The 56,730-nt window shown below is 70.4% G+C and carries 49 protein-coding genes and 1 tRNA gene (2 of these 50 only partly in view); 23 read left to right on the plus strand and 27 right to left on the minus strand.

Annotated elements, in window-relative coordinates; genetic code table 11:
- The 4 genes in view from LXT23_RS30170 to LXT23_RS30185 are tightly spaced (at most 17 nt apart) and all read right to left on the minus strand, a layout consistent with a single transcriptional unit that may run on beyond the window.
- On the minus strand, positions 1 to 357 hold the start of the coding sequence (locus tag LXT23_RS30170) for an SMI1/KNR4 family protein (protein WP_253983803.1). It extends 375 nt beyond the left edge of the window; 357 of the gene's 732 nt are visible here — the first part of the coding sequence; its start codon is at positions 355 to 357; the stop codon falls past the left edge of the window.
- A gap of 17 nt (positions 358 to 374) precedes the next feature.
- Positions 375 to 1,505 (minus strand): DUF4150 domain-containing protein, encoded by a 1,131-nt coding sequence (locus LXT23_RS30175; RefSeq protein WP_253983804.1) that lies wholly within the window; start codon positions 1,503 to 1,505, stop codon positions 375 to 377.
- A 15-nt stretch (positions 1,506 to 1,520) separates the two neighbouring features.
- Positions 1,521 to 2,570 (minus strand): hypothetical protein, encoded by a 1,050-nt coding sequence (locus LXT23_RS30180; protein ID WP_253983805.1) that lies wholly within the window; start codon positions 2,568 to 2,570, stop codon positions 1,521 to 1,523.
- Complete coding sequence (locus LXT23_RS30185; RefSeq protein ID WP_253984013.1) at positions 2,567 to 3,241, minus strand: DUF2169 family type VI secretion system accessory protein; 675 nt, start codon at positions 3,239 to 3,241, stop codon at positions 2,567 to 2,569. The genes LXT23_RS30180 and LXT23_RS30185 overlap by 4 nt, the downstream gene beginning before the upstream one ends.
- Before the next feature lie 307 nt (positions 3,242 to 3,548).
- Between LXT23_RS30185 and LXT23_RS30190 the strand changes: the two genes are divergently transcribed.
- A complete protein-coding gene (locus LXT23_RS30190) occupies positions 3,549 to 4,781 on the plus strand; it encodes a sensor histidine kinase (protein ID WP_253983806.1) in 1,233 nt (410 codons plus the stop codon).
- Positions 4,782 to 4,924: 143 nt separating this feature from the next.
- Here LXT23_RS30190 and LXT23_RS30195 read toward each other — a convergent pair whose 3' ends face one another.
- Together LXT23_RS30195 and LXT23_RS30200 are read right to left on the minus strand one after the other, a co-directional pair.
- The gene (locus LXT23_RS30195; RefSeq protein WP_253983807.1) at positions 4,925 to 5,347 is read right to left on the minus strand and encodes a hypothetical protein; all 423 of its coding nucleotides are present in this window, start codon (positions 5,345 to 5,347) and stop codon (positions 4,925 to 4,927) included.
- 6 nt (positions 5,348 to 5,353) lie between these two features.
- Positions 5,354 to 5,749: a hypothetical protein gene (locus LXT23_RS30200; protein WP_253983808.1), complete on the minus strand. Its 396-nt coding sequence runs from the start codon at positions 5,747 to 5,749 to the stop codon at positions 5,354 to 5,356.
- Between the two features lie 393 nt (positions 5,750 to 6,142).
- Between LXT23_RS30200 and LXT23_RS30205 the strand changes: the two genes are divergently transcribed.
- Positions 6,143 to 7,564, plus strand: coding sequence for a serine/threonine-protein kinase (locus tag LXT23_RS30205; protein WP_253983809.1), 1,422 nt, complete (start codon positions 6,143 to 6,145; stop codon positions 7,562 to 7,564).
- Between the two features lie 471 nt (positions 7,565 to 8,035).
- Entirely contained in the window at positions 8,036 to 8,290 is a 255-nt protein-coding gene (locus LXT23_RS30210; RefSeq protein WP_407692922.1) for a hypothetical protein, read from the plus strand.
- A 138-nt stretch (positions 8,291 to 8,428) separates the two neighbouring features.
- On the opposite strand, the gene LXT23_RS30215 is transcribed toward LXT23_RS30210, so the two are convergent.
- The 5 genes from LXT23_RS30215 to LXT23_RS30235 form a co-directional block, all read right to left on the minus strand.
- On the minus strand, positions 8,429 to 8,917 hold the full coding sequence (locus LXT23_RS30215) for a hypothetical protein (protein ID WP_253983810.1): 489 nt from the start codon (positions 8,915 to 8,917) through the stop codon (positions 8,429 to 8,431).
- A gap of 376 nt (positions 8,918 to 9,293) precedes the next feature.
- Positions 9,294 to 9,893 carry a pentapeptide repeat-containing protein gene (locus LXT23_RS30220; RefSeq protein WP_253983811.1) on the minus strand — a complete coding sequence of 200 codons (600 nt, stop codon included), beginning with the start codon at positions 9,891 to 9,893 and terminating at the stop codon, positions 9,294 to 9,296.
- 23 nt (positions 9,894 to 9,916) lie between these two features.
- Positions 9,917 to 11,413 (minus strand): hypothetical protein, encoded by a 1,497-nt coding sequence (locus tag LXT23_RS30225; RefSeq protein ID WP_253983812.1) that lies wholly within the window; start codon positions 11,411 to 11,413, stop codon positions 9,917 to 9,919.
- A gap of 6 nt (positions 11,414 to 11,419) precedes the next feature.
- Positions 11,420 to 13,615 carry a type VI secretion system Vgr family protein gene (tssI, locus tag LXT23_RS30230; protein WP_253983813.1) on the minus strand — a complete coding sequence of 732 codons (2,196 nt, stop codon included), beginning with the start codon at positions 13,613 to 13,615 and terminating at the stop codon, positions 11,420 to 11,422.
- Positions 13,616 to 14,566: 951 nt separating this feature from the next.
- Positions 14,567 to 14,643, minus strand: a tRNA-Pro gene (locus LXT23_RS30235).
- Between the two features lie 271 nt (positions 14,644 to 14,914).
- Between LXT23_RS30235 and LXT23_RS30240 the strand changes: the two genes are divergently transcribed.
- A complete protein-coding gene (locus LXT23_RS30240; protein ID WP_253983814.1) occupies positions 14,915 to 15,298 on the plus strand; it encodes a response regulator in 384 nt (127 codons plus the stop codon).
- A gap of 9 nt (positions 15,299 to 15,307) precedes the next feature.
- Here LXT23_RS30240 and rpe read toward each other — a convergent pair whose 3' ends face one another.
- On the minus strand, positions 15,308 to 15,964 hold the full coding sequence (gene rpe, locus LXT23_RS30245) for a ribulose-phosphate 3-epimerase (RefSeq protein ID WP_253984014.1): 657 nt from the start codon (positions 15,962 to 15,964) through the stop codon (positions 15,308 to 15,310).
- 171 nt (positions 15,965 to 16,135) lie between these two features.
- Here rpe and LXT23_RS30250 point away from each other — a divergent pair, with 171 nt between their 5' ends.
- Positions 16,136 to 17,647, plus strand: a complete 1,512-nt coding sequence (locus tag LXT23_RS30250; RefSeq protein ID WP_253983815.1) for a GAF and HD-GYP domain-containing protein — start codon at positions 16,136 to 16,138, stop codon at positions 17,645 to 17,647.
- A 120-nt stretch (positions 17,648 to 17,767) separates the two neighbouring features.
- Here LXT23_RS30250 and pyk read toward each other — a convergent pair whose 3' ends face one another.
- The 4 genes from pyk to LXT23_RS30270 all read right to left on the minus strand — a co-directional run bounded on the left by pyk (position 17,768) and on the right by LXT23_RS30270 (position 22,111).
- Positions 17,768 to 19,195 carry a pyruvate kinase gene (gene pyk / locus LXT23_RS30255; protein ID WP_253983816.1) on the minus strand — a complete coding sequence of 476 codons (1,428 nt, stop codon included), beginning with the start codon at positions 19,193 to 19,195 and terminating at the stop codon, positions 17,768 to 17,770.
- Positions 19,196 to 19,296: 101 nt separating this feature from the next.
- The gene (locus LXT23_RS30260) at positions 19,297 to 20,190 is read right to left on the minus strand and encodes a hypothetical protein (protein ID WP_407692923.1); all 894 of its coding nucleotides are present in this window, start codon (positions 20,188 to 20,190) and stop codon (positions 19,297 to 19,299) included.
- 182 nt (positions 20,191 to 20,372) lie between these two features.
- Positions 20,373 to 21,830 (minus strand): NFACT RNA binding domain-containing protein, encoded by a 1,458-nt coding sequence (locus tag LXT23_RS30265; protein WP_253983818.1) that lies wholly within the window; start codon positions 21,828 to 21,830, stop codon positions 20,373 to 20,375.
- A 95-nt stretch (positions 21,831 to 21,925) separates the two neighbouring features.
- Entirely contained in the window at positions 21,926 to 22,111 is a 186-nt protein-coding gene (locus tag LXT23_RS30270; protein WP_253983819.1) for a hypothetical protein, read from the minus strand.
- Between the two features lie 356 nt (positions 22,112 to 22,467).
- Between LXT23_RS30270 and LXT23_RS30275 the strand changes: the two genes are divergently transcribed.
- Positions 22,468 to 23,862 (plus strand): glycoside hydrolase family 1 protein, encoded by a 1,395-nt coding sequence (locus tag LXT23_RS30275; RefSeq protein WP_253983820.1) that lies wholly within the window; start codon positions 22,468 to 22,470, stop codon positions 23,860 to 23,862.
- Between the two features lie 197 nt (positions 23,863 to 24,059).
- Entirely contained in the window at positions 24,060 to 24,965 is a 906-nt protein-coding gene (locus tag LXT23_RS30280) for a zinc metalloprotease (protein ID WP_253983821.1), read from the plus strand.
- Positions 24,966 to 25,059: 94 nt separating this feature from the next.
- On the opposite strand, the gene dusB is transcribed toward LXT23_RS30280, so the two are convergent.
- Positions 25,060 to 26,073, minus strand: a complete 1,014-nt coding sequence (gene dusB / locus LXT23_RS30285; RefSeq protein ID WP_253983822.1) for a tRNA dihydrouridine synthase DusB — start codon at positions 26,071 to 26,073, stop codon at positions 25,060 to 25,062.
- Between the two features lie 92 nt (positions 26,074 to 26,165).
- Here dusB and LXT23_RS30290 point away from each other — a divergent pair, with 92 nt between their 5' ends.
- From LXT23_RS30290 to LXT23_RS30315, 6 genes are all read left to right on the plus strand, one after another.
- Positions 26,166 to 27,596, plus strand: coding sequence for a TPR end-of-group domain-containing protein (locus tag LXT23_RS30290; RefSeq protein ID WP_253983823.1), 1,431 nt, complete (start codon positions 26,166 to 26,168; stop codon positions 27,594 to 27,596).
- A gap of 86 nt (positions 27,597 to 27,682) precedes the next feature.
- Positions 27,683 to 28,753, plus strand: a complete 1,071-nt coding sequence (locus LXT23_RS30295) for an acyl-CoA desaturase (protein WP_253983824.1) — start codon at positions 27,683 to 27,685, stop codon at positions 28,751 to 28,753.
- A gap of 58 nt (positions 28,754 to 28,811) precedes the next feature.
- Positions 28,812 to 29,441, plus strand: a complete 630-nt coding sequence (locus LXT23_RS30300) for an RNA polymerase sigma factor (protein ID WP_253983825.1) — start codon at positions 28,812 to 28,814, stop codon at positions 29,439 to 29,441.
- Positions 29,438 to 30,241 carry an NrsF family protein gene (locus LXT23_RS30305; RefSeq protein WP_253983826.1) on the plus strand — a complete coding sequence of 268 codons (804 nt, stop codon included), beginning with the start codon at positions 29,438 to 29,440 and terminating at the stop codon, positions 30,239 to 30,241. Before LXT23_RS30300 ends, LXT23_RS30305 begins: the two co-directional genes overlap by 4 nt.
- A gap of 156 nt (positions 30,242 to 30,397) precedes the next feature.
- Positions 30,398 to 32,485: a chloride channel protein gene (locus LXT23_RS30310; RefSeq protein WP_253983827.1), complete on the plus strand. Its 2,088-nt coding sequence runs from the start codon at positions 30,398 to 30,400 to the stop codon at positions 32,483 to 32,485.
- 63 nt (positions 32,486 to 32,548) lie between these two features.
- Positions 32,549 to 36,100 (plus strand): hypothetical protein, encoded by a 3,552-nt coding sequence (locus LXT23_RS30315; RefSeq protein WP_253983828.1) that lies wholly within the window; start codon positions 32,549 to 32,551, stop codon positions 36,098 to 36,100.
- Positions 36,101 to 36,121: 21 nt separating this feature from the next.
- Here the strand turns inward: LXT23_RS30315 and LXT23_RS30320 are convergent, their stop codons facing one another.
- The 3 genes from LXT23_RS30320 to LXT23_RS30330 form a co-directional block, all read right to left on the minus strand.
- Positions 36,122 to 37,420 carry a UDP-glucose dehydrogenase family protein gene (locus LXT23_RS30320; protein ID WP_253983829.1) on the minus strand — a complete coding sequence of 433 codons (1,299 nt, stop codon included), beginning with the start codon at positions 37,418 to 37,420 and terminating at the stop codon, positions 36,122 to 36,124.
- 75 nt (positions 37,421 to 37,495) lie between these two features.
- Entirely contained in the window at positions 37,496 to 38,623 is a 1,128-nt protein-coding gene (locus tag LXT23_RS30325) for a glycosyltransferase family 4 protein (protein WP_253984015.1), read from the minus strand.
- 371 nt (positions 38,624 to 38,994) lie between these two features.
- Entirely contained in the window at positions 38,995 to 39,918 is a 924-nt protein-coding gene (locus tag LXT23_RS30330; RefSeq protein ID WP_253983830.1) for a YihY/virulence factor BrkB family protein, read from the minus strand.
- Positions 39,919 to 40,064: 146 nt separating this feature from the next.
- Between LXT23_RS30330 and LXT23_RS30335 the strand changes: the two genes are divergently transcribed.
- Both LXT23_RS30335 and LXT23_RS30340 read left to right on the plus strand, forming a co-directional pair.
- A complete protein-coding gene (locus LXT23_RS30335) occupies positions 40,065 to 40,568 on the plus strand; it encodes a GNAT family N-acetyltransferase (protein WP_253983831.1) in 504 nt (167 codons plus the stop codon).
- A 181-nt stretch (positions 40,569 to 40,749) separates the two neighbouring features.
- Complete coding sequence (locus LXT23_RS30340) at positions 40,750 to 41,745, plus strand: UDP-glucuronic acid decarboxylase family protein (protein ID WP_253984016.1); 996 nt, start codon at positions 40,750 to 40,752, stop codon at positions 41,743 to 41,745.
- Positions 41,746 to 41,884: 139 nt separating this feature from the next.
- Here LXT23_RS30340 and LXT23_RS30345 read toward each other — a convergent pair whose 3' ends face one another.
- Positions 41,885 to 42,976 carry a serine hydrolase domain-containing protein gene (locus LXT23_RS30345; RefSeq protein WP_253983832.1) on the minus strand — a complete coding sequence of 364 codons (1,092 nt, stop codon included), beginning with the start codon at positions 42,974 to 42,976 and terminating at the stop codon, positions 41,885 to 41,887.
- A 152-nt stretch (positions 42,977 to 43,128) separates the two neighbouring features.
- On the opposite strand from LXT23_RS30345, the gene LXT23_RS30350 reads away from it, so the two are divergent.
- From LXT23_RS30350 to LXT23_RS30360, 3 genes are read left to right on the plus strand one after another with little or no spacing between them, the layout of a single operon-like run.
- On the plus strand, positions 43,129 to 43,968 hold the full coding sequence (locus LXT23_RS30350; protein WP_253983833.1) for a carbohydrate ABC transporter permease: 840 nt from the start codon (positions 43,129 to 43,131) through the stop codon (positions 43,966 to 43,968).
- Positions 43,953 to 45,389, plus strand: coding sequence for an ABC transporter substrate-binding protein (locus LXT23_RS30355; RefSeq protein ID WP_253983834.1), 1,437 nt, complete (start codon positions 43,953 to 43,955; stop codon positions 45,387 to 45,389). The genes LXT23_RS30350 and LXT23_RS30355 overlap by 16 nt, the downstream gene beginning before the upstream one ends.
- Complete coding sequence (locus tag LXT23_RS30360) at positions 45,386 to 46,261, plus strand: carbohydrate ABC transporter permease (protein WP_253983835.1); 876 nt, start codon at positions 45,386 to 45,388, stop codon at positions 46,259 to 46,261. The genes LXT23_RS30355 and LXT23_RS30360 overlap by 4 nt, the downstream gene beginning before the upstream one ends.
- Position 46,262: 1 nt before the next feature.
- On the opposite strand, the gene LXT23_RS30365 is transcribed toward LXT23_RS30360, so the two are convergent.
- The 3 genes from LXT23_RS30365 to LXT23_RS30375 form a co-directional block, all read right to left on the minus strand.
- Positions 46,263 to 46,790 (minus strand): peroxiredoxin family protein, encoded by a 528-nt coding sequence (locus LXT23_RS30365; RefSeq protein WP_253983836.1) that lies wholly within the window; start codon positions 46,788 to 46,790, stop codon positions 46,263 to 46,265.
- Between the two features lie 48 nt (positions 46,791 to 46,838).
- The gene (locus LXT23_RS30370) at positions 46,839 to 48,125 is read right to left on the minus strand and encodes an amidohydrolase family protein (protein ID WP_253984017.1); all 1,287 of its coding nucleotides are present in this window, start codon (positions 48,123 to 48,125) and stop codon (positions 46,839 to 46,841) included.
- 69 nt (positions 48,126 to 48,194) lie between these two features.
- A complete protein-coding gene (locus LXT23_RS30375) occupies positions 48,195 to 48,653 on the minus strand; it encodes a hypothetical protein (RefSeq protein ID WP_253983837.1) in 459 nt (152 codons plus the stop codon).
- A 147-nt stretch (positions 48,654 to 48,800) separates the two neighbouring features.
- On the opposite strand from LXT23_RS30375, the gene LXT23_RS30380 reads away from it, so the two are divergent.
- From LXT23_RS30380 to LXT23_RS30390, 3 genes are read left to right on the plus strand one after another with little or no spacing between them, the layout of a single operon-like run.
- Positions 48,801 to 50,954, plus strand: coding sequence for a serine/threonine-protein kinase (locus LXT23_RS30380; RefSeq protein ID WP_253983838.1), 2,154 nt, complete (start codon positions 48,801 to 48,803; stop codon positions 50,952 to 50,954).
- A gap of 9 nt (positions 50,955 to 50,963) precedes the next feature.
- Positions 50,964 to 52,013 carry an extracellular catalytic domain type 1 short-chain-length polyhydroxyalkanoate depolymerase gene (locus LXT23_RS30385; protein WP_253983839.1) on the plus strand — a complete coding sequence of 350 codons (1,050 nt, stop codon included), beginning with the start codon at positions 50,964 to 50,966 and terminating at the stop codon, positions 52,011 to 52,013.
- A 21-nt stretch (positions 52,014 to 52,034) separates the two neighbouring features.
- Positions 52,035 to 52,787, plus strand: coding sequence for a carbohydrate deacetylase (locus tag LXT23_RS30390; RefSeq protein ID WP_253983840.1), 753 nt, complete (start codon positions 52,035 to 52,037; stop codon positions 52,785 to 52,787).
- On the opposite strand, the gene LXT23_RS30395 is transcribed toward LXT23_RS30390, so the two are convergent.
- Positions 52,771 to 54,690 carry an ATP-binding response regulator gene (locus LXT23_RS30395; RefSeq protein WP_253983841.1) on the minus strand — a complete coding sequence of 640 codons (1,920 nt, stop codon included), beginning with the start codon at positions 54,688 to 54,690 and terminating at the stop codon, positions 52,771 to 52,773. The genes LXT23_RS30390 and LXT23_RS30395 overlap by 17 nt on opposite strands.
- A gap of 195 nt (positions 54,691 to 54,885) precedes the next feature.
- Here LXT23_RS30395 and queF point away from each other — a divergent pair, with 195 nt between their 5' ends.
- Positions 54,886 to 55,248: a preQ(1) synthase gene (gene queF, locus LXT23_RS30400; RefSeq protein ID WP_253983842.1), complete on the plus strand. Its 363-nt coding sequence runs from the start codon at positions 54,886 to 54,888 to the stop codon at positions 55,246 to 55,248.
- A gap of 10 nt (positions 55,249 to 55,258) precedes the next feature.
- Here queF and LXT23_RS30405 read toward each other — a convergent pair whose 3' ends face one another.
- Complete coding sequence (locus tag LXT23_RS30405) at positions 55,259 to 55,453, minus strand: hypothetical protein (protein ID WP_253983843.1); 195 nt, start codon at positions 55,451 to 55,453, stop codon at positions 55,259 to 55,261.
- A gap of 11 nt (positions 55,454 to 55,464) precedes the next feature.
- Entirely contained in the window at positions 55,465 to 56,475 is a 1,011-nt protein-coding gene (locus tag LXT23_RS30410) for a serine/threonine-protein kinase (RefSeq protein ID WP_253984018.1), read from the minus strand.
- Positions 56,476 to 56,668: 193 nt separating this feature from the next.
- On the opposite strand from LXT23_RS30410, the gene LXT23_RS30415 reads away from it, so the two are divergent.
- Positions 56,669 to 56,730, plus strand: the beginning of a protein-coding gene (locus LXT23_RS30415) for a hypothetical protein (protein WP_253983844.1). 142 nt of this gene lie beyond the right edge of the window; 62 of the gene's 204 nt are visible here — the first part of the coding sequence; the start codon lies at positions 56,669 to 56,671; the stop codon falls past the right edge of the window.

The following is a 56,730-nucleotide window of genomic DNA, read 5'->3' on the forward strand; positions in this document are numbered from 1 at the left end:
ATCGTCCTCCCCGCGCGCGTACCGCGCCGTCACGGTCGCATCTCCCCGCGCGGGCGCGTCGAGGTCGTAGAACGCGTGCAGGGGCATCATCTCGTCGGACTCGTATCCGATGAGCAGGAACCGGGGATTGGGCGCGACGAGCTTCCTGGAGTAGCAGTCCAGCACGCGGCGCGCGGAGAAGTCCTGGCTGGGATAGGCCAGCGGCCCCATGCTCTGCCCCATGCGGCTCAGGAACCAGCGATAGAACCGAGGCAGGGGGCGCCCGGCGATGCGCTCGAGCTGCTCGACTTCATCGGGCGTGGCACCCCGCCACTGTTCCGCGAGCCCGGGCACGGTCCTCAGGAGGAGGTCCTCCACCTCGAGGAACTCAAGATCTATTTCTTCTTGTGCTGACACTTCATTTCCTCCTCGGGGCAGATGAGCAGGGGAAGGATGACTGTGCAGGACATGCACGGCGGGACGCTCTTGCCGTGGGCGAAGTGCCTCTCGACTTCCCTTCCATTCTTGTCAATGAACCGGATCTTCGCGCTCACCGGCTGCCCATCGCTGCGGGACCACCGCTCCGTCAGCCCCGTGACGCGCGCGCAATGGTCCATCGCCAGCACGAGTGCCTTGGGGCCAGCACAGCCTCCTGGTGGGTAGGCCGCTGCAGTGGCCTTCTTGTTCACGAACTGCTCATGGAACCGCTGAGCCCGCGCCCAGGCCTTCTCCACGTTCTTGCTTTGTTTATTGAAGCGATTGTCGACGAACGCGCGGACCTCCCTGCGGGTGGTGCCGGGCGTGGGCGCGTTCCAGCCAAGCTCGCTGACGCTCTTGCAGAAGACTTCGAGGGCGTTGCTCGAGTGGTCCGCGTATTCATGCCCGCACTTGCACTGAGCAACACCGAGCATCCTTCCCCACGGAAGCTCCTCTTCGGGGAACTCACCGGCCAAGATCTTCTTGGTGAGCTTGACCTCCAGTTGTGCGGCGTCGGCCTGGGTCACGGGGGTTTCCTTCAGCGAGCCCTCGCTGCCATGCACCTTCCTGCACAGGGGGCACACGTCCTTCCCACTGACGACCAGGAGGGCTCCGGTCTTCTGGATCACCCCGAGCATCGTCGCCGCGTTGGCGGGGCTCCCGCTCGGCCCGCAGTTGTTGAGCATGGGGTCGCCCAGGAGCTGGACGTTCTTTCCCTCGATCTTCGTGTCCATGGACCCGGGGCCCAAGAAGCTCGTCGGGCCCTCCACGTTGGCGGAGACGATGCCGCCTCCCGTCCCCTTGCTGGCCACATCGCCCATGGAGCCGAAGGTGGCGCCCTTGATGGCGACCTTCTTCCCACCGATGGTGACAGTCTTGGAGTACTTCTTCGTGTCTGTTCCGCTCTTGCCGATGTTAGGCAGCGGCGTCGGCACGAACGGCGCAGGCGGCCCGGGCATCTTGCACACGTTGGGCAGCGTGGCCGCGGCGACCCCACTGGAGCCCTCGGTCACCGGCGTCTTCGGTGCATTCACTGAGACGTTGCTCATTGCTTCCCCCTCTCCTTACGACACCCGTGGGTCTTGCAGGAGCATCGCCCCTCGCAGTCCCCCATCAGAACCCGCCATCACCATGACCCGGGGGCCTCGCGCATAGCCCCGTGCGAACGCGCGGACCGCCAGGACGCCTCCGAGGGCCCCCGCTGCGGCGCCGACGTCACCCCAGCCGTCGCTCAGCGAGCGGTACGCCGTGGAGTGCCAGACCGATGGCGTCCTCAGCGCGACGAAACCCCACTCTTCACTGCGGTACCGCTCACCATTGATGTCGGCGTATAGCTCGTCCACCTTCTCGCGGGACAGGTCGAGCCCGGCGACCGCGCCTTCGACCGCCTGGGTCATTCCGACGCCGAACGAGCCCGTGTCGCTGCCGCGCAGGAGGCGCTCTTGCGCGGTTCGTGCCCCTCGCACCACCTCCAGCCGGGGCAGCCGCAAGCGGCGGCGCAGCCCCGCGGTCATCAACGCTAGACACCCGGCCCCCTCGCCGGGAATGAATCCACCGCGAATCCCCGGCTGCGCGAACCGGCCGTCGCGCTCCAGCCAGAGGAACGTCTCCGCGTGGAGGTAGCTGTCCACGCCCGTCACCAGGAAGAAGGACTCCCGGCCTTCGGAGGACTCTCGCAGGGCCTGCTCCACCGCGCGCAGGGCTCCCGCGTGGCCGCGTCCGGCAAGCTCGACGCGCATGCGCGCGGCCTTCGCCCTCGGGCGCGCCTCCATGGCGCTCACGAGCCAGGCCGCGTCGTCATCGGAGAACCCCGGGCGCACCTCGGGAAGCGACAGCAGCAGCCGGCACCGGTTCCCCTCCAGGACCGCTGAACCGAGCTTCTCCTCGACTTCGTCGAGGACGCTCTCGAGCAAGGGCATGAGCCGGTCCCTCCCCTCCAGCTTCGGGTCGAGCTGACCATCCGAGGCCACCACGACCGGCTCGCCCCGCGCATCGATGAAGGGGAACTCGGCGTACCGGGAGATGCCGGCGCGCATGGCCGCCGCGCTGCTCTCCGCGGAGTAGCCGAGTGGGATCCGAGCGCCGACAGCCACCACCTCGAGCTCGGCGTTCATGTCCCACCCTTCAACTCGAAGACTTCCGTCTCATCGAGATAGTCCGCTTCGGGGGCGCGCACGCGCAGCGCGCTCTGCCACACCAGGCACAGGCGCCGCGCCTCGGGCTCCACGAGGACCGTCGTCAGCCGCGGGCCATGCTCCTCACTGCGCGTACCCATGCGCGTCTTGAAGCCGAGCGAGATGCGAGGGAGCTCGAAGCGCAGGCTCCCCTCGAGAGTCATGTTCACCAGCTCGACGGGCTCTCCGCCCACCAGGGGATTCACAGGACGCTGATCCACCGGGGCGCTCAGCGCGAACGCGGGGTCGAAGTCATCCGGGAGCAGCGGCTTCTTCGTGCGCTCCCACCGCGCGTCGTACGTCCCCGCGAGCTTGCGCCGGGGCATCCACGAGGAATCGATGGGACCGAACCCCGCCGGCCCCATGGTCGCGGGGGCGCCGCTGGGATACTCGATGGCGTGGGCCGGCTTTCCGGCGAGGTGGGCGCCGCGCGTCGCGAAGCCGCGGCCGATGGGATTCCGCTCGTCGATGCGGTGCTTCGCCGGGTCGGGACCTGACAGGTCGCTGCCACCAAAGGCGACCTCATACTGAATGGGCCGCGTGGTGAAGGGCTGGGGCCGCCCGGGCGTCACGCCGGACCAGCCTTGCTCGTAGGTCCGCTCCCCGTGCACGACGAGCAAGCGGTTGCGTGCGGGCGAACTTCCTCAGGCCCTCCTTCACGTGCTCGCGGAAGGCGTCGCCCTCCGCCTTCGTGTGCTGCGGGCAAGTGCGTGTGAGGGCAGTGACGTGGAGAAGAAGTCCTGAATGCCCCGAAGGCGGCTGGCGGCGGGGGAATGGAGGGGCGGGCGTCGCACTATCCCGAAGAGAGGCCCGTCGCGAGGAGGGCAGGCCTGCGCAGGCGGCCCGGCAGGCGTCAGCGGGCGAGCTTGCTGGCGCGAGCGTTTATCGTAGCCACGTTGGTGCTGGAGTGCGCATCCAATGAACCTGAGTCAATTCATCCGCGACAATCGCGACGCCATCGTCCTCGAGTGGGAGACCTTCGCGGGCACGTTGCTGCCCGCGGCGGGAGGCATGAGCAGCCGCGCGCTGCGCGACCATGCGCAAGAAATCCTGTCCTCCATCATCGAGGACCTCGAATCGCCACAGCATGCTGACGAGCAGTCGCAGAAGTCGAAGGGACACGGCGAGGAGCACCGGATGGAAGCGGTCGGCAAGGCGCACGCCGCCCTCCGCATCCAGGATGGCTTCAACCTCGGCCAGCTCGTCGCCGAGTACCGGGCGCTGCGCGCGAGTGTGCTCCGGCTCTTCGAAAAGGCCTCGGCGGGCAAGAAGACGGACGACCAGGATCTTCGCCAGTTGACGCGGTTCAACGAATCGATTGACGAGGCGCTCACCGAGGCCGCGAGCCGTTACATGCTCGTGATGAACCGCACCCGAGATCAATTCCTCGCCATCCTCGGTCATGACCTGCGCAATCCGCTGGGGGCGATCATGATGTCCGCGGCGACCGTAGCGGCATCTGGCGTGTCGGAGGACAAGCTCGCGAAGGCCGCCTCCCGGATCCTCACCTGCGCCCAACGCATGGGCCGCATGGTCAGGGACCTGCTCGATCTGACGCGGACGCGCCTCGGCGGTGGAATTCCAATCACGCCGCAAGCGATGGACCTCGAGGAGATGTGCCGTGAGGTACTCGCGGAGCTCGAGGCCTTCCAGCCTGACCGCCGCCTCGTGTTTCAGTCCAGCGGCAACCTGCGTGGTGCGTGGGACGTGGACCGTCTGGCGCAGGTGCTGTCGAACCTCGTGGGAAACGCGCTGCAGCACGGAGCCCACGACAAGGTCATCGAAGTAACGGGAAGAGGCTTCGATGGGGAGGTCGTGCTCGAAGTCCACAACGAGGGGCAACCCATCCCGCCCGAGCTGCTGGAACACGTCTTCGAGCCGATGGTGCGCAGCGTGTCAACGGCAATGGGGAACGCGTCGTCGACGAGCCTCGGCCTGGGCTTGCACATCACGCGGGAGATAGTCCTGTCCCACGGCGGCACGGTCAGTGTCCGGTCGACCGAGAGTGAGGGGACGACGTTCACCGTCCGGCTTCCCCGGCACTACACCAGCGATTCGGCGCCGCACGCCACACGTCCGGAACCGCTCGACCAGCATGATGCCAAGGGCGATGTGGTCATCCCGGCGCCCGGCCCACTGACCCGTCACTGAGCAGCGCCGCGCGGCCAGCCTCAGCCGCCCTGCGGCAGTGGGAACACCCGTGCGCGCAGGGCCTCCGTCTTCCGGCGCCGGTGCGCGTCGCCCCCGTCCAGTCCAGGCGGAGAAGCTCATCCCCGCCTGAAGCGCCGGGTGCGTCAGGGGCTCGCGAAGAAGACGCGCGGGCCCTCTCCACCGATGAGGGTCCGTCCCAGCTCCAGGGTCCAGGGCACGTCGCGCGGCACGGGCTCCGGTGAGCGCAACACCACGGTCGTCCCCTCCCAGTGCTTGGGTTTCACACACTCGGAGGTGCGCCAGCCTCCCCCGTAGGAGTGCCGCCCATCCACCCGGACGTCCGGGGTCGGGTACCCGACGAGCTCGATACAGAGGGACTCCCCGTCCTTGTCACAGCCGTCGGGCTCCGAGCCGTTCGCGGGCACGCAGGTCAAGACGGCCGTCACGGTGACGTGGTCGTCCGCGTCACGGGTGGCGGAGGCGGCGCGAACGCCCAAGGTGTCCCAACGAGGCCCGCAGGCCGTCAGCAGGCCCGCGAGGGCCACGATGATGAAGGTCGGATGCATGGGGCCTCAGGGGTTGGGGAGGACGACGTTCATCACGCGGGGATCCGCGCTGACAAGGATGCGCAGCCCGGGGTCACGGTCCACGGCGTCCGGCGTGGTGACCGTCACCTGGGTGCCGATGATGTCGGGAACCTTCTGGCACGACTCCGCCCGGAGCAGCGGATGGGCGAAGGCCGTGTCGTCGGCCGCGTACCACGTCGCGGAGACGCAGACGCGCTCGCCATCCGCGTCACAGCCTTCCGACCGCGCGAAGCCGTAGACGAGGCCGCAGGCCAGCGTGACTTCGACGGAGACGCGGTCGTCCTCGAGCCGTGTCGCCGTGGCATCCAACACACCGGCCGCCTCCAGCCCGGACTCACAGCCAGCAAGGAGGGGGAGTAGCAACAAGAACCAGCGACGCACGCGCGACCTCCGGGAGCAGTGGACCCGGAGCCCCGGAGCAACCCCCGTGCCCATCGGCCGACAGACGGCAGCCCCGGGCGGAGCCCCCCGCGGCCCATGACAGCCATGTCAGGGCAGCACGCCTTCCAGGAAGCATCGGGCGAGTTTCTCCGCGTCTCCCTCAAGCGGGGGCGGAGCCGGGGCTGGAGGAGGAGAGCACGGCCCAGGCTGCGACGGTAGAGTCGACAATGGAGCGCACGCCGCGATTGGCTTGGGCGGGACTGCTGCGCCGGCCCTGCGTGCGGCCTCGCGGCCGGCGGCGTCTATGGCCGAATCCTCGTCCTCACCCTCAGCATTGACGTCCGGCCGCCGTGAACGGTAGGCGCACGCGAGGCCAATCCCTGGAGCAACCCCATGCTGCCTGCCCACCTGAATCCCGCGCGCCTTCCCCTGGGAACCCAGGTGGGACCCTGGCGGGTGCTGGAGCGACTCGGGATGGGTGCCCATGGCGCCGTCTACCGCGCCATCGGCGCACAGTCCCCCTCCCGTCCCGTCGCCCTCAAGCTGGCCCTGCACCCCGGGGACGCGCGCTTCGCCAGGGAGGTGGAGCTGCTCTCCCGTCTCCGCCACCCCAACGTCCCGCGCCTCCTCGACCATGGCGTCTGGCAGCAGCCCTCGGGCCTCCACTACCCGTACCTCGTCATGGAGTGGGTCGACGGAGTATCTCTGTACGACTGGGCACGGGAGCAGCGGCCCACCTCGCGGCGGGTGCTCCACCTCCTCGCCAGCCTCGCGCGAGCGCTGGAGGCGACCCATTCCGCGGGCGCCGTGCACCGGGACGTCAAGGGTGACAATGTCCTCGTCAGCGACACGGAGGGCCGGGCCTTCCTCACCGACTTCGGCTCCGGGAACTACCTCGGCGCCGCCACGCTCACCCTGCCGCCGTTTCCTCCCGGCACGCCCGCCTACCGCTCTCCCGAAGCCTGGCGCTCCGTGCGCCTCCCGATGCGCGCGCCCATCGTGCCCTACGCGCCCGGGCCCGCGGATGATGTCTTCGCGCTGGGCGTCACCGCCTTCCGGTTGGTCACCGACGAGTACCCCTCCCCTCCAGACGTGGCGTCCCGTGCCGGGCAGGAGGTGGAAGCCGACGCCCCATCCGCGCGTGCGCTCAACCCCCGCTGCTGCCAGGAACTGAGCGCGCTGACGTCTCAGATGCTCTCCTTCCGTCCAGAAGCCCGTGGCAGTGCCCGAGCGCTGGCCGAGGCGCTGGAGGAGGCCGCGCACGAAGCCGGGCCCGAGGCGGACGTGCCCCTCTTCGGCCAGGAGGCGCCTCGCCCCGTGGAGCCCCGGCCCGCGCCCAGGCCCCTTCCCCGCCGAGCGCCGGGGCGCTCCACTCACGCATGGTTCACTGCGGCCAGTCTGGCGGGAGCACTGGCGCTGGGAACCGGGTGGATGCTGCGGGCGCATTCCGATGATGAGCCTGAGACGGTGCACGCTTCGGTACCCAAGGAGACGGAGGATGGCGGCACGGCGGGTGTCGGTGACTCGGCGCTGACGGCACCGGTGCCTCCCAGTCGGGCGCCCTTTGCATGGTCGACCATCGCCGAGGACCTGCCACCCAGGCCCTTTCCAGGGCAGCGGCGACCCAATGCCAACGGCCGCTGCCCCGAGAAGCCGCAGGTGCCCATCAATGGAGGCTGTTGGATCAAGCAGTCCGTGGAACTGAAGGATTGTGGAGAGGGCGGCTACGTGTACAAGGGCGCTTGCTATATGCCCGTCATCCTGCCCACCCGCCCTCCCACCTCGAGTCCCACGGAGCGTCCTGACCGCCGGTAGCCGCTTCGCCCCGCGTCGCCCCCGGCGGTACGAAATGCACTTGAAAGAGCCGGGGCCGGCGCTCGATGCGAAACCAAGGCGAGACTGGCGTGCCCAACGTTGGAGGGAGCGGGCCTTCGAACTGCATCCCCTTGCTGGGAGCTTCAGCGCACATGGACCGAGACGGGTTGACGGCACCGCAGGTGGCCTCACCCGAAGGCCGCCGGCGGCGCGCGGCTCAGCTCACTGGATGATGGTGACGAGCTGGGCCTGGCACGTAGTCTGATCGACGAAGGACTGGGCCGTGTCGATGCCGCAAAGGATGCCCTGCGTGCCGTAGGCGACCCAGTTGACCATAACCGTCCGGCCCGCAGCTCCATCACGTGGTGCTCGAAGCTGAGCGCCAGCAGACGCTCCTGAAGGTCTACGCGCGCCTCCTACGCGCCGCAGTCCAGACAGCGCCCCTCGCGTCCGTCGAGGGCGCGCGCCTCGGTGATGCGCTTCGTGGCCTGGTACAACACCGAGCACCGGCACTCCGGCATCCGCTTCGTTACGCCCGATGACAGGCACTTCGGCTGCGAGACGGCGCTGCTGGCTCGGCGTCACCAGGTGTACCAGCGCGCCCAAGCCCGTCACCCCGAGCGCTGGAGCCGCGACACGCGCAACTGGACACCCGCGGGCCCTGTCCGTCTCGGCCCCTCTCCGCACCGCACCCAGGCTGTGCAGGAGTTGAAGCGCATCGGCTGAACCCTCTCACGCGACAACAACCTTGACGCTCACCGCCCGGAGTCTCAACCCGCGACTCCGGGCGCGCAGCGCGGAACACCTGGTCGTGGATGGTCTCGAGACACCCTCACCCACTCGGGCCACCACCACCTGAACTGCTCAATTCGTGGGAGAATTCTTCGCAACGTGCGAGAGCGCATTCTCCGCGCATTTGTTGTCGAACTCCCTGCCAGCCAGGACACATTGCGTATAGTGAGGCCAGTGCTGATCCAGGAGCTCCCCCGAGAACCCCTTCGTCTTGAGCCGCTGGTTTTCGAAGACGAGAGCGCGCGCCTCCATCTCGCACCCCCCCACGCCCTCGTCAGCCGGCTTGCGAGTCCTGCAGTCCCAGTACTTCGCCCAGCGCGTATCGTCGCCCGTTGCAATCAAGATCCCGCCAGCCTGGCCGATCTTGTAGTTCTCATTGACCCGCCTATCGCTCTCGCTCTTGGCGAACGCCGCGTAGGTCTGCATCCCGAAGATAGCGACCAGCGCGCACAGGAGGCCGATACCCGTCCTGCCGGGGCGCTTCCACCTGTCGGAGCTCGGGTCGTAGAGAACACCGACGATCGCAAGCCCAAGGGCAAACATATTCAGCGCGTAGTCCATTGCTGCCTCCTCTTACTGCTCACTTCGGTGACGCATGGAAAGACGGCGAGCCGCGAAAGATATTCAAGACGTTGGCAGAGCCACGCCGCCACACCCTTTGCATAGGACATACATGTCCCGAAGTATGAAGACGCTCTGCAATCCTATCGGGGTCAGGGCTGCATCGCTCAGCGCCAGGCTTCAACCCCACACGCGAATGCCGTGTACGCCGGGTCGAAACACACCCACCACAGGGAGCCCCATGGGCGTGCCCTGTCTCCGCGGCCCTCAAGCACTCGTGCCTGCCGACTCCTCCGAGGAGTAACCACACAAAGGGCGGGAGAGCCGCGAAAACGGGGCAACTTCAATCCATCATCATCATCATCATCCCGGACGGTTACACGCCACGGAGCGCCTCCTCAAGCCACAGCCGCAGAGGCTCTCCTTCCAGGCGGAGGGGTTGCTCCAAGGTTCCGATGTTGAGCCAAGTCAACTGGGTGGCCTCCAATCCCTGGGCTCCACGCAGGTCCGCGCCTGCCATGCGGGCTCCATCGAGAGCAGCACCTTCGAGCTGGGCGCCCTGCAGGTTGGCGCCCGCGAGGTTGGCGCCGACCAGGAATGCCCGGCGCAGATCCGCCTTCGAGAGATCAGCGCCCGTGAGGTCCGCCTCATAAAGGCTGGACTTGAATGCCATGGCTTCCCGCAGGACGGCGTGCCTCAGCGAGGCGTAGTCCAGATTGGCCTTCGCAAGCCGAGCCTGGGAGAGATTCGCGCCATCCATCATGGCGGAGGCAAGGTTGGCGCCACCGAGCTCGGTCCTGGAGAGGTTGCAGTTCTCAAATCGAGCGCCTGGAAGCTCCGCCTCCGTCAGCTCCTGGCCTGACAGTGGGACGTTCGAGAAGTTCGCGTCGTCCAGCGAGAGCTGTACTCCAGCCTCTCCGCCCGACTCCACCCAGGCCCGGTGCAAGGCCAGCCTACCGGCAATATCCATGTCCATACGTGCGAACACCTCTACCTCGCTCACGGGAACCACTGGATGCGACCACCCCAGCCCTTGGACTGGATAGCTTGTTGTAGCTGGGATTTGTGCTGGAGGGTCAGGTTCTGGGTATCCAGAATGACGTTCTCACCACTGAGCAGCTCCTGTTCTATCTTCTGAACATCCCGGGTCAGCGAAAAACCACCCTTCCGTTCGGGCCAGCGTGAGTCAAAGGACTTCACGTCCCACTTCGTACCCTTGGCGTCGATGAACTCGGCGCCTCCCGAGGGGTCGCGTTTGATCGGGCCGGCGAGCTTGCCATCCTGCTCCAGCTTCATACCAACCCGGGCCTCATTTCGAGACTTCGGGGAGATCTTCCCGTTGTGCGCTGGATCCTGGGAGAGTTCGTCATAGCGCTTCCGGGTCGCACCGAACCATCCCGGTGGTCGCTGAGCCTGCTGCTGCGTGGTATTTGGCGCGTTGGTGGTACCCTTGCGCTGAACGGGAGGTTGCCCCATGACCCGCTGGAGCTTGTCCTTGAACCAGGCGATGACACGCTGGACCATCGCGTCCGCCCGGGACTTGAGGGTATTGAGGAGCGACAGGAAGTACTGCCGCGTCGCGCGCACGAGGTCCGGAAGCTTCCGCAAGGCGGACTCGATGGCACCCAACACCCCGCGCAGCTTCTGGAGGGCCCACCTCGCGTGTTGCTCCAGTTGGCCCAGCAGAGCGCGCAGCCAGCGGTAGCCGTTGCCCTTACCGAAGTAGTTCAGGACCGACAGCAGCTGGTCGAGTACCTGCCGTGGATTGACCTTGGCCGAGGCATCCCGAAACGCACGCAGCAGTACCCGGAAGACCCCCTTGATGGCGGACCCCAGCTCGGGGATGCAGCCGACGAGCGTGAGCACCACTCCCATCCAGAGCCAGAACTCCTCGTCGGGGAGCCTCTGCCAGGACACCCGAGCGTAGAAATGCTTCAAGTCGAAGAGGGCAGCGACCAAGTCGCGTACATCCGCAACCTGATCAACGACCGGGATGAGCGAGATGACGGTATCCGCGATGATTTGCGAGACGGATGCGTCCTTGTTGAAACCGCCCTGGAGGACACCCCACGTCCAGTCCCAAGCCTCGGTCGCTTGCTTCGCGAGAGAATGAAGCTGCGCCTCGACGACCTGCCGCACCAGAAAGGGCTGAGGGTTGGTGTTCGGCTTGGGTTTCCTCTTGATGGTGAGCGCCGTCGGGTCGTCGTGGAACCAGTACGTAACGGCCACCTCGCTGAAGGGTAGTCCGTCGATACGCCTGAAGCCGTTGCCATCTAGCGTGCCCTGGCTGAGCACGCTGCCCGTCTGCTGCGACTTGACGACATAGCAGGCGTTGGGGACCCCCGTGCCATCAGCATGCAGATAGCGCAGCTCCATCCACCGCGTGCCGCTCTGCTGATCCGCTTTGTCGTCCTTATTCTCCGGACGCTCGCTCCCGGGTACAGCACCCGCGGCCAGCTTCGCGACCTTGGCGCCCTTGATCTTGATTGCACTCATGGCGCCTCAGCTCTCCAACGTCACCGTCTTGCCGAAGAGCTGGACCTTGCCGGACTTCTCGATGCGCAAGGCCAGCTTCCCGTTGACGGTGAGGGTGAAGGTGTCCGCCTTCAGCTCGAACCTCTTCGCCAGCCATGCGGCGGCGTCCTTCACGGTCATCTCGGTCCTGGCCGCTACCTGTTCCTGAAGGTCCTTGCCCACTACGAGGGTTCGATTGCCATCGACGCTTTCTGCGTCCTCCCCTCCCACCTTACGCTGCCGCTCCTTGCCGACGACTTCCTGCCGGGCTCCCTCCACCAACTCGCTCAGCGCGGCACCTACCTCCAGGGTCTTCACGCCTCCGGTGGATTCATTGAAGGCCAAGCCGACATTCACGCTATAGCCAGCACCGATGGTCACCGCCTTGGCCGCACCCACGTTCTCCATCCTCGCCAGGGAAATGTTCAGGGTGCGCACCTTGCCCACCTTCATGGACTGGTTGCCCTCGACTGACTCGTCGTGGCTCTCCGCAGTATGGGTGTCACGGTTCTTTTGCACGGTAAGCGTCTGGTTGCCTTTGATGACGCTCACATCATCCTTCGTTACGGCAAGCGTCTGGTGTCCCTCCACCGTGCGCTTGCGGTCCTTCATCACCAGCAGGTCCTCGTACCCCTTCACCTCCTGGTCCTTGTCGTTCTCGGTGAGCAGGTCCTCGTCCTTCTGAGCGTGCGTGAAGACCTCTTCCTCGCCCGCCGCGTCCTCCACCCGTACCTCGTTGAAGCCGTCGCTTCCCAGGCTGGAGGCACTCTTGCGCGTGCTCTTGGTCTTCTCGTCCGGCAGTGGGTACGGCACCGCGTTGGCACCGTTGTAGACAGCACTCGCGATCAGCGGCCGATCCGGGTCGCCCTCCAGGAAGCGCACCACCACCTCCTGGCCGATTCGCGGCAGCCACAGGTCTCCCCAGGCCGCTCCGCCCCACGGCTGGCCCACCCGCACCCAGCACGAGGACTTCTCGTCCTGCTTGCCCTCCCGGTCCCAGTGGAACTGCACCTTGATGCGCCCGTGCACATCCGTGTGGACTTCCTCGCCTGCCGGGCCCACCACGGTTGCCGTCTGCGGACCGGCAATCTGCGGCAGCGGCGTCAGCCGCCGCGGCCGGTAGGGCACCGCCTTTGGTAACAGCTGGAACTGGTTGCGGTACAACCCCTGCAGCGTTTCACTGCCAGCCGTTACGTCCGGCTGCACCCCCGAGTGCACCACCTCGGTGACGAGGTACTCGCCCGCGAAGGTGCCGTCCTCTGGCGCGTCCACCTCCAGCACGTACCCCGGCGTCAGCCGTGGTGCGATGGCGGAGCCGGTCAGCGTGCAGCCTCCGGCGCCCGCCTCTTCCTGGCGCACGCGCGCCGCAGTCCTGCCCACGCCCGGCGCCACGTAGCCGGCCGGGTACTCATACAGTTCCAGCGCGGCCACGCCTTCAGGCGCCTTGGCCTTGCCGGAGACGTCCAGCGCGGGCTTCTCGAAGTCGAAGTCCTTCAGGTGAACCGCTCCAGGCCTGAGTCGGTGGACGACTTCCAGCGCTGAGACATACTCGCCGTCCACGGCCTCCTTGCCCAGGCTTGGCCGCAGCGGCAACGCCTGCCCTTGCGGCAGCGGCGCATGCACGCTCGGCGTATCGCCCAGCACCAGCGAGTGCCCGTTTTCGGTGTGCTCGAAGAAGTAGAAGATGCCCTCCCACTCCATCAGCCTGCTCAAGAAGGCGAAATCCGATTCGCGGTACTGCACGCAATACTCGCGCGCCGCATAACTACCCGACAGCGACGGCTTCACGTCCACGCCCGATTCCCCCAGCACCGTCTTGAGGATTTCGGGCACGCTCTTGCCCTGGAAGATGCGGCTGCGATGCACCTGGGTCAGTCGCCACACCTTCGGCACCACGTGGGCTCGATAGCGGCGGCGGCCCATCTTCAGCCCCAGCGACTCCACCTCCCGCACCCAGCCGTGGATGTACCTCGGACCGCTGTCTCTCACCGATAGCGTCACCAGCGCGTCCTGGCCCACCAGGTCGGCCACCTTCAGCGGCTCGCCGTCCACGGTGAAGAAGTCCACACGGAAGTCGTACAGTCGGCTGACTGCCTCCGTGCCGGACACTCCCGCGACACTCACGGCCTCTGGGCCATATGCGCCGATCTGCACGGAGAACGCTGGCGAATCATCACGAGGCATGACAGTGCCCCTCCCCCCACGCTGTGCTGCCAACAGCGCCATGATTGAGGGCAACTTCTATCACACGGAGCAACATCAAATGTCGAGAGGCTCCGTGACGTGCGCGACGCGCATGCCGGTCGCAATTCAAGCCTGGCGAGGTCCTCATATTTGGCCCGCCCTGATGGCGCTTCAGCCAACCTTCGAGTCGTGGAGCAATTACACGACGGTCCACGGGCAGACGGCTCCCGGGTTGCCTTCGACTCGGCAGGTTATTTCCAACATCAAGACGCCTCATCCACACAGGGCAAGACATGGAACGGCAAGCCGAGCGTCTGATGTGCCCACACCGGCCCGGTCCTGGCTTTGCCTTGTTGGTAAGCGAGCGTGACAGTGAAGAACAGGCTTTGAGGCATTACTTGAGCAGTAGAGGCCGCGCCCGTGACGCCTGGACAACCCACCGAGAACAACGAGTCCCGCTGCGCACGCGGAACCTGCGGACGTTGAGGCCCCATTCCACCGGATGGTGTCGATGGGTCTGAAGCACACCACCACCATCAACGACTGCACGGCACACTCCCGCCCACTCCGGGTGCATCAGGGCAGCGCGATGGCGGGGTGAGCCCAACGATGGAGGTGGGAGTCATCTTGCCAAGTCGCGCCCGGCACACTCTCCACGGTGGGCTGAGAAGTGGCCGCCAGTGCCGGTCCATGGACCCGCTGGAGCGCGCTCGTCACGCGCTGGCCGGATGAAGCCAGCCCCAGGCTCGGAGCACGTCTACATGTGGTTCAGGGGATAGGGTAGGCCCCACGCCGAGCGGTCACCTCACGCCACCGCACGGACAGGGTCGGGGTCGCCCCTCCGCCGGCTTCGCGCGGACTCCGCTGCCGGGCCGCTACCAACCGGTCAAGCCCCGGAAAAACGAAGGGCGCGGACCCTTGGATTTCTCCAAGGATTCCGCGCCCTTTGAATGGTCGGGGAGACAGGATTTGAACCTGCGACCCCTTGGTCCCGAACCAAGTGCTCTACCAGGCTGAGCCACTCCCCGATATGTACGTCCGCCGGTGGTGCTTCTCGGGACCGGCGAAGTGCGGGCGGTAGTACCCGAGCCGCCCGGCTGAGTCAACGCCCTCGGATCACCTTTTCTTTCCCCTCCTCCCCTCCCCCAACCTGCTTCCCTGCCAGGGGTCCAGGCAGACCCGGAATTCACCACGGACCCGCTTCTTTGCTTCCCAACACCCCGACATTCCGGTACTTCCGGAGAGGAACAAGTCTTGCTTCGTTAAGAAGGTCACACTGAATTGCAGCAGCACGAACCCATGGCGCCCCCCGTCGTCCTCATCTCCGATGACGAACCCCTCATCGTCTCGGCCCTTGCACGCGAGGCGAAGCGGTCAGGGCTGACGTGTATCTCGGACACCACGTCCGAGCGCGTCCTCGAGCTGGCCCGGGAGCACCGCCCCGCCGTCATCATCCTGGACATCAACCAGCACCAGGACGGACGCGACCTCCTCGCCCAGCTCAAGCAGGACCCGTCCACCCGCGACTGCAAGGTCATCATCCTCAGCGGCGTCGAGGACCAGTTCACCCGCCACGTCTGCTTCGAGCTCGGCGCAGACGACTACGAGGTGAAGCCCTTCGACCCCACCTTCATGACCCGCGTCGCACGCCTCGCCACCACGGTCGCCCGTACCCGCGCCTAGCGCCGCCCCTCAGGGCCGCAGCGAGCGGATGGCCTGCGCGTAGTCCTTCGAGCCGAACACGTAGCTGCCCGCCACCAGCACCGTGGCCCCGGCCGCCACCACCCGCTTCGCCGTCTCGGCGTTGATGCCGCCGTCCACCTCGATGTCCGTGTCCAGGCCGCGCTCGTCGAACATCGCGCGCAGCCGGCGCACCTTGTCCACCGTGGACTCGATGAAGCTCTGCCCGCCAAAGCCCGGGTTCACGCTCATCAGCAGCACCATCTCCACCTCGCCCAGCACCTCTTCAATCGCCGACAGCGGCGTGCTCGGGTTCAGCACCACCGCCGGCTTCGCCCCCGCATTCCGAATCTGCTGCAGCGTCCGGTGCAGGTGCGGGCTCGCCTCCACGTGCACCGTCAGCACGTCCGCCCCCGCCTTCGCGAACGCCTCCACGTAGCGCTCCGGCTCCACAATCATCAGGTGTACGTCCAGCGGCTTCGTCGCCACACGCTTGATGGCCTCCACCACCACCGGACCAATCGTGATGTTCGGGACGAACCGGCCATCCATGACATCCACGTGAACCCAATCCGCGCCCGCGGCCTCCACGGCGCGGACCTCGTCCGCCAGACGGCCGAAATCACAGGACAACAGCGAGGGAGAGATGCGGACGGGGCGCCGGTTCATGCGGCGCTTCATACCCGCTTCCGCCATTCCGGTGGCGTGGAACGTGCCCGGCAGCGTCCACCGGACAGCAGGAGACCGAGCAGGTGGGCCCCGCGGGCGACCGCCCCGCCGGCCGTGCTACAACCCTGATGCCCTTCGCGGCCGCTGGCCGCTTCTCCCGGAGCCGCCCCGGTGCTTTCCCAGCCCGCCCAGCCACAGCCTCCCGACCTCGGCCGCCGCCTGGCGAAGCTGACGTCCATCCTGGATGTCGCCAAGGCGATGAGCGCCGAGCACGACCTCGACCTGCTCCTCCCCCTCATCCTCTTCGAAGCCACCAAGGTGGTGGAGGCGGACCGCTGCTCGCTCTTCATCCTGGACCGCGAGCGCAACGAGCTGTGGAGCAAGGTGGCCCAGGGCTCCAAGAGCGAAATCCGCCTCCCCGTCGGCAGCGGCATCGCCGGCCAGGTCGCCCAGACGGGCACCGTCATCAACATCCCCGACGCCTACTCGGACCCGCGCTTCAACCGCTCGTTCGACGTGTCCAGCGGCTACCAGACGAAGACCATCCTCTGCGTCCCCATGCGCGACGCCCACGGCGAGGTGACGGGCGTCATCCAGGCCCTCAACAAGCTCGACGGCGGCTTCAACGCCGAGGACGAGGAGCTGCTGCTCGCCCTGGGCGCCCAGGCCGCCGGCGCAATCGAGAACGCCCTGCTCCACGAGGAAATCAACCGCCTCTTCGAGGGCTTCGTCTCCGCCTCCGTCGTCGCCATCGAAGCCAGAGACCCGACCACCGCGGGCCACTCCGGCCGCGTGGCCGACCTCACCGTGACGATGGCCCAGGCGCTGGAGCACCTGACCACCGGCCCCTACGCCAACGTGCGCTTCTCCGCCGTGGAGCTCCAGGAGCTGCGCTACGCGTCGCTGCTGCACGACTTCGGCAAGGTGGGCGTGCGCGAGCCGGTGCTCGTCAAGGCGGAGAAGCTCTACCCGCACGAGCTGGAGGGCCTGCGCGCCCGCTTCCAGCTCGCCCGCAAGGACTTGCAGCTCCAGAGCTACCGCCGCCGGCTGGAGGCCGTGAGGATTCGCGGCGACCGGTTCCTGGCGGAAATCGAGGGCGAGGAGAACGAGCGCCTCACCACCGAGCTGAAGAAGCTCGACGAGGTCTTCGACTTCATCCTCACCTGCAACCGCCCCACCGTGCTCGCCCAGGGCGGCTTCGAGCGCCTCCACGAGCTGGGCAAGCTCCAGTACTCGGACGCCCACGACCAGGCGCAGCCCCTGCTCCTGCCCCGCGAAATCCAGTCGCTCTCCATCACCCGCGGCACCCTCTCTCCCGAGGAGCGCCGCGAAATCGAGAGCCACGTCGAGCACACCTACCGCTTCCTCACCCAGATTCCGTGGACGCGCACCCTGCGCCGGGTGCCCGAAATCGCCTACGCGCACCACGAGAAGCTCGACGGCACCGGCTACCCGCGCGCCGAGAAGGCCATCCCCGTCCAGTCCCGGATGATGTCCATCTCCGACATCTACGACGCGCTCACCGCCAGCGACCGGCCCTACAAGAAGGCCGTGCCCCACACGCTCGCGCTCGACATCCTCAAGCGCGAGGCGGACTCCGGCCAGCTCGACAAGGAGCTGTTCACCGTCTTCGTCGAGGCCGAGATTCCCCGCCGCGCGCTCCACGGGAACAAGGCGCCCTGACGGCAGCGGGGCCCCACGCGCCTCCGGGGTCCCTCACGCTGCGCCCTCCTCGGGCACGCGCAAGCCCGGGGCCGCTGAAGGAGCCCGGACTGTCGGGCCCCCTCACGACGCAGCGTCAGCTCAGCCGATGGTGTGCAGCCGGAGGCTGTTGATCTTCCCGGGCTGGCCCACCGGCGCACCGAAGACGATGACGATGCGGTCGCCCTTGCGGCCCAGGCCTCGCGCGAGGAGTTCCTCCTCCACGCGCCGCACCATGGCCTCCGTCTCCTGGATGGGCTCCAGCACGCGCGGCACCACGCCCCACAGCAGCGCCAGCCGGCGCCGCACTTCCTGGTTGGGGCTGAAGGCGACAATCGGCACCGGCGGCCGGTAGTGCGCCAGCAGCCGCGCCGTCACGCCCGACAGGGTGAAGGCGGCAATCAGCGACGCTCCGCTCGCCTTGGCCGCCTCGCACGCCACCCGGGCAATCACGTCCGGGAAGTGCTGGGGCAGCCCCAGCGGGGCCTCGATGAAGCGCGGCACGACCTGGGAGCGCGACGAGGACTCCGCCGCCAGGATGATGCGCTCCATCATCTGCACGGACTCGATGGGGAACTTGCCGCTCGCCGTCTCGCCCGAGAGCATCACCGCGTCCGCGCCGTCGTACACGGCGTTGGCCACGTCGCTCGCCTCGGCGCGCGTGGGGCGCGGGTTGTCAATCATCGAGTTCAGCATCTGCGTGGCCACGATGACGGGCAGGCCGCGCAGGTTGGAGCGCCGGATGATGTCCTTCTGGACGGCCGGCACCTCCTCGGGGGGAATCTCCACGCCGAGGTCACCACGCGCCACCATGACGCCGTCCGTCTTGTCGAGGATGGCGTCCAGCCGGGCGATGGCCTCCGGCTTCTCCAGCTTGGCGATGATGGGCACCTGCCGCCCCACCTCGGCCATGGCCTGGCGGGCGGTGTCCATGTCCGACGGCTGACGCACGAAAGACAGGGCGATGAAGTCCACGCCGGCCTTGATTCCGAAGACCAGGTCCTCGCGGTCCTTGGGCGTGAGCGCATCCGCGCGCACCGCCACGCCGGGCAGGTTGATGCCCTTGTTGTTCTTCAGCGTGCCGCCGTGGATGACGCGCGTCTTGATGAGCTTCTGCTTGTCCGTCTCCAGGACGTGCAGCTCCAGCAAGCCGTCGTCCAGGAGGATGCGGTCGCCCGGATTCACGTCCGCCGCCAGGAACGGGTACGTGGTGGACACGATGTCGTCCGTGCCCGGCACCGTCTCGTCCGTGGTGATGTGGAAGGTGCCGCCTTCCTTCAGCTCGGTGCTGCCCTTGACGAACCGGCCGGTGCGAATCTTCGGGCCCTGGAGGTCACCGAGGATGCCCACCGCCTTGCGCACCTTCAGCGAGGCGGCGCGCAGCTTGGCGATGTTCTCCGCGTGCTGCTCGTGGCTGCCGTGGGAGAAGTTGAGGCGGGCGACATCCATCCCGTTCTCCAGGAGCGCTTCCAGCATCTCCTGGCTCTGACTCGCGGGACCGAGGGTGCAGACAATCTTCGCTCTTCGCATAGGGCTCGGGAGGATGGGTGTACCTCATGGATGCGTCAAGCACGCTCCATGAGGTCCCTCGCTCGGTAAAACGGTAAATGAGCCAGCGAACGAAGGAGCCTTCACCCGCGCAACAGCACGCCGAGGTTCTCCCGTTCCCAACGCAACGCGGCGGCGTAATGCGGGAAGGTCCGCTCCCTCTCACGGAAGGCGCGCGGGTGGTGCACGCGACGCCCGCCCCGCGCGTTGCTCGGGAAGAGCTGGTGGAGCATCTCGTGGAAGACGATGAACTCCACGAAGAAGGCGGGCACCTCCGGGCTGTCGAGCGCCGGGTGGATGCGAATCTCGCGCGTCTGGTGGTCGTAGACGCCCAGGCGGATGGACTTGCGGCGCCGGCGGGGCGGCATGCGGCCCCAGCCGATGCGGGCCTGGATGAGGCCCTGAAAATGGGCGGCGTTGACCCCGTCGTAAAGCGCCTGCAGGTCGAAGCAGCGGCCCCGGGCGTTGAGGTCCGCGTCCGTTTCGCGGCGCACCTGGCGGATGCGCGGCTGCTGGCCCCGGATGTACTCGTCGAGGATGCCGCCCGCGCCGCGGTGGCCGCGGCCGGCGTAGTCCGCCACCGCGCGCACCACGGGCTCGGGCGCGTCCAGGAACATGTGGTGCAGCCGGAGCGCGAGCGCGTTGCCGCCCCGGCGGAAGGACACCATGGTGGAGCGGTTGTCCGTCACCGACAGCCGCACCGGCATGCCCAGCTCCGCGCTCAGGCGCCAGGCCAGCGACTCGGCGCGCGTCCACAGCTCCTCGCGCGTCGGGGAAAGGGTGAGCATGCGCGGCGCTTCCTCGGCCACGCGGTTGCGCGGCGGAGGAGGCCGGGGCTGCGGCGGGACGGGGGCGGGCGTCATCACCCCCTGGGCCTGCTGCGGCTCCGTGGCCGCCGTGGCCCGATTGGCCGCGGACATGCCACGAGGAAAGAAGGACATCTGGCTGAGGTGCTCGGGGGTCACTCGGCCGCCCATCGTAGCCGCCAACTCCCCGGACTCAAGGCCGGCGCCACCTGCCTGCCTCCCCTCCGTCAGCCCGTCAACCGGGAGCCTCGCGCCCGCATTCCGCGTGTCACCGTTGACAGCCGCCACGTAACAGGCCAGCGGGCGTCCGTCCGCCGGAGGAATTCTTCCCATCCTCCAGGGCATGACGTCAGTCAGGGCGAGGGAGCGTCCGCGTGGCGGGACTTGAGCAGCCGCTCCAGCCGCTCGGGCTCCATGCGCACGACGAAGGTCTTCTCCCGCGTGAAGCTCACCTGCCCGTGCCCGCCGCCCTTCACCTTGCGCACGAACTTCACCGGCACGTAGCTGACCTCGCCGCGCGGCTCGCCCTTGGCGCCCGAGTGGTGCAGCGCCAGGTGCGCCGCGTCCAGCAGCACCTCCTGCGCCACCTCCTGGCCCTTCTCCAGCGGGAGCACCACGTGGCTGCCCGGGACGCCGCGCGCGTGCAGCCACAGGTGCCACGGCCGGGCGACCTTGAAGGTCAGCGTGTCGTTGTCCTCGGAGCCGCGGCCCACCCAGATGCGCGCCCCGGCGTGGCCCACGTACTCCTTGAAGGGCCGCCCCTCCGGCGCCCCCTCGGCGCCCGTGGCCAGGTGCAGCACCTCCACCTGCGCCAGCAGCATGGCCTCGTCCATCCGCTCAATCTGCTCGAGCGCGGACTGCGCCTGCGCCACCTCGCGGGCCAGCTCCGCCTCGCGGTGGCGCGCCTGCTCCACGCCGCGCAGGAGGCGCCGGTACTGGTGGAAGTGCCAGTCCGCCTCCTCCTTCGGCGTGCGCTTGGGGTCCAGCACCACCTTCACCTCGCGCTCGCCCTCCTCCGTGTACTCGGTGAGCGTCACCTCGGTGGCGCCCCGCTTGAGGCGGTAGAGGTTCTGCGCCAGGAGCTCGCCCACGTGCCGGTGCTCCTCGGCCTCCGGCCCCCGGCCCGCCTCGGCGCGGACCTTCTCCAGCGTGCGCGAGGAGCGCTTGAGGCGCGCGCGGTACGGCTGCGCCAGCCGGCGGCGGATGCTCTCGGCGCGGCTCGTCTTGTCCCGCGCGCCCAGCAGCCCTTCCGCGGCGCGGGCATACGGCAGGTCAGCTCCCTCGACAGGGACGAGGCGCGAGGGTGCGCTCCGCCCCTTCGCCAGCGCCTCTGGGGGCAGCGGCTCCGGGGGCGTCCACGCCATGCCCGGGTACAGGTTGCGGCGCTGGGCGAAGCCCTCTCCGGAGTGCATCAGCACCCGGCCACTGTCGCTCAGGAGGAAGAGACCGCCGGGCGCGCCCAGCTCGAGCACCAGACGGCGGCGCACGTCCTCGCGCTCGAAGTCCAGCTCCACCACCCGCTCCGCGTCGCGCCAGCGGGCGCCCTGCAGCTTGAAGCCGGTCAGCTCGCCCCGCAGCCACCGCTGGAAGGGCGCGGGCTCGCCCGGCGTGGGGAAGCGCTCCTGGGCCGCCGACACCCGCGACAGCTCACCTTCCGCGCACAGGCACAGCACCACCGAGTGGCCCGGCACCCGCAGCTCCAGGTAGGCCAGCCGCGACAGCGGGCACCACGCCTTCTGCGCCACCGCACCGGTGAGGCGCGCTCCTACCTCGGCCACCACCTGCTCCAGCTCCACGGGACGCAGCGACACGGCCACTCCTATCGCCAGAAATGAAAACGGCCCGGCGGGTTTCGCCGAGCCGTTCACCGGACGTCAACTCACGTCCGCTCATGACGACTGAGTGCTCAGGACTCCGGCGTGGCCGGGGCCGCGGCGCTCTTGCTCGCCCGCTTGCGGGCAGGAGCCTTGCGAGCGGCCTTGCGAGCGCCGCCCTTCTTGGCCGCCGCCTTCTTGGCCGTCTTGCCCGCCGTCTTGCGGGTCGTGGTCTTCTTCGCGGTCGCCTTCTTCGCGGTCTTCTTCTTGGCAGCCATCAGAAACCTCCGGTTCAGTGATTTGGCCCCGTCAACCAGGACCCTGCACTCTTCTTGATGGGAGTGAGTGCTTGAAGTGAAGAGTACGGGTGACATGCGCGTGTGTCAACGCATGGTGATGTATTGCATCGCGCGGCGAGGCCGATTTTTCGGCATCGGGCGCTTCCGGACGCCCGAAACGGTGCCTCGCGGACACTCCGGAGCGTTTTGAGGCGTCGCGCGCGAGGCCGAATTTCCGGCTCCGGACGCGTTTCGGGCGATCGCGCACGCGCGGCGCGGCGGCGCACGCGGCCTACAGGCATGTGGCACGGGACGCTTTTCGCGGTGGAGGGTGGGGTCTACGGTGCGCCACCACCATGAGCGCCTCCGTGCCCACCACCGAGCCCACTTCCGAGCCCACCGCCACGCGAACCACCGAGCTGGCCACCTTCCCCGCGGACTTCACCTTCGGCGTCGCGACGTCGGCGTACCAGGTGGAGGGCGGCATCGAGAACGACTGGGCCGAGTGGGAGCGCGCCGGGAAGCTGAAGGAGCCCCACGCCCGCTGCGGCCGCGCGGTGGACCACTGGAACCGCTACGAGGAGGACTACGGCCTGGCGCGCGCGGTGGGCGCCACCGCGTTCCGCATCTCCCTGGAGTGGGCGCGAATCGAGCCCGAGCGCGGGCGGTACGACGGCGCGGTGCTGGAGGCGTACCGCGAGCGGCTCCTCAAGATGAAGGCCCGGGGGCTGCGGCCGGTGGTGACACTGCACCACTTCACCCACCCCACCTGGTTCCACCGCGAGACGCCGTGGCACCTGCCAGCCAGCGTGGACGCCTTCCGCCAGTACGCGCGCCAGTGCGCGGCGCTGCTCGAGGGGCTGGACGCGCTCATCATCTCCTTCAACGAGCCGATGGTGCTGCTGCTGGGCGGCTACCTCCAGGGCGCCATCCCACCAGGCATCGCCGATGGCAACCTCACCATGCGGGCGCTGGAGAACATGGTGCGCGCGCACGTGGCCGCGCGCGAGGAGCTGCTGGCGCGGCTGGGCCGCGTGGAGCTGGGCATCTCCCAGAACATGCTCGCCTTCGCGCCGGACCGGTGGTGGCACCCGATGGACCGCGCGCTGGTGCGGCTGAGCGCCCAGGCCTACAACCACGCCTTCCACGAGGCGCTGGCCAGCGGGAAGCTGCGCATCACCATGCCGGGCGTGGCCTCCACGCGCGTGGACATCCCCGCCGCGCGGGACTCGGCGGAGTTCATCGGGGTGAACTACTACACCCGCGCGCACCTGCGCTTCGTGCCGCGCCCGCCCTTCATCGAGTTCAAGTACCGCGACACGCGGGGCCGCGGCCTCACCGACATCGGCTGGGAGGACTGGCCCGAGGGCTTCCTCCAGACGCTGCGCGAGGTGAAGCGCTACGGGCGGCCGGTGTGGATTACGGAGAACGGCATCGATGACCGCGGCGGCGCGCGCCGGCCCCACTACCTCCACTCGCACCTGGCCCAGGTGCTGGCCGCGCGGGCGCATGGCGTGGACGTGCGCGGCTATCTCTATTGGAGCCTGCTCGACAACTTCGAGTGGCTGGAGGCCTGGGGGCCGCGCTTCGGCCTGTACCACGTGGACTTCGACACGCTGGAGCGCCGCCCCACCCCCGCCTGCGCCTGGTTTAAAGCCGTGGCTACCGGGCGAAAGCTGATTCCCCCGGATTCTGCAATGGTCCCCAGGTCGGTGTCCGAAAATGGGACAGAGGCTCGCGACGCTGGCTGAATCCAGGTCAATGAGGTGCCCTGAGACAGGGCACTTATTGCAGCCGCGTTACAATAATTACAGGATTAATGGTAAAATTCTGCTGGCACGGTCTTGACTTCACCGGTCGATTAGCTGCCTGATGCGGGAACAGCCGGCCGGGCCTCCCATTTTCTTGGGAATACCGACTTCGGCTGCTCGCTCCAGGAGTCTCATCCATGAAGAAGATGTGGTCGAGTGTCGTTGCCGTGACTACCGCCCTGAGCCTGACCGCCTGCCAGAGCGAGGAGCCGAAGCCCGCGGCCGACGCCGCCGACTTCCAGATTGTCGGTGGAGAGGTCATCGACGAGGCGTTCTTCAACGACAACAAGGTGGGCTCGTGCGCCACGGTGGACTTCGGTCCCTCCGAGGCCCGCCGCTCGCCGACGCCGGAGGAGGCCCAGAAGTTCGAGACGCGGGCCCAGGCGGACAACATGGTGAACGTGGCGTGGCACGTCATCACCAACGGCACCACCGGCAACGTGACGGACGCGCAGATTGCCGCGCAGCTGAAGGTCCTGAACGACGCGTACCTCGGCAAGGGCTTCCAGTTCCAGACGGTGTCCATCGACCGGACGAGCAACTCGAAGTGGTTCAGCATGACGCCCGGCTCGCGCAACGAGACGGTGGCGAAGCAGACGCTGGCGAAGAGCCCGGCCACGACGCTGAACATCTACACCGCGGGCCCCGGCCAGGGTCTGCTGGGCTGGGCCGTGTTCCCCTGGTCCTACGCGGAGAGCCACTACCAGAACGGCGTGGTGCTCCTGCACAGCTCGCTGCCCGGCGGCAGCGCGGCCCCGTACAACCTGGGTGACACGGCCACGCACGAGGTCGGCCACTACCTGGGCCTGTACCACACGTTCCAGGGCGGTTGTAACAACCCGGGCGACTCCGTGGACGACACGCCGGCCGAGGCCTCCGCCGCGTACGGCTGCCCCGCGAACCGCGACACCTGCGCGGCCGCCGGTGCGGACCCCATCTACAACTTCATGGACTACACCGACGACGCCTGCATGAACACGTTCAGCGCGGGCCAGGTCGCGCGCATGGCGTGGGCCGTCTCCACGTACAAGCCGAGCCTGTAATCCGGCCACGGACGTAGCCGTCTGAAGCACGAAGGCGCGGCACCTCGACTGGAGGCGCCGCGCCTTCTGTTTTTCCAGCCCGGAAGGCGCGCGCTCAGCCCAGCGCCGCGCGGTAGTCCACGTCCTGCTCGCCGTCGGGGCCGGCGAGGTCCGCGTCCGCGGAGTCGAAGAAGCGGCGCACGCAGTCCTCCACGGCGGAGGGCAGGTCCAGCGCATTCACCTCCGCGCGGAAGGCGGCGGCGCCGTACAGGCCGTGGGCGTACCACGCCAGCTGCTTGCGGAAGGAGCGCACCGCGCCCAGCGGGTCCCCCATGAAGTCCAGGTGCGCGCGCAGGTGCTCGAGCACCAGGGCGCAGCGCTCGCGCGGGGTGGCGGGCGGGCCGCCCAGCAGCTCGCGGAAAATCCAGGGGTTGCCCAGCGCCGCGCGGCCAATCATCACGAAGTCACAGCCGGTGCTCTCCAGCATGCGCCGGGCGTCCTCCGGCGTCCTCACGTCCCCGTTGCCGATGAGGGGCAGCTCCGGGAAGTGGCGCTTGAGGTCGGCGATGACGCTCCAGTCCGCCTGGCCCGAGTAGCCCTGCTCGCGGGTGCGCGGGTGGATGGCGAGCGCCGCGCAGCCGGCCTCCTGGAGCGAGGCGGCCATCTGGAGGTAGTTCCGGTTCCGGGCATCCCACCCCGAGCGAATCTTGCAGGTGACGGGCAGCCCGGTGGCCTCGCGGATGGCGCGGACGATGGCGCCGGCGCGGGGCACGTCGCACAAGAGGGCGCTGCCGGCGCCGTTCTTCGTCACCTTCTTCACCGGGCAGCCCATGTTGATGTCGATGATTTGAGCGCCGGACGCCTTGCCCACCTCCGCGGCGCGGGCCATGGCCTCCGGCTCGCCGCCATAAATCTGGAGGGAGTAGGGCCGCTCCACCTGGGCGTCGTAGCGCAGGTACTTGAGGGTGCGCTGGTTGGCGCGCATCAGGCCCTGGGAGCTGACGAGCTCGGTGGGGCAGAGGGCGGCGCCCAGGCGGAAGGCGATGACCCGGAAGGGCATCTCGCTCACCCCCGCCATGGGGGCGAGGATGTAGGGGTTCGGCAGGGAGTAGGGACCGAGCTGCGGCATGAAGGGCGGGGAACCTAGCGGATTGACCGGGAGGTTGCAGGAGGCGTCTATCGGCCTGCGCGGCCCGCACTTAACCGTTAAGGTCGGTCCCCATGTTCCGCTTTCGCCTCGGGAGCATTCCCGTCGAAGTCCATCCCAGCCACCTGCTGGTGTCCGCCATGATTGCGTGGGGCTCCATCGGAGCGGCCCAGGACGGCTGGCCGTTCCGTCAGGTGGAGGGGGCGCCCGCCCTCGGCCACGCCAGCGCCATGGTGGTCTACATCCTGTCGTGGATGCTCATCGTCTTCGTGTCCGTGCTCATCCATGAGATGGGGCACGCCCTGGCCAGCCGGCTGTTCGGCTACCGGCCGAGCATCGCGCTGGTCTGGATGGGGGGCCACACGCTCCCCAACGACGAGCCCGGCCCCCTGCCCTGGAAGCGCAACCTGCTCATCACCGCGGCGGGGCCCTTCTTCGGGCTGATGCTGGGCATCGCCAGCGGGGTGGGCTACTCGATGCTCAAGGGCCGCTCGCCCGCGTTGGACTTCTTCCTGTTCACCTTCATGGTGGCCAACCTGTTCTGGGCGGTGCTGAACATGCTGCCGGTGCTTCCGCTGGATGGCGGGCACATCACCACCACCCTGGCGACGCGGATGTTCGGCCCCCGGAAGGGCTTCATCCTGGCGCAGGGGCTGGCGCTGCTGGTGTGCGTGGCGGCGGTGGTGTTCGGCCTGAAGACGGGCTCGCTGCTGTTCACCATCATCTTCGCCATGTACGGCGTGCAGGCCTTCCGCGTGGTGGCGGAGGGGATGCGGGGCGGGGAGAAGGCCCGGGTGTCGAACCTCTCGGGGCCGCTGGCGGAGAAGCTGCGCGAGGCGAAGGTGGCGCTCGACGCGGGCCGCATGGACGACGCGCGGCGGCTGAGCGCCGGGGTGCTGGAGACGGAGGAGGGCCTCACGCCGCAGCTGGCCAGCCACGCGCACCACATGCTGGGGTGGGTGGCGCTGAAGGAGGGCCAGGGCCGGCAGGCGCTGGACCACTTCTCTCAGGTGCAGGGCCTGCCGGTGGAGCCGCACGCGGTGGCGGCGGCCTTCTCGCTGGTGGGCGACGACGGGCGCGCGCTCGACTGGTGGAAGCAGGCCTGGCAGACGTCGTCGGACCGCACGGTGCTCCACGAGTACGCCGGCACGCTCATCCGCCTGGGCCGTGAGCAGGAGGCGCTGCGGCTCCCGAGCCTGGACCCCGCGGCGGCGTACTCCTGCGCGGAGCGGGTGCTCTTCATCCGCGGCGCGTACTCCGAGGCGGCCACGGTGAGCGAGGCGGCGCTCCAGCACACGCCCAGCGCCACCATCGCCTACGACGCCGCATGCGCCTATGCGCGCGCGCGCAACGTGCCGGACGCGGTGCGGATGCTGCGCCGCGCCACGGAGCTGGGGTTCAGGGACGGGGGCTATGCCGCCTCGGACGAGGACCTGGCGCCCCTGCATGGACACCCGGACTTCGAAGCCTGGTTGACGGAGCTGCGCCAATCCGCGGCGTCCTGACAGTGCCATGACAGGAGGGGGTGTTGATGCTGGGAGGGACTGAGCAGCTTGCGCTCGGTTCCAAGCCCCAGCTCACGAGGCTCCCTTTGCAGACGACATCCTCCCCTGCCGTGGCCGCGGACGACGAGCGCCTCAACTGGCTGTCCTCCATCCCCTTCTTCGCCGTCCACATCATGTGCCTCGCCGTGTTCTGGGTGGGCGCGAACCCCGTGGACGTGGCGGTGTGTGTGGGCCTGTACGTGGTGCGGATGTGGGGCATCACCGCGGGCTTCCACCGGTACTTCTCGCACCGGGCCTTCAAGACGGGGCGCGTGTTCCAGTTCATCCTGGCCCTGGTGGGCACCACGTCGACGCAGAAGGGCGTGCTGTGGTGGGCGGCGAACCACCGGCACCACCACCGGTACTCGGACCAGGCGGAGGACATCCACTCGCCGATTCAGCGTGGCTTCTGGTGGAGCCACATGAACTGGATTCTCTGCGACAAGTACGGGGACACGAAGCTGGAGTCCATCAAGGACTTCGCGCGCTTCCCGGAGCTGGTGCTGCTCAACCGCTTCCACCTGGTGCCGCCGGTGCTGCTGGCGGTGGCGCTCTACTTCATCGGCGGCTTCTCCATGCTGGTGTGGGGCTTCTTCGTCAGCACCACGCTCCTGTGGCACGGGACGTTCACCATCAACTCGCTGAGCCACATCTTCGGCAAGCGCCGCTACAAGACGACGGACACCAGCCGGAACAACTGGCTGCTGGCGCTCATCACCCTGGGCGAGGGGTGGCACAACAACCACCACTACCACCAGAACACCGCCAACCAGGGCTGGTTCTGGTGGGAGGTGGACCTCAGCTACTACTCGCTGAAGGCGCTCTCCTGGGTGGGCGTGGTGGAGGGGCTGCGCAAGCCGTCCGAGGCCACGAAGTACGCCTTCCGGAAGTACACGGCCGAGGAGCGCGCGGAGCTCGAGGCGCCCACCCGCTTCTGGGGGGCCACGGGTGCGCGGGCGCAGCTCGTCGCGGCCCGGGCCGCGGCGGGTGACGCGGCCAAGGCCGCCGGAGACGCGGCCAAGGCGGCGGGAGACAAGGTGCGCGAGGCGATTGCCGCCGCCACAGACCACCTGCCCACCTCCGCGCCGTCGCCCCAGGCGATGCTCAAGCGGCAGTAAGCAGCCAGGCGGCCAGGAACGCGCCTGTCCTACCTTCCCGGGATAGAATCCGCGGCGCGTGCCACTGCCGCCCTCCTCGCTGAAACCCGAAGTCGCCTCGGCGCGTACCGGTGATGAGCCGGTGCGCGAGTCCGTTGGCGCCGGGTCCGACGAGGTGCTGATGGCGCGGTTCTGCGAGGGGGAGTCCACGGCGTTCGACGCGCTCTTCCAGCGCTACGCCCGCCCCGTGCACGGCTACCTCGCGCGGCTGACGGGCAGCCCGGCCTCGGCCGAGGACCTGGTGCAGCTCACCTTCCTGTCCCTGGTGCGCGCCCGGGGACGCTTCCAGCCGAGCTCCCGCTTCAAGCCGTGGCTCTACGCCATCGCCACCAACGCGGCGCGGGACTTCCAGCGCCGGGGCCGGCGGCCGGAGGAGCTGACGCCTGAGGGCGAGCTTCCCGCCAGCATCCCCGCCGACCTGCCAGCCCCGCGCGACGCCGGGCTTGAGCAGGCCGTGCAGCGCGCCCTGGCCGCCCTGCCCGAGGGCCAGCGCATCCCCATCCTCCTCCACCGCTTCGAGGGGATGAGCTTCGCGGAGATTGCCGACGCCATGGACCTCACCGAGAGCGCGGTGAAGGTCCGCGCCCACCGTGGCTACGCGCGCCTGCGCGAGCTGCTGGCCGCCCTGCATCAGGAGACCACTGAATGAAGCCGGAGTGCTCGCGGGTGATGGACTCCCTGGGAGGGCCGCTGCCAGCGGACCTGGAGTCGCACGTGGCCTCCTGTGAGGACTGCCGTGCCCTGGTGGGCGGCTTCGACGTGCTGGGCGGGGCGCCGGTGGCTCCGACGGCTCGCACCGCCCCCATGTCCCCGGCGCCGGCCCCGAGGCTGGAGACCGCGCGGCAGGTCGCCCTGAAGGAGCTGGCCGCACACCCGAAGCCCACGCCCTGGTGGCGCGAGCTGCTGGTGCTGCTGGCCGTCTACGCGGGGGTGTTCCTCGGAGGCCTCTTCCTGCTGGGCAGGGACGGGCTGGTGGGCAACCTGGCCTCGCCCCTGGTGATTGCGGTGGTGGCGCTGCTCACCCTGCTGCTGGTGGGCGGGGGCGCGCTGGTGGCCGTGGCGCCGACATGGCGGCGGCTGCCGTGGGGCCTGGTGGCGCTGGGCGCGGTAGGCGTCGCCGCGGTGCAGCTGGTGGGCGGCTCCGGACAGCAGGGCCGGGTGCGTCCGCTGCTGGCGGGGGCGATGGGGTGCATGGGCTCGGAGCTGCTGCTGTCGGTGCTGCCCGTGGCCGCCGCGCTCGTGCTGCTGTCCCGGTCGGCCTTCCAGCCCGCGCGGGCGCTCGCGGCGGGCCTGTCCGCGGCGGGGGTGAGCCTGCTGGTGCTCCACCTCCACTGCTCGGATGGGACGCTGGCGCACCTGCTGGTGGCACACGTGGTGCCGTGGCTGCTGCTGGCGGGCGTGGTGGTGCTGGTGCGCTCGCGCCTGCCCACGCACAGCTACGCGCCCTAAGGAGGAGGTGGCGCTCGAAGCCGGACGGCTGCCCCCCAGGCCGGCACACGCCCCTCGCGCGGGACGGAGTGCCACCGGCCCGACACCCGCGCCACATCCCTTGCTGCTCCCGTCAGAGGACTGTTACTGGGAGCACCAATGACAGGCGATGCACCCATGCCCGAAGTCGCGCTCCAGCGCACGGCCTGGGTCCGCCTGCGGGCGTTCCTGGGCCGCTCGCTCCATGCGCTGCTCGGGGCCTCCAACCGGCTGCGGCTGCCGGGCCCGTCGGTGCTGCCGGTGGCGGGCGCCGTGGTGGGGCTCTACAGCGGGCTGGCCGCCGGCATCTTCGCCAACCTCATCGGCCTGGTGAGCGGGCTCACCTTCGGAGCGGCCGAGCTGACGCACACGCTGCGCCGCAGCCAGCTGCGCACCCTCTGGGACGCGTTCGCCTCCGCGCGCTGGCATCCGGAGTACGCCATCATCGGCATGCCGGTGGCGCTGGGCGCGCTGGTGCTGTCGCACATCATCCAGCCCGGCGGCCCGCGCGACGAGGTGAAGCGCCGGCTGCGGCTGCTGTCCCTGCTGGCCCTGGGCGCGCTGTCCCTCTACTACCCGCTGGTGGCCCTGGCCGCGCTCAACAGCGTGTTCGCCCACACGCACGACCTGCCAGAGACGCTGACCCACCTGCCCTGGTGGCTGATGCTGCTGGCGCCCACGCTGGGCGGCGTGGCGGTGGGCCGGCTGCTGCGCGACAGGCCGGAGACGCACGGCCACGGTGTGCCCGAGGTGGTGCGCGCGGTGAAGTCCGGCGCCAACGTGGTTCCGGCGGACCGGGGCCTGCTGAAGCTGCTGGCGTCCGCGATAACGATTGGCAGCGGCGGCTCGGCGGGCCGAGAGGGCCCCATCGTCTATGGCGGCGCCGCGTTCGCCTCCAGCGTGGGCCGGGTGCTGGGCTTCAGCCGCAGGGAGCTGTCCATCCTCCTGGCCTGCGGGGCGGGCGCGGGCATCTCCGCGTCCTTCAACGCCCCCATCGCCGGCGCCGTGTTCGCGATGGAAATCATCCTCCGCGAGTTCGAGCTGCGCGTCTTCTCGCCCATCATCCTGGCCAGCGTGGCCGGCACCCTGGTGAGCCAGGGCGTGCTGGGCGAGGCCCCCATGCTCCGCCGCGTCCCGTACGAGCTGGTCAGCGGCGGCGAGGTGCTGGCGTACGCGGGGCTGGGCATCGCCTGCGGGCTGCTGGCCTTCGCCTTCGTGCGGATGCTGCACGGGACGGAGCACTACTTCCAGGGCCACGGGAAGGGCCGGCTATCGCCCTGGCTGGGCCGCCGTCCCCTGCCCCTGCGCGCGGGCCTGGGCGGGCTGTGCGCGGGCGTGCTCGCCTTCATCAGCCCCACGGTGTGGGGCAGCGGGCACGACTACATCAACCTGGCGGCGCTGGGGCGGCTGTCCCTGCTCTTCCTCGTCACCGCGTGCGTGCTGAAGCTGGTGGCCACCGCCATCACCATCGGCTCGGGGGGCTCGGGCGGCACCTTCTTCCCGGCGGCCGTCATCGGCGCCATGGCGGGCGGCGCCTTCGGCACGGTGGTGCACTCCTTCTTTCCCGAGGGCACCGGCCCCAGCGGCGCGTACGCCCTGGTGGGCATGGGGGGCGCGGTGGCCGCCCTCAACCGCGGGCCGCTCACCGGGATGATGATGCTCTACGAGCTGAGCGGGAACCACGACATCATCCTGCCGCTGATGGTGACGTGCACCATCGCCTCCGCCCTCTGCCACTATCTCATCGAGCGCAAGGCGCCGAAGACGCAGAGCGACGCGGACCTGCTGGAGGCCACGCCCGTGCGCAAGGTGATGGCGCACCTGCCCCCCGTGCCGGCGGGCACGCCGATGCGCGAGCTGACGGATTTGCTGCTCACCTCCGAGGCGGGCACCCTGCCCGTGCTGGACACGGCCGGCTCCGTCTACGGCACCGTGCAGGTGGAGCAGCTGCGCGAGGTGTGGCGGGACGAGTCCCTGTACCCCCTGCTGGTGGCCAGTGACCTGGCGCGCAAGCTGCCCCTGCTGTCCCCCGACGAGGACCTGGGCCACGCGCTGCGCCTGATGGACCAGGAGGACGTGGACGCCCTGCCCGTCACGTGCCCTCCTGGAAGCCCCACCTGCGGCCTGCTCACCCGCGGCGCCGTCCGGCGGTACCTCTTCGCCCAGCACGCCCGCTCGCTCTCCCACGCGGACGCCCCCGTCAGCGCCACCGAGACCACGCACTGAGTCACGGTGCGTGAGCGCCCGGCGGTTTGTCAGGAAACGGCGGAGCCGGGCATCCTTCGCGCCATGGCCGAGATTCGTCTGTCCGAGCTGCGCGCCGAGCTGTCCTCCACCCACCACACCGCCCGCATCCGCCGGATGGTGGAGCTGGGCCGCCGTGCACCGACGGAGCCGGGCGCCCATGCCGCCCTGGAGGGACTGTCCCAGGGAGACGCGTACGAGCGGCGACTGGCCCTCGCCGCCCAGTACACCCGGCGCGACGGCGCCGCCGTGCTCCGCGCCACGTCCGACGCGTCCGCCCGCATCCGCTCACTGGCCTTCAAGCTGGTGGCCATCGCCTGTGACGACGCCCAGGCGTTGGAGGCCCTGAAGATGGCCTACGCGATGAAGCGCGAGGGGGCCATCCTCCGCGGGCTCATGCGGCAGGAGCGCCAGGGCGTCATCGACGTGTACCTCGACTGGCTCGCCTCGCGTAGCAACGTCCCCGACTTCGCGGACGCCGTGCCCCTGGGCACGCCCGGCGGCATCCGACGGCACCTCGCCCGGGCCCTGGAGAAGCCGGGCTACCGTTTCTGGAACCGCCTGGCGCGCTACGCCCCCGACATCCTCGCGGAGGTGCTCGCCGCGCGCCTGAGGGCCGTGCCCGGCGAGCCCGACCCCGTGACGCGCATGTACCTCAACGCGTACCTGGCCCGCATCGCCGACCAGGCGCCCGAGTCCGCCCTGGTGCTCTTCGAGCTGCTGCTCTCCCGGCGCATCCAGCCCGAGGCCTACGCCTGGAGCTGCCTGGTGGCCCAGCGGCCCGAGGCCGCCCTGGAGCTGCTGCGGCGGCATGAGCATGCCACCGCCTTCTGGAAGCAGTTCGCCCGCCTCGCGTCCCGGCTGAGCACGGAGTCGCTCGCGTGGCTCGTCCGTGAAGCGCCCGGCTCGCTGGGGGACGCGAAGACGCTGCTCACCCGCCTCTCCGAGTCCGCCCGCCGCACCGTCGTGGACGCCTGGTGCGCCGCCGTGGACGTGGCGCCCGACTGGGGCACGGAGCTGCTCAAGTCCATCACCGACACCCCCGTGCGTGAGCGCGTGTACGCGCGCTGGAGCATCGCCGCGCGCAACCGCGACGGCGTCATCTCCCTGGAGCTGCTGCATGCGCTGCCCATCGACCTGCGCGAGCGCGAGGCGCGGCGGCACCTCCACGAGGTGGTGGCCCTGGGCACCCGGCCCCAGCAGCGGCTGGACTATGCGCGCCTGCTGCCCTGGGAGGAGGCCGACTCCGTCCTCAAGACCTACGTCGGCCACCCCGAGGGCACCGTGCGCGGCGCCGCGCTGGCCACGCTGCTTGCCATCCCCGGGCTGCGCCCCGACGAGCCCGCCCTGGTGGACCGTGCCCTGCCCCTGGTGCTGGCACGGAAGAACGAGCAGGACCCGGTGCGCGCGGCGATGTTCGGCGCGCTCGTGCGGTGGCCCCGCCGCGTGTGGCGCCGCGAGCACACCGAGGCGGTGGGCCGGATGCTGCGCGACGCGCTGGACGCGGCCGACCTGTCCCACGCGACGGCGCAGCTCGCCGAGACGCTGCTGCTGCGCACCTTCGCCAGAGACCCCGCCTGGGGCGCCACCTGGCTGGCCACCCTCCTCAAGGAGCGCGGCAGGCTCCACAACCCCCGACTGGGCGAGCACCTCACCGACGACGAGGTCCGCGCCGCCGCACCCCAGCTGCTCGCCATCGCCCAGGGCTGGGCGCAGCGTGAGCGCGGCGAGCCGCTGCTGCAGCTGGTCCACAGCCTGGGCGCGCGGGTGAGCCTGGTGCCGGGCCTGGACGACCTCATCGTGTCCATGCGCAACGAGACGCCCTGGCCGTGGCTGGCGCTGGGGATGACCCAGTGGATGTCCAAGCACGCCCGCGCGCGCTTCGAGGCCACGGTGGGCGCCGCCGTGCGGCACTTCTACGACCGGGGCTGGTTCTCCGAAATCGTCTCGCTGGCCAGCTCGGAGAAGGAGGGGACGCCGCTGCACCTCGAGCTCACCTCCGGACTGGAGCGCGTGGCGCTGCGCCTGGGCAAGGAGGCCCCTGCCGCCGTGACGGTGCTCCGGGAGCGGGCGTGGGCCGCCTTCGACCGGTTCCTGCCCGCGCTGCTGAAGGCCGACGCCAGCGTCGTGTGCTTCCCGGTGGTGCACCAGTACCTGCACCAGCGGCGGCAAGATTTGCTGACGCCCTACCTGGGCGCGCCCGTCATCACCGGCCGCTTCGCCACGGGGAAGTCCGGCTGGCTGCTGACGTTCGACGGCGGCTACTTCCGGTGGACGGCGCAGCAGTGCGCCACCTACTCGCACGCCGTGGGGCGGATGTTCGAGGACCGGGAGCGGGACACCCCGACGCTGCTGTGGGCCGCCGCGACGCTCGCGGCGCTCGACTGGGCGCCGATGGATGGCTTGTGCGCGCTGGCGGACGACTCGCGGCTGGCCGTGCAGGAGAAGGCCATCCGGGTGATGGCGCGGTGCGACCAGGGCCAGGGCGTGCCCACGCTGCTGCGCTGCCTGGAGGACGCTCGTGCCCGCATCGCCATCTACGGCCTGCGCCGGGCCTTCAACGGCATGCCGCCCTCGCGCGTGCTGTCGCTGCTGGCCACCGTTCCGCTGACGAAGGTCACCGTCGCCAAGGAGGTGGTGCGCCTGCTGGGCGAGCTGCGCGCGGATGCCGCCTACGAGCGGCTGCTGGAGCTGGATGGGCTGAGCCTGCACCGGGACGTGCGCATCGCCATGCTGCGCGCGCTCTGGGACCACCTGGACCGCGAGCCGACGTGGGCCGTCTTCGCCCGCGCGGTGGAGGGGACGGACTGGGTCATGGCGTCGCGCCTGGGTGACATCCCCGCGGACCGGCTCACCGCGGCCTCGGACCTGAAGCTGTCCGCGCTGCTCGGGCGGGTGCTGGCGCGGCCGGAGCCGGAGGCCCGCATCGACCTGCTCCGGCGCGCGGCGTACCTCGCCGTGAAGGACGCCGAGCGCACCTTCCTCAACGCCTGCGGCGCGCGGCTGGCTTCGCCCTATGACGACGAGGTGAGCGCGGCCATGCAGGCCGTCCTCCATCGCTCCAACGAGCGCGACCTGGAGCGGCTCGAGGGGATGCTGGCCTCGGTGGCCCCGGACCGGCGCGCGCTGAGCGTGGCGCTGGGCCAATTGCTGGGCCTCAACGTGAAGTCCCGCGCCAGCTACATGCAGGCGGCGGGCGCGGCCGAGCGGGTGCTCTCCCGGGACAGCCGCCTGGCGCCGCTGCGCGTGCGGTGCGCGGCGGCGGCCCTGACGTCGCTGGAGCTGGCGGCGCGGCTGGCCCTCATGGGCGAGGCCGGGCACCTGCACGCGGACGCGCTGGAGGCGTGCCGCAACGTGGTGAACGGGCTGCCCGTCGGAGAGCTGGAGGCAGTGGAGGAGAGGCTCTCCACGAGCGCGAGCGCGGAGGCCCGGCGCGTGGCCGTCTGGTGCCTGGTGCGCGACTCGGCGCCGGGACGCGGGTGGACGCCGGAGCGGCTGGCCCGGCTGGCCCGGCTCCAGGAGGACGCGTCTCCGCTGGTCTCCGGGGCGGCGCAGGCCGTCTTCCCGCCCCGGGAGATGGTGGCGAAGCCCGCGTGAGCGGCGGCCCCCGCCGCCCCGCTATACCCGGCCGATGCCGTAGTAGGTGAAGCCTTCTTCCCTCACCTGGGCCGGGTCGAAGACGTTGCGGCCGTCGAAGATGGCGTGCCCCTTCATCAGGCTCTTGAGCCGCTTCAGGTCTGGCCTGCGGAACTCGTTCCACTCCGTCACGAGGAACAGCCCCTCTGCCCCTTCCGCCGCCGCGTAGCCCGACGGCGCGTACAGCACCCGGTTGCCGAAGTAGCGCTCGGCCACCTTCGCCGCCACCGGGTCGTACACCTGCACCCGCGCGCCCTTGCCCAGCAGGCCCTCGATGAGCTCCACCGACGGCGCCTCGCGCATGTCGTCCGTCTTCGGCTTGAAGGCCAGGCCCCACACGGCGAACGTCCGGTCCGCCAGCTCGCCATAGTGCTTCAGCGCCTTGGCCAGCAGCGAGCGCTTCTGCCGCGCGTTGGTCCGCTCCACCCCCCGCAGCAGGTCCAGCTCCAGGCCGTGCTCCCGCGCGGTGGCCACCAGCGCCTTCACGTCCTTGGGGAAGCAGGAGCCGCCGTAGCCCACGCCCGGGAAGAGGAACGGGTAGCCGATGCGCTTGTCCGCCCCCAGGCCCTTGCGCACGAAGTCCACGTCCGCGCCGACCTTCTCGCACAGCGCGGCGATGTCGTTCATGAAAGAGATGCGCGTGGCCAGCATCGCGTTGGCGGCGTACTTCGTCAGCTCCGCCGAGCGGGTGTCCATGTACAGGATGGGGCTCTCCGTGCGGACGAAGGGCTCGTAGAGCTGGCCCATCAGCTTGCGCGCCCGCTCGGAGGAAGTGCCGATGATGACGCGGTCCGGCCGGAGGAAGTCCTCCAGCGCCGTGCCCTCCTTGAGGAGCTCCGGGTTCGACACCACGTCGAACTCCACGTCCGTCACCCGGGAGATGCTCTCCCGCACCCGGTCCGCGGCGCCCACCGACACGGTGCTCTTGTCCACCACCACCGTGTACTGGCGCAGCGCCCGGCCGATGTCCTCCGCGGCGGCCAGCACGTACTGGAGGTCGGCGTCACCGGTATCCCCCTGCGGCGCGCCCACGGCGATGAAGACGACCTGGGCCGGCGTCACCGCCTTGCCCAGGTCCGTGGTGAAGCGGAGCCGGCGCGCCACCATGTTGCGGCGCAGCAGCTCCTCCAGCCCCGGCTCGTAGAGGGGCAGCCGCCCCTCCCGCAGGTCGTGGATCTTCTTCTCGTCCACGTCCACGCAGGTGACCTCGTTCCCCGACTCGGCGAGACACGTCCCCGCCACGAGTCCCACGTACCCCGTCCCCACCACCGCGATTCTCATGACACGTCCGTTCCTTCCAGCTCCGCGCTACACCGTGAATCAGTCCAGCGGCACGCCAGCCCCACCGCTGGACGCTCATGGTGACGGCGTCTCCGGAAGGGGGCTCCGCGTCCGGGGCGGCGGAGGCGGCGCTTCGGGGATGCGCAGCCCCGAGAGCGCGGCGTAGAGGGACAGGTAGGCCGCGGCCATCCTCCGCGGCGTGTAGGTGAGGGCCCGCGCCCGCGCCCGCACGGCCAGCCGGGTGCGCAGCGTGTCGTCGTGGCGCAGCGTCTCCACCGCATCCACCAGCGCTCCGACGTCATCCGGCGGCACGAAGAGGGCGGGCCCTTCTCCCCACACCTCTCGCAGCGAGGGGATGTCGCCCAGCACCAGCGCGCAGCCGGACAGCGCGGCCTCCAGCACGGACAGGCCGAAGGGCTCGTAGCGCGCGGGCAGCGCGTACACGCTGGCGCGCCCCATCCAGTCCGCCAGCGACGAAGAGGACAGGTGCCCCAGCAGCTCCACGTGGCGGGACTCCACGGCGAGTCCCGAGGGGTGCCGCGCGTCGCCCGCCACCTTCACCGGCCAGCCGAGGCGCGGCGCCGCGGCCCGCAGCGCGGCGAGGTTCTTCGCCTCGTCCCACAGCCGGCCCGCGGAGAGGACGAAGGGCTCCCGCTTCGCGCGCGGGGGCATGACGCCCGGGAACCGGCCGTTGGGGATGACCTCCGCGGGGGGCAGCGGACCGTAGTGGGCTCGCAGCGCCTCCAGCATGGCCGCGCTCGGGGCCACCACCCTCCCCGCCGCCCGCAGCCCGGCGGTGACGGCCTCGCGGTAGCGCGCGTAGCGCTCCGGGGCGTCCTCGCGCTTCACCGCGCGCCACCAGGACAGGATGCACGAATGGCCCACCACCAGCGGCCGCCGCTCCCAGGGCAGCGCCCCGTGCGCATAGCCGTTGAGGTGCACCACGTCCGGGCGCACCCGCGCCTCCAGCGAGAGGAGCCAGTCCCCCGCCGCGCGCACGTCCTCCCATGGGTCGTCCATCCACTCGAGGCGGAAGCGGCTCTCCTCGAGGTGGAGGTTGGGCAGGGCGCGCGCCTGCGCCCACTGGGCTTCGGAGAGCGGCGCGCCCATGGTGGCGAGCGTCACCTCCACGTCGCGTGGCGCGAGCGCCCGGACGAGCTCCAGCGCATACGTCCAGACGCCGCCGAGGGTATCGGCGGTCATCAACACCCGCCGCACGCGCGGGGCATGGCTATCCGGCGAAGTCTTCAAGAGGCGGTCGCTCCTGTGGAATGGCTCGCTGGGGCGCGGGCAGTCGAGACAGGCCGCCGCGCCGACCTCCTTGGCGACAGCGACCCATCAGGACCGAGCCCCCGTGCTCGTGAGGGCAACGTAGGTCGCGGCAGGGAATGGGAGCATTGCCTTGTCACGCAGCCTCGATGCCGGATGCACGACTTTAGGACAGGCGACCCTGCACATCGGCGCACTCCTGGGCCACCCGCCGCGTCGCCCGGCAGGTCCGCCGCGACGCCGTCACCCTGCGCCCAACGGGCACCGCGAGGAATGAGACCCGGGTGTGAACGCGAGGTGCGCGGCTACACAGTCCGGGTTCCGGGCGTCTCGTCGGAGGGAGGACGCGCGAGGACGGCGTTTATCTCCGCGCCCAGCATCAGCGCGAGCGAGGAGATCCACATCCACAGCAGCAGGACGACGATGCCCCCCAGGGCGCCATAGGTGATGCCGAAGGTGCTGAAGCGGGAGACGTAGAAGGAGAAGCCCAGCGAGGCGGAGAGCCAGACGAGCACCCCCGCCACGGAGCCGGGCGTGATGAACTTGAACTTCTGCCGGGCATCCGGAAGCACCGAGTAGAGGGTCGCCCAGAGAATCATCATCAGCAGCGCCGCGAGGGGCAGCCGCAGCCAGACCACGAGTGTCGTCCAGGGTGGCCCGAGCCTGGAGGCGAGCGCGGGGGCCCCCACCGCGAGGAGCCCGGCGAGCAGCGTCAGGACCGCTCCCGCCAGCATCATCCCGAGCGCAATCCCGTAGACCTTCCAGCGCGGGCGGCGCTCCGTCACGCCGTAGGCGGTGTTGAGCGCGTCCATGAGGCTCACCACCCCGGCGGTCGCCGACCACACCGCGGCCAGGGCGCTGAACGTGAGCAACGGCCTGCCGGGCCCGGAGGTGAGCTGCTCGAGCTGGGCGTAGACGAGCTGGCTGAAGGCGGGAGGGACCTCGCGGCCCACCGCACCGACGAGCGCCTGCACCTGGGCGGGCTGGATGACGACACCCGCCAGGGCGACCATGAAGAGCAGGAAGGGAAAGAGGGAGAGGACACCGTAGAACGTGAGGGCGGCCGCCGCGTCACTCAGCTTGTTGCGCTTCCACTCCTGTTTCAGCCTCGCGGGGAGGCCCCTCCACTTCGCCGCGCCGTGAGGCCAGCCCCTGCGTGCCCCGGAGGGGCTTCCGCCCGGACCGGACGCCTCCCTGCCAGCCAGGCCGCCGCGATGCACGCCTTCCATGGTCGTCTCCTGGAGCAAAGGTAGCCTCGCTCCATCAGCCGGCAGCCCTGGAGGCCGCTGACGCAGGCCCCTCCCCAGCACCCACCGCGCGCGGTCCTGGCAGGGCAAGCGCCAACCGGTCATGCTGGGCCTCCGGGAGGCTCTTCATGGACATTCTCCGGGCGACTCCGGCCGAGCACCCGCTGCTGCGCAACCTCTACCCGCTCTACCTGCACGACCTGAGCGAGTACGGCGTCGAGTACAGGCTCGATGAGCAGGGGCAGTGGCAACCCGACTTCCTGCCGACCTGGCTGGCCCCATCCGCCGAGGTGCATCCCCTGCTGCTGCGCTCGGAGGGACGCACCGTCGGCTTCGCCTTCGTGGGGCAGGCCCCGTTCCCCTACATGACGAAGGGGCGCGACTTCCGGATGAGCGAGTTCTTCATCCTGCGCGGCGAGCGCAGGCGCGGGCTGGGCCGGCTCGCCGCCCGGGCCGTGTTCCAGCGCTTCCCCGGCATCTGGGAGGTGTCCCAGCTCCCCGGCAACCAGGCCGCCATCACCTTCTGGCGGAGCGTCATCGGCGAGTACACGGGCGGGGCCTTCCAGGACACGCAGGTGGATGGCTCGCCCGCCCAGGTCTTCGACAGCCGGCGCGCGCGCCAGGGCCGGTAGCCCACAGCATTGCACGGGGGTACGAGCCCGGAGCCAGCGTGAAGTGCTGAACGCGGTGAGTGCCGGGCATCCGATGCACGCGGTGGACGTGCGTCCAGGAAGAGACCCTGCAACCCACCCTGCCCCGGAGAACGGGTACCCGCTTGCTTGCCCTGGCGAGACCTTGGCGCGCATGAACGAAATGAAGGGCAGGCGCGTGGTCGTCCTCGGGGGCTCGGGGTTCCTGGGCGCCCATCTCTGCGAGCGGCTGCTGCGCGAAGGGGCCGCCGAGGTCATCAGCCTCGACAACCTCCTCACCGGCAACGCACGCAACCTCACGGACGTGGCGCCGCTGGGGAACCTCCGGGCCGTGAGGCACGACATCACCGAGCCCCTGCGCGTGGACGGTCCGGTGGACTTCGTCTTCAACCTGGCCTCTCCGGCGTCGCCCATCGACTCCGCGCTGCTCCCCATCGAGACGATGCGGGTGGGCTCCATCGGCACGGAGAACGGGCTGCGGCTGGCGCGCGAGAAGGGCGCCGTGTTCCTCCAGACCTCCACGTCCGAAGTCCATGGCGACCCGCTGGTCCACCCCCAGTCGGAAGACTACTGGGGCCACGTGAATCCCGTGGGCCCGCGCTCCATGCACGACGAGGCCAGGCGCTACGGCGAGGCGCTGTGCACCGCGTACGCGCGCATGCACGGCCTGCGCATCCGGATTGCGCGCGTCTTCAACACCTACGGGCCGAAGATGCGGCTGGAGGACGGCCGCGTGCTGCCCGCCTTGGTGGGCCAGGCCCTGCGCGGCGAGGACTTCTCCGTGTTCGGCGACGGCACGCAGACGCGCTCGTTCTGCTACGTGAGAGACCTCATCGACGGGCTGGTGCGGCTGGCGCTGTCGGACGTCACCGAGCCGGTGAACCTGGGCAACCCGCGCGAGATGACGACTCTCGAGTTCGCCGAGGCCGTGCGGAAGGTGCACGGTGGCGGGGGCCGCATCGTCTTCAAGCCGCTGCCTCAAGATGACCCGCGGCAGCGCAGGCCGGACATCACCCGGGCCATGGAGCTGCTGGGCTGGGCGCCCACGGTGTCCCTGGAGGACGGGCTGGAGGAGACGCTCGCCTGGTTCCGGAAGGGGATGCCGCGGCGGGTGCCGCAGGCGTCCGTCAGGCAGCCCTCCGTGAGCGCGGCATGCTAGTCGCGCGGCGCTCGCTACGAGAACCGCTCCTCGCCCGGGAAGCCGCTCAAGGCCGCCTCCCGCACCGTCACCGGGGGCCCCTGTACCGGCTGGCCGTGGCCCTGCTCGGGCTCATCCGCCGCTGAATTGCCTGCTCGCGCTACGGCTTCGGCTCGCTGGAGATCGCCTGGAGCAGCTCCTCCGTCAGCGTGGCCAGCTTCCCCAGGTCGGCGTTGGTGTTGCTCAGGAGGATGACCGTCAGGCCATTCGACAGCACCCGGCTCAGCCGGGACTTGAAGGGACCGTTCGAGCCGCTGTGCCAGGCGACGACCTCGTCCCGGCCGCCCAGCTTCAGCGTCTTCACCCGGCCGCCGTAGGAGTAGCCCTCGTCCGCGACGTACGGCGTCCGGAGCTGCTCGAGCGCCTTCGGTGAGACGAGCTTCCCCGCATGGAGCGCGCGGCTCAGGGTGAGCAGGTCCGTGGCGGTGCTGTACGCGCCTCCCGCGCACGCGATGAAGACGGGGTTGGGAATCGAGGAGCGCGCGGGCTGGGGCCGCACGGACGTGTAGCCCATGGCGCTCCCGGGAACGGCGGAGGAGAAGTCCCCCGAGAAGATGCCGGTGTCCTTCAGCTTCAGCGGCTCCAGGAAGCGCTGGACGTTCTGCTCGTAGGTGCGGCCGGTGGCGCTCTCGATGATGGCCCGCACCAGAATCCAGTTGGAGTGGGAGTAGTCGAACCTGCTGCCGGGCTCGAACTGGAGCGCGCCGCTCGCGTAGCGCTCCACCGCGGCCGCCGTGGACAGCTCCTCCTTCGCAATCTCCCGGTTCGCTCGGAACGCGGTGGCCAGGTCGTTGGGAACGCCGCTCGTGTGCGACAGGAGGTGGTGCAGCGTCACCTTGCCGCCGACGTCCTTGCGGTACGTGGGCAGGTACTCGGAGATGGGGCGCGTCAGCGACAGCGTGCCCTCGTCGACGAGCTTCAGCACCACCAGCGACGCGAGGTACTTGGAGATGGAGCCGAGCTGGTAGCGCGTCCCGAGCCCCGTGGACCTGCCGGCCTCCACGTCGGCCTGCCCGTAGGCGCCGTAGTGCAGGAGGCCGTCATCCCTCGCCACCAGGACGACGCCGTGGAAGTCATTGCTCTCGACGAACCGCGCGACGAGCGCCTCGGGAGTCGCGGCGGAAGCCGTCACACCGGAGAGGACCACGGACAACGCCACCCACAGCGACCCGGACACCTTCGAGACCGTCATCACACCTCCATGGAGCACAACGCCTGGCCGGCCCCTCGATTGCCTGAACACTCGGACCGGGCCGGGGATTCGGCAAGGCGGAAGGGACCGACAGCCGCCGCCCGGGCTTGACGGCGCACCACGGTGTGGGCGCGAATGGGGCCCCCACCGCGATGCCGTCCCCCGCCCGCCTCTTCAGCTCCTCCTCGCGAGTCCTCGTCATCGGCGTGCTGGCCGCGCTGTTCCTCGCACCGCTGGTGGTGATGCTGGCCGGCTCGCTGCGTCCGCCCGGGCTTCCGCCCCCACGCGGAGTGGAACTGCTGCCCCAGGGCGCGGGGCTGGCCGCCTACGTCGCCACCTTCGAGCTGGTGCCCTTCGCGCGCGCCCTCTTCAACTCCGCGCTGCTGGCCGCACTGATGGTGCCACTCAGCGTGCTCACCGCGTCCTGGGCGGGGCTGGCGCTGGCGCAGTCCTCCGGGTGGCGCTGGACGACGCTGGCCGGCACGGTGCTGCTGCTGGAGATGGTGCCCGTCACGGCGGTGTGGCTGACCCGCTTCGCCGTCTTCAAGGTGCTGGGCCTCACCGGCACCGCCGTGCCCCTGGTGGCACCCGCGCTCATGGGGGGCAGTCCCCTCTTCGTCCTCCTCTACGCGGTGGCCTTCCGGCGCCTGCCCCCGGAGCTGTTCGAGGCCGCGCGGCTGGAAGGCGCCGGCCCCCTGCGCCTGTGGCGCTCCATTGCCCTGCCGCTGGTGCAGCCCACCACCGCCGCGGTGGCGCTGCTGGCCTTCATCCTGTCGTGGAGCAACTTCATCGACCCCCTGCTCTACCTCAGCGGCGAGGACGCGCTCACCGCGCCCCTGGCCCTGCACGCGCTGGAGCTGCTCGGCTCCACGCAGTGGCCCGTGCTGCTCGCCGGTGCCGTGGTGGTCACCCTGCCCGCCGTCCTCGCCTTCCTCGGCGCGCAGCGCATGTTCCTCGGTGAGGAGAGAGGCAGCGGATGGCTCGGACGATGAGGTGGAGCGCGGCGCTCGCGCTGGCGGGGCTGGCCGTGCTCGGCGGCTGCAAGCGCGAGGACCCGGCCCCCACGGCCTCGCAGGGGCAGCAGCCCGCGAAGACGGGCACCACCGAGGTGACGCTCCAGCTGTTCGGAGACCCGGCCGAGGTGGGCGGCTACCGCCAGCTCATCGCCGCCTTCGAGGCGAAGCACCCGGACGTGAAGGTGCGCCTCATTCCCATCGGCAAGCAGAAGGACCACATGGCGAAGCTCACCACCGCCTTCTCCGGTGGCACGCCGCCCGACCTCTTCCTGCTCAACTACCGGCGCTTCGGCCAGTTCGCCGCCAAGGGCGTGCTGGAGCCACTGGGCCCCCGGCTGGAGAGGAGCACCGTGCTCAAGGAGCGCGACCTCTACCCGCAGGCGGTCGAGGCCTTCCGCTACGACGGCGCGCTGACGTGCATCCCGCAGAACGTCTCCAGCCTCGTCGTCTACTGGAACCGCGCCCTCTTCCAGCGCCTGGGCGTGCCGCCTCCGAAGCCGGACTGGACGTGGGACGACTTCCGGAAGACGGCGCAGGCCCTCACCCGTGACGAGGACGGCGACGGCCGCATGGACGTCCACGGCGTGGCCTTCGAGCCGACCCTGTCCCGCCTGGCCCCGTTCATCTGGCAGGCCGGTGGCGAGCTGGTCGACGACGTGAAGGACCCGCGGCGGCTGATGCTGCTGGACGCCTCCTCGCTGGAGGCGCTGCGCTTCGTGCTCCGGCTCCAGCGCGTCTTCAAGGTGACGCCCACGCTGGAGGAGGCCAAGTCGGAGAACCACGAGGCGCGCTTCGCCGCGGGCCGGCTGGGCATGCACCTCAACAGCCGGCGGCTGGTGCCCACGCTGCGCGACGTCCCCGGCCTGGACTGGGACGTGGCGCCCCTGCCCCGGCACCACAAGGTGGCCACCGTGCTGCACTCGGACGCCTACTGCATGTCGCGCGCGTCCAGGTCGAAGGACGCCGCCTTCCGCTTCGTGGAGTTCGCGCTGGGCCCGGTGGGCGCGGAGCTGGTGGCGCGCGGCGGGCGCACCGTGCCGTCGCTGCGCAGCGTGGCGGAGGGGCCCGCGTTCCTGGACCCGGCCCAGCGCCCGGCCTCCGCCCGCGTCTTCCTGGACTCCATCCTCCACATCCGCCGGCTGCCCAACGTGTCGGTGTGGAACGAGGTGGAGACGCGCGCGGACGCCATCGTCGAGGAGTGGTTCTACACCGTGCCCCCCGCCGGCACGCGGCTGACAGAGGCGGACTCCAACGCGGTGCGGCCCGCGCAGGAGGCGGGCGGCTCCATGCGCCGGCTGATGCGCTCGCTCGACGAGGTGAACATGCTGGGCCAGGAGCTGAACGAGTCCGTGCAGGGCATCCTCGACGCCGCGCCGGCGAGGCCCGCGACACCGTGACGGCCCGGGCTCCGCGCGGCCGCGAGGCCATGCTCTGGCTGGCGGCGCCCTTCGTCGTCGCGGCCGTGCTGCTGGTGGGGCTGCCCGCGCTGCTGGCGCTGGGGCTGGCCTTCACCGACTACGACGCGCTGAGCGCCCCGCGCTTCGTGGGCGTGGCGCACTTCCTCCGGCTGTGGGACGACCCGCTCTTCTGGACGGCGCTGGGCAACTCGCTGCTCTTCGCCGCGCTCGCCGTCCCCCTGCGACTGGTGGCGGCCATGGGGCTGGCGCTGCTGCTGCACAAGCGCGCGGGGGTGGCGCGCTCCGCGGTGTTCCTGCCCACGGTGGTGCCGGACCTCGCCTATGCGCTGCTGTGGCTGTGGCTGCTCAACCCGCTGTACGGGCCGCTGGCGCTCGTGCTGAAGACGACGGGCCTGGCGGACGGAGGCTGGCTGCTCACGCCCTGGGGCGCGCGCGGGGCGCTGGTGGCGCTCACCGTGTTCCAGCTGGGCGAGGTCTTCGTGGTGCTGCTGGCCGCGCGGCGCGAGCTGCCGCAGGAGCTGTACGAGCTGTGCGAGCTGGAGGGCGGCGGCGCGCTCACCGTCTTCCGCAAGGTGACGCTGCCGTTGATGGCGCCCACGCTGGGGCTGCTCGCCGCGCGCGACGTCATGAAGAGCCTGCAGACGACGTTCGTGCCCGCCCTGGTCATCACCCAGGGCGGCCCGCGCTATGCGACGACGTTCCTGCCGCTCTACATCTACCAGAACGGCTTCGAGTACCTGCGCATCGGGTACGCGTCCGCGATGACGTGGGTGATGTTCCTCGTCACCGTGGCCATGGTGGCCGCGCAGCTGTGGGTGCTGCGCGGGTGGCGCACCTCTCGCGAGGCGTGAGTCACTTCGTGCCGGCGTCCGTGCCCGGCGGCTTCGAGCCGGGCTTGCGGATGGGGCACGACACAATCGCCCCATTCGGGTCGATGGCGTCGCTGCCGGTCTCCACCTTGAGAATCTTCCGTCCCTCGCCGACGACGAACGTGTAGCGCTTGGGCACCGAGAGCAGCGGCATCTTCACGTCATACGCCGCGACGACCTTGCCCTCCGGGTCTGGAATGAAGGGGAACGGGGCTTTCAGCTCCGCCTTGAAGCGCGAGAGCGTGTCTGCGTCATCCATGCTGATGGCCAGGACCTGGCCATGGAGCTTCTCGATGTCCGAGTACCTGTCCCGGTACGCCGAGAGCTCGCGGGTTCAACCTCCTGTGAAGGCCTTGGGGAAGAAGGCCAGGATGACGGGGCCCTGCTTCACCATCTCCGACAGGGTGTAGGCGTTGCCGGCGGTGTCCTTCACCGTGAAGTCCGGCGCCGTGTCACCCACCTGCGGAATGGCCCCGCTGAAGAGTCCCGCGACGAGCACTGGGAAGAGCATGGGAGGACTAAACCGGACCCGGCGCCGGGAAGGCAAGCGGCCGGACGGCTACCTCGACTCGGCCATGCGCGCCCACACCGCGGCGGCGGCCTCGCGCGCCTGCTCCGCCACCACCGTGGGGCTCACCGACAGCGCACGGCGGGCCCACATGCGCCACACGCCGTCCACCATGACGGCCTCCACGTGGCGGCTGCCCAGGCCGAACACCACGTGCCAGGCCAGGTTCCCCGCCGACAGCGGCGTGGCCGGCAGGTAGTCCAGGATGAGCAGGTCCGCCAGCGCGCCCGGGCGCATGGGCCCCACCGGCACCTCGAACAGCTGCGACACCAGCCGGTGGCCGTTGGCCAGATAACGGAGCACGTCGATGGGCTGCCCCGCCTCGCGCGAGCGCAGATACGCCGCCTGCGCCTCCGCGAACAGGTCCGCCGACACGGCGTCCACGCCCAGCGTGGCCCGGTGGCCGAACTTCAGCGCTGGCGCGTAGCCCACCTCCAGCCCCTGGTTGGAGCGCGGCGTGTGGACAATCCACGCGCCGGTGGCAATCACCTGCGCCAGGTCCGCCCACTCCAGGTGGCCCACGTGCGCCAGCTGACTCTTGGGTGACAGCAGGCCCGCCTCCAGCAGCCGCGCCACCGGCGAGGCGCCATAGCGCTCGGTGGACAGCCGCTCGTCCAGCGGGTCCTCGGCGAGCGGCATGTGCAGCGCGCCATTGCCCAGCGACTTCACCGCCTCCGCCACGCCCTGCAGCCCGTCCGGCGCCAGCATGAAGCAGGGCGCCGCGCCCACCTGCCCGCGGAAGCGGCCCTTGGCCTTCTTCGCGAAGCTGACCGTCTCCTCCAGCCCCTCCTCGCGGGCGATGGCGCCCAGCCGGTCCGACACCGCGTAGGACAGCACGCCGCGCACGCCCACCTCGTGGAGCCCGCGCGCCAGCCGCACCAGCGAGCCCGCCACCGCCCTGGGCGACGAGTGCAGGTCCACCACCGTGGTGGTGCCGCACTGGAGCGCCTCGAGGCCGCCCGCGCACCCGGCCACCTGCACGGCGTCCAAGTCGAGCGCGTTCTCGTAGGGCCAGAGCACCTTCTCCAGGATGTCCTGGTAGTTCTCCAGCGGGGGGTTGGGCATGCCCCGGCCGAGCACCGCGTGCAGGCGGTGGTGCGCGCTGACGAGGCCCGGGAAGACGAGCTTGCCGGACAGGGCGACGACCTCGTCGTCAGGGGCGGGAGCCAGGTCCGGCCCGCGATCGACGATGCGCTCACCTTCGATGCGCAGGTCCACGCGCTCCACCAGCGCGGGCTCCAGCTCGACGACGTAGCCACCCTTGAGGACGGTGCCCAACATTCCTCCGTACGCAGCGCGTGCGTGTCAGGGGCCCTCCTCCCCAGGGGCCGTTGCAGGCGCGGGACGTTAGCACTCCCGCCCCATCGCGCGAGCGAGCAGGTAGAGCACCCACACGCCGCGTCCCCCCCACAACACGGTGCGAAGCCAGTTGCTGGAGACCAGCCGCCGGTGTGCGCGGGGGTCGAACCCACCCTGGAGCACCTCGTGCTGGGGCACCTGGAGGAAGAAGGTGGACACCCACAGGGCCACCACGGCGCCCAGGCCGGCCCAGGCCATCCAGGCAGGCACGCCCGGTGGCAGCGGCCCGAAGGCGAGCCACACGGCGGTCGCCAGCTCCACGAGCATGGGCCCGCCCACCACCCAGGTGATGCGCCGGGCGTGCGCTACCGCGTAGGTGGGGAAGGCCGCCGGGCCCACCCGCGCGAAGAGCGGGTAGTGCACGACCTGGACGACCGCGATGACGCCCACCATGTAGAGGGTGGCCGCCGCATGTACCAGCCACAACAGCGTGTCCAGACGCGGCATGCGCGAAGGGTGGGACTGCCGGTGGAACGGAGCAAGTTCCCGCCAGGGGACGAGCGGGCGGCCGCGTCATTCGACACGAGCAGGACGCGGACCGGCTCCTACACGTAGACTGCGCGCACTTTGGAGCCGGAGCAGAACCCCTACTGGATGGGCCGCTACCGACTGTCCGCGCGCATCGCGACAGGCGGAATGGCGGAGGTGTACCTGGGGCGCCACATCGACGAGAACGGACAGCGCGGGCCCGCGGTGGCGGTGAAGCGGCTGATGCCGCACCTGGCCACCGACAGGCGCGTGGTGCAGATGTTCCTCAACGAGGCGCGCATCACCGCACAGGTGCGCCACCCCAACGTCGTCACGATTCTGGAGCTGGGGATGGAGGGCACCGAGCCCTTCATCGCCATGGAGCTGCTGGAAGGCCGCTCCTTCGCGGAGCTGCGGCAGGAGGCCGCCGAGCACGGCCAGCGCGTGCCGCTGGGGATTACGTTGCGCGTGCTGGTGGAGGCCTGCCGCGGGCTGGACGCCGCGCACCGCGCCGTGGACGAGGAGGGCCGGCCGCTGCGCATCGTCCACCGCGACTTCACCCCGGACAACATCCATGTGGGCGTGAATGGCGAGGTGAAGGTCATCGACTTCGGCATCGCCAAGGCGGAGTCGCTCGGCTCGGGCACCGAGCCCGGCGTGCTGAAGGGGAAGTTCTTCTACATGTCGCCGGAGATGATCGCCGGCCGGCAGGTGGACCACCGCGCGGACCTGTTCGCCGCCGGGGTCATGCTCTACGAGCAGCTCTGTGGCCGCAGGCCCTTCACAGGCATGACGGCGGAAGAGGTGCTGGGACGCATCGCCGAGGGCCGCCCGAAGCCGCCCACCGCGTTCGACCCGTCCGTGCCCGCGGCGCTGGAGCTGGTGTGCCTCACGGCGCTGGCCCGGGACCCGGCCGCGCGCTTCGACAGCCTCGAGTCCTTCATCGACGCGATGGAGGCCATTGGCGGCGCGGCGGAGGTGGCCACGACCGAGCAGCTCGCGGCGTACGTGGACACCCTCTTCCCGCCGGACCGGGACTCCAAGCGCCTGGCCCTGCGCCGCGCGCGGCTCGCCGACCCGTCCCACGGCGGCACGCCGCCGCGCCCCATCCGCCTGGTGCCCGAACAGCCAGGCTCCACCGGCGTGTCGGTGTACGTGGAGGGCCCCGGGGTGCCTCCGGCGGTACACCGTCCGGGAGAGATTTCCTGGGGTCCGGCGCCCAAGGTCCCGGTGCCACCCGAGGAAGCCCCTGCGTCGGCCACGGCCCCCTCTTCGCCCTCGGCCTCTGCCGTCGCGGCCGGGGCTCCCGACTCCTTCATCGGGAAGGCCTCCGCGCCCGGGAAGCGCTCGCGCGTGGGCCCCATCCTCGTGGGCGTGCTGGCCCTCGGCGCGCTCGGGGGCGGCGGGGCGTGGTTCATGACGCGCCCGGTGTCGCCTCCCGCCGCGCGGCTGGCAAAGGCCGAGGCCGCGTCTTCGACCGAGGCGAAGGTGGCCGCGCTCGCCGGCTTGGGGCTGGACACGCGGGCCACGGCGAAGGAGCTGGCGCGCGCCGGTGCCCTGCTGCTGGCGGCCGGCGCGCACGCCCCGGCGCTGGAGCTGGCGGAGTCCTACACGTCGCGCTTCCCGAAGGACGTGGAGGCGCACCTGCTCGCCGCGCGCGCGGCCACCGAGCTGCGGCTGGGCAAGCGGGCCGAGCGCGCCCTCGACGAGGCCACCGCGCTGGCCCCGCGCGACCTGCGGCCCCTGCTGGCCATGGCGGAGCTGCGCGAGCGGCAGGGCGACATCCCCGGCGCGCTGGCCGCGCTGGCGAAGGCCCACGCGCAGAAGCCGCGCTCGGCCGAGGTGGCACCTCGCTACGGCCGCCTCCTCTCCCAGAGTGGCCGGCTGGACGAAGCCTCCACCGTCCTGGCCGCCTGGACGCGGGAGCACGACGACGCGGCCTGCCTGGCGGAGCTGGGCTTCGTGCGCTTCCGCCAGCAGCGGGTGGACGAGGCCGCCAGCCTCCTCAGGCGCGCCATCCGCAAGGACGCCCGGCTCGCCGTGGCGCACTACTACCTGGGGGCCGTCCTCTTCCGGCAGGGAGACACCTCCGCCGCCGAGCGCGCCTACCAGGAGGCGGACCGGCTCGCCCCGCAGGACCCGCGCGCCCTCACCGCCCGCTGCCAGCTCCATGCCCACACCGGCAACGCGGCCGCGGTGGACGCGGTGAAGCGTGCGCTGGCGGAACGATTTCCCGACCGTGCGAACACGCTGGCGGCGGAGTGCTCGTCCGGGAATTAGCTTCCCGCCATGCGCCTTCGCCTCCTGTCGCTGTGTGCCGTCGCCCTGCTCGCCGGGGCCACCGCGTGCTCCTCCTCCAACGACTCGCGCCGGAACGACGATGCGGGGACCGTGGACCCGGGCGGCTCCGGCCAGGAGCCCGAGGTACCGGACCGCACCGCCTGCACCGGCCTCACCGTGGGGCCCGGCACGTATGACTGGACGGTGGAGCATGGCGGCCGCACCCGCGCCTACCGCGTCCATGTCCCCCCTGGCTACGACGCCACCCGGCCGGCGCCCGCCGTGCTCGCCTTCCATGGCTTCGGCTCCACCGAGGTGGAGATGGAGTCGCTGACGCGGCTGTCCACGCTGGCCGACACCGAGGGCTTCCTCGCCGTGTACCCGCGCGGGCTCAGCTACGCGGAGGTCAACGGCGCCACGGACCCGAGGCTGGAGGACACCCGGGGCTGGAACGGCGCCGCGTGCTGCGGGGCCTCGCGGAACACCGTGGACGACGTGGGCTTCGTGGACGCGCTGCTGAAGGACCTGGACACCCGCGTGTGCGTGGACACGCGCCGCACCTTCGCCACCGGCTTCTCCAACGGCGGCTTCTTCTCGTACCGCCTGGCCTGCGAGCGCGCGAGCCGCTTCGCCGCCGTGGCCCCGGTGGCCGGCATGGAGGGCGTCACCGCCTGCAACCCGTCGCGGCCGGTGCCGGTGCTGCACATCCACGGCACGAACGACCCCACCATCTATTACGGCGGCGGCAACAACCTCGGCCCCTTCGGAACCGAGTACCCCTCCGCCGAGGAGTCCGTGCGGCGCTGGGCGGACCGCAACGGCTGCGGCGACGCCCCCGTCCAGACGTACCAGCAGGGTGACAGCACCTGCGTCGCCTACACCGGGTGCGCGCCGGAGAGCGCCACCGCCTCCCTGTGCACCGTGCAGGACGGCCTGCACGCGTGGCCCGGCTCCCCCCGGTACAACAACGGAACCCGGGACCTGGATGCCACCCGCGAGGCCTGGCGCTTCTTCCAGGCGCGCCCCCGCACCGAGGGCGCCCCGCTTCCCATTCCCTGAACGTCCGAGGAGATTCCCGCCATGAGCGCCCGCGCCCTCATCATCAACGCCGACGACCTGGGCTACGACCCCGCCGTCACCCGAGGCATCCTCCGCGCCATGCGCGAGGGCGTCGTCTCCTCGGCCACCTTCATGGTGAACACGCCCTGGTCCGAGGCCGCCGCGCGCGAGTCCCGGGGCCTGCCGGGCATCGGCCTGCACTTCAACCTCGCGCGCGGCACGCCCGTGTGGAGCGGCTTCCCGCGCGCGCTGCTCGGCGAGGACGGCGGCCTCGTGGAGGCCCGCGCCGCCAGCCTCACGCCCGACGTGGTGGAGGCGGAGGCCTTCGCCCAGCTCGCGAGGCTCGCGGGGCTGCTCGGCGCGCCGGCCACCCACGTGGACGTGCACAAGCACCTGCACCGCCACCCCCACGTGCTGGAGGGGCTGGCCCGCGCCGCCCGGGCCGCGAGGCTGCCGGTGCGCTCCATCGACGCGGACATGCGGCGCGCGCTGGAGGCCCACGGCGTGGCCACCAACGCGCACTTCATCGGCGACGCGGGGACGGAGGCGTACTGGACGCTGGAGCGGCTCCAGGAGCAGCTGGCCGCGCTGCCCGCGGACGGCGTCATCGAGCTGATGTGCCACCCGGGCTACCGGCCGGAGACGGTGAAGAGCGGCTACTCCGCCCAGCGCGAGGTGGAGCTGGAGACCTTCGTCCACCCGCGCGCCCGCGAGCTGCTCACGCGCGCGGGCGTCACGGTGGCCGACTTCCGCGTCCTCACGCCCGGGGGCTGAGGCCCGAGAGCGGCACGTCGGGCGACGTCTCCGACAGCGTCGGAGGCCGGCGCCGCTCCACCGAGAGGACGTTGCGCACCCGCGCCACCAGCTCGTCCGCGCGGTACGGGCGGGTGCACAGCGTGGTGCCCTCCTGGGCCCACCAGGGCCGCTCGTCGCCGGCCAGGAGGATGGGCACGGGCCGGGCGCGAGGCAGCGTGGCGAAGGTCTCCAGGAAGACGCCCGTCTGCCCCTGCGTGGCGCTGGTGGAGAGGACGATGAGGTCCACCGGCAGGTGCGTGGCCCGGCGCAGCGCCTCCGCGCCGTCGCGCGCGGTGAGCACCTCGAAGCCCTCCGAGAGGAGCACCCGCTCCGCCACCGACTCCTGCGCCCGGTCCTCGTCCAGCAGCAGCACGCGGCGCGGCAGCCGCTTCACCTCGTGCGCGGCCATGCGCGGCAGGGACAGGGTGAAGGTGCTGCCGTGCCCCTCCGCGCTGGAGAGGGACAGCGAGCCGCGGTGCAGCTTGGCGATGGAGTGGCTGATGTAGAGGCCCAGCCCCAGCCCGCCGAAGTTGCGGTGCGACACGTTGCGCGCCTTGTAGAAGCGCTGGAACACCTGCGCCTGGTCCGCGCCGGGGATGCCGATGCCGTGGTCCCTCACGTGGATGCGCGCCTCGCCCGGCAGCCGCTCCACCGAGACGATGATGGGCTCGCCCGCGGGGCTGTACTTGTGCGCGTTCTCCAGCAGGTTCACGAGCACCTGCTCCAGCCTGTCGCGGTCGCCCTGCGTCCAGACACGCTCGCGAGGCACCTCCACCGAGAAGGGGCGCTCGAAGGCGGCGCGGAAGTGGTCCACCACCTCCGCCACCAGCTGTCCCACCTCGAGCGGCGCCAGGTTCAGCGCCAGCCTCCCGGCATCCAGCCGCGAGGCATCCAGCAGGTCGTCCACCAGCCCCGCCAGCCGGTCCACCTGCCGCTTGGACTTGAGCACCGTGCCCAGCTCCACCGGCTGGCCCGCCGTAATCCGCTTCTCCATCGTGTAGAGGCCCAGCTTCAGCGGGGTGAGCGGCGTCTTCAGCTCGTGGCTGGCGATGGACATGAACTCCTCGCGCACCTGGAGCGCCGCCTTCGCCTCGCGCAGGAGCCGCGCGTTCTCCACCGCCACGGCCAGCTGGTTGGCCGCGGCGCTCCACAGCTCCAGCTCGCGCACGGAGAAGGACGTGCCCTGCTCCTTGTAGAGCAGCAGCAGGCCCACCGTCCGGCGCGGCGCGCACAGCGGCACCGCGGCGAAGATGGAGCCCATGGCGTCGCCGTAGCCGCGCTGGATGCCCAGCTGCGCCTGGCGCGAGGCCAGCGCCTGGCGGAACGGGTCGTCCGACGGGTCGAAGGTGTCCTCCGGCGCCTCGCCGCCCGCCAGGTCCGACACCGCCGCGCGGCGCAGCTCCTTGCCGTCCGCCTCGCAGAGGAACACCTCCGCGCGCCGCACCTGGGCGCAGCGCACCAGCGCCACCACCGCCGCCGCGCAGACGCTCTCCACCTCCAGCGTCTCGCCCACCGCGCGGGCAATCTCCTGCACCGCCTGGGAGAAGGCGCCCTCGTCGTCGACGCCGGAGGGCTGGACGACCAGCCAGGCGCCTGGCGACTCGCCCGTCCGCGCGGGCTTCACCTGCACGCGCACCTGCCGCAGCGCCCGGGTGATGACGTGGCCCGTGTGGGCGCGGCCCTCACGGATGGCGCGCTCCACCGCGTCCAGGCTGCGGCCCCGCTCGAGCGCGTCGAGCAGGTCGCCTCCCGCACGCAGCTCCACGCCCGTCTTGCTGGCAAAGCCGTCCTCGCACCACTGGACGCGCAGGTCAGGCCCGACGCGTACCAGGGCCAGCGGAAGGCACGAGAAGGCATCTTCTACGTCGGAAGGAAGCGGCATGTGCTCGGGCGTGGGGGGAGGAACCCATGTGGATTATGAGCGCCTCCGCGGGCTGGCAACCGGCCCTCCCCCCGCAATCCCCGCTGGTGGACGCCGGGCGCGTTGGGGGGCCGACACATGCCCTCCGGGGTAGCCAGCAAGCCGACAGCCACGGGACGGATGACACACGGCGTTGGTGTGGTAGACGACAGCGCCATGCCTTCGCAGCCGACCAAGGAACTCCAGACCTTCCCCAACCCGGCGCCCGAGCGCGACTACGAAATCGCGTTCGACTGCCCCGAGTTCACCTGCCTGTGCCCCCTGACGGGCCAGCCGGACTTCGCCCGCTTCAAGATCTCCTACGTGCCGGACCAGCTGTGCGTGGAGCTCAAGAGCCTCAAGCTCTACATGTGGGCCTACCGCAACGAGGGGGCCTTCCACGAGAAGGTCACCAACACCATCGCCAACGACATCATCCAGGCGATTCAGCCCCGCAAGCTGACCGTGGTGGGCGACTTCTTCGTGCGCGGCGGCATCGGTACCATCGTCACCGTCACGCACGACAAGAAGAAGGGCTGAGCCTTTTAGCTCAGTCCCGGCTCTTCATCAGGTCGTCGGCCTTCTTCTGGAGGTCGGCCTCCACCGAGTCCGCGGCCTGCCGCACGTTCTCCAGGGAGCGGGCGGCGGGGGCCCGCGAGTCCACCCCCACGGGCCGCTGCGTGACGTACCAGGCCACCGCGAGGATGGCTCCCAGGCCCAGGATGACGGTGAGGACGCGTCCCATGATTTTTCCCTTCAGCGCGCGAGCTGCTGCACGAGCGGCGCCCACTGCGCCTGGGTGAGGTAGAGGCCGGTGCCGGCCGCCGTGGCCACCGCCGCGGCGAGGGCCCACTTGAGCATTCCGCCGGAGCGCGGGCGGGCCGTGGTGTCGAAGGCCTCCACCGCGGCGTCCAGCTCCTGGGGCCGCAAGAGCTGCTGGGCCTCCGTCTCCGTCAGCTTCTGCCGGTGGCGCAGGAAGGCGACGAGCAGGGCCGCGTGCGACACCTGCACCTCCTGCGCGAGGAAGACGTCCAGTTCGCGGCGCATGGCGGCGGCGTCCGGGAAGCGGTCCTCCGGCTTCACCTCCATGGCGCGCTGGATGATGCGCGCCAGCCCGGCGGGCACGTTGGGGGCCACCTTGGAGAGCGGCGTGTACTTGCCGTCGCGAATCCGGGCGAAGACCTCGCCGGCCGTCTTGCCGTGGAAGGGCCGCGCGCCCGAGAGGGCCTCGTAGAGGAGCACGCCGAGCGAGAAGATGTCCGTGCGCCCGTCCAGCGGCGCGCCCGTCACCTGCTCGGGGGACATGTACGAGGGCGTGCCCACGGCCATGCCCTGCTGGGTGAGCGCCTCCATCCCCACGTCCTTGGCGATGCCGAAGTCCATCAGCTTCACCTCGCCGGACTTGGCGAGCATGACGTTGGCGGGCTTCAGGTCCCTGTGGATGATGTGGCGGAAGTGCGCGTGGTCCAGCGCGCTGGCGATGCGCGCGGCGATGACGCCGGTGACATCCGGAGGCAGCGGGCCTTCCTTGATGAGCGTGTGGAGGGTGGGACCGTCCACCAGCTCCATCACCATGAAGAGGCTGTCGTTCTTCTCCACCAGGTCGTAGAGCGTGACGATGTTCTGGTGGCGGAAGGCGGCCAGCGCGAGCGACTCGCGGCGGAAGCGCGACAGCGTCTCCTTGTCGCGCTGGCCCTCCGGGAGCAGCTCCTTGATGGCGACCTCGCGCTGCAGCATCTCGTGAAGACCGCGGTACACGACGGCCATGCCTCCGCGGCCCAGCTCTCCGAGCACGCGGTAGGCGCCAATCTTCCGATGACGAACGGCTTTCTCTGCGGGGGGCACGGGCGGCAGGCTATCGGAGCGCGCGCACAGCGTCGATGGTCCGTGTGGCCACCCGGCCGGGGAGCGGGTCCGTGGGAGGCTGGCTCCACGCCGGAGCCTGCTACCCCCCGCGCCCATGAAGACCTTCCGCTTCCTCGTCCCCGTCCTCGCCCTGCTCTCCCTGCAGGGCTGCTTCTA

Origin of the sequence: Pyxidicoccus xibeiensis (assembly GCF_024198175.1) — a bacterium.
Classification (GTDB): domain Bacteria; phylum Myxococcota; class Myxococcia; order Myxococcales; family Myxococcaceae; genus Myxococcus; species Myxococcus xibeiensis.

Coding starts and splice junctions, on each gene's coding strand:
- LXT23_RS30380 (WP_253983838.1), top strand. CDS start 48,801: ATGGGCCGCTACCGACTGTCCGCGCGCATCGCGACAGGCGGAATGGCG.
- LXT23_RS30345 (WP_253983832.1), bottom strand. CDS start 42,976: ATGACGGTCTCGAAGGTGTCCGGGTCGCTGTGGGTGGCGTTGTCCGTG.
- LXT23_RS30350 (WP_253983833.1), top strand. CDS start 43,129: ATGCCGTCCCCCGCCCGCCTCTTCAGCTCCTCCTCGCGAGTCCTCGTC.
- rpe (WP_253984014.1), bottom strand. CDS start 15,964: ATGAACCGGCGCCCCGTCCGCATCTCTCCCTCGCTGTTGTCCTGTGAT.
- LXT23_RS30315 (WP_253983828.1), top strand. CDS start 32,549: ATGGCCGAGATTCGTCTGTCCGAGCTGCGCGCCGAGCTGTCCTCCACC.
- queF (WP_253983842.1), top strand. CDS start 54,886: ATGCCTTCGCAGCCGACCAAGGAACTCCAGACCTTCCCCAACCCGGCG.
- LXT23_RS30240 (WP_253983814.1), top strand. CDS start 14,915: ATGGCGCCCCCCGTCGTCCTCATCTCCGATGACGAACCCCTCATCGTC.
- LXT23_RS30355 (WP_253983834.1), top strand. CDS start 43,953: ATGGCTCGGACGATGAGGTGGAGCGCGGCGCTCGCGCTGGCGGGGCTG.
- LXT23_RS30375 (WP_253983837.1), bottom strand. CDS start 48,653: ATGCCGCGTCTGGACACGCTGTTGTGGCTGGTACATGCGGCGGCCACC.
- LXT23_RS30220 (WP_253983811.1), bottom strand. CDS start 9,893: ATGGACATGGATATTGCCGGTAGGCTGGCCTTGCACCGGGCCTGGGTG.
- LXT23_RS30335 (WP_253983831.1), top strand. CDS start 40,065: ATGGACATTCTCCGGGCGACTCCGGCCGAGCACCCGCTGCTGCGCAAC.
- LXT23_RS30195 (WP_253983807.1), bottom strand. CDS start 5,347: ATGCATCCGACCTTCATCATCGTGGCCCTCGCGGGCCTGCTGACGGCC.
- LXT23_RS30385 (WP_253983839.1), top strand. CDS start 50,964: ATGCGCCTTCGCCTCCTGTCGCTGTGTGCCGTCGCCCTGCTCGCCGGG.
- LXT23_RS30410 (WP_253984018.1), bottom strand. CDS start 56,475: ATGGCCGTCGTGTACCGCGGTCTTCACGAGATGCTGCAGCGCGAGGTC.
- LXT23_RS30320 (WP_253983829.1), bottom strand. CDS start 37,420: ATGAGAATCGCGGTGGTGGGGACGGGGTACGTGGGACTCGTGGCGGGG.
- LXT23_RS30325 (WP_253984015.1), bottom strand. CDS start 38,623: ATGACCGCCGATACCCTCGGCGGCGTCTGGACGTATGCGCTGGAGCTC.
- LXT23_RS30260 (WP_407692923.1), bottom strand. CDS start 20,190: ATGGGCGGCCGAGTGACCCCCGAGCACCTCAGCCAGATGTCCTTCTTT.
- tssI (WP_253983813.1), bottom strand. CDS start 13,615: ATGCCTCGTGATGATTCGCCAGCGTTCTCCGTGCAGATCGGCGCATAT.
- pyk (WP_253983816.1), bottom strand. CDS start 19,195: ATGCGAAGAGCGAAGATTGTCTGCACCCTCGGTCCCGCGAGTCAGAGC.
- LXT23_RS30390 (WP_253983840.1), top strand. CDS start 52,035: ATGAGCGCCCGCGCCCTCATCATCAACGCCGACGACCTGGGCTACGAC.
- LXT23_RS30395 (WP_253983841.1), bottom strand. CDS start 54,690: ATGCCGCTTCCTTCCGACGTAGAAGATGCCTTCTCGTGCCTTCCGCTG.
- LXT23_RS30405 (WP_253983843.1), bottom strand. CDS start 55,453: ATGGGACGCGTCCTCACCGTCATCCTGGGCCTGGGAGCCATCCTCGCG.
- LXT23_RS30340 (WP_253984016.1), top strand. CDS start 40,750: ATGAAGGGCAGGCGCGTGGTCGTCCTCGGGGGCTCGGGGTTCCTGGGC.
- LXT23_RS30225 (WP_253983812.1), bottom strand. CDS start 11,413: ATGAGTGCAATCAAGATCAAGGGCGCCAAGGTCGCGAAGCTGGCCGCG.
- LXT23_RS30215 (WP_253983810.1), bottom strand. CDS start 8,917: ATGGACTACGCGCTGAATATGTTTGCCCTTGGGCTTGCGATCGTCGGT.
- LXT23_RS30180 (WP_253983805.1), bottom strand. CDS start 2,570: ATGAACGCCGAGCTCGAGGTGGTGGCTGTCGGCGCTCGGATCCCACTC.
- LXT23_RS30205 (WP_253983809.1), top strand. CDS start 6,143: ATGCTGCCTGCCCACCTGAATCCCGCGCGCCTTCCCCTGGGAACCCAG.
- LXT23_RS30290 (WP_253983823.1), top strand. CDS start 26,166: ATGTTCCGCTTTCGCCTCGGGAGCATTCCCGTCGAAGTCCATCCCAGC.
- LXT23_RS30190 (WP_253983806.1), top strand. CDS start 3,549: ATGAACCTGAGTCAATTCATCCGCGACAATCGCGACGCCATCGTCCTC.
- LXT23_RS30175 (WP_253983804.1), bottom strand. CDS start 1,505: ATGAGCAACGTCTCAGTGAATGCACCGAAGACGCCGGTGACCGAGGGC.
- LXT23_RS30275 (WP_253983820.1), top strand. CDS start 22,468: ATGAGCGCCTCCGTGCCCACCACCGAGCCCACTTCCGAGCCCACCGCC.
- LXT23_RS30330 (WP_253983830.1), bottom strand. CDS start 39,918: ATGGAAGGCGTGCATCGCGGCGGCCTGGCTGGCAGGGAGGCGTCCGGT.
- LXT23_RS30310 (WP_253983827.1), top strand. CDS start 30,398: ATGCCCGAAGTCGCGCTCCAGCGCACGGCCTGGGTCCGCCTGCGGGCG.
- LXT23_RS30305 (WP_253983826.1), top strand. CDS start 29,438: ATGAAGCCGGAGTGCTCGCGGGTGATGGACTCCCTGGGAGGGCCGCTG.
- dusB (WP_253983822.1), bottom strand. CDS start 26,073: ATGCCGCAGCTCGGTCCCTACTCCCTGCCGAACCCCTACATCCTCGCC.
- LXT23_RS30280 (WP_253983821.1), top strand. CDS start 24,060: ATGAAGAAGATGTGGTCGAGTGTCGTTGCCGTGACTACCGCCCTGAGC.
- LXT23_RS30270 (WP_253983819.1), bottom strand. CDS start 22,111: ATGGCTGCCAAGAAGAAGACCGCGAAGAAGGCGACCGCGAAGAAGACC.